The organism is Novosphingobium sp. 9, from assembly GCF_025340265.1.
Taxonomy (GTDB): domain Bacteria; phylum Pseudomonadota; class Alphaproteobacteria; order Sphingomonadales; family Sphingomonadaceae; genus Novosphingobium.
In genome coordinates this window covers 682,501-737,152 of record NZ_CP022707.1, presented here as the reverse complement: position 1 = coordinate 737,152, position 54,652 = coordinate 682,501, and the positions used below count along the sequence as shown (strand labels likewise).

Genomic DNA, 54,652 nt, shown 5'->3' with positions numbered 1-54,652 from the left:
CTATATTCTCAACATCGCGCCGGTCGCTGCCGCAATGGGCGTGCCGCTGTGGCCGCTGGGCATTCTGGTGGCGGTGGAGATGCTGCCCGACATCATGCGCACGGTCGGCAACGTGACGATGGACACCGCGATCACCGCCGCCATCGACCGCGGCGTGAACGAGGGCGAACACGACAGTGAGGCAGCACGTCCCGAAACGGTGCATTGAAACCAAAGCTCGATAAGCTTGGCTCATGGGGCTTTGGTTAAGCCCCGTGTGGCGCTTGAACATTTCCAAGGCGTGATGCGTCAGCATCTCAGCGCCTTGGCATGAAACGTGAACTTGCACTGAAATGGGACACTGAGAGAGGCAGGCGCGAAACGGGCAACCGCGCCGATTCGGATCGCCCTGCTCTCCTACCGGCTGGCCGCTGCCCGGCGAAACCGGCGTCCTCGTCATCGCTTGAACCGGGTGTATCCCCCTCAGGAGTTCCCGCCTCGATGACCACCGCCATCCGCAGCGCCGTGCCTGCCTCCCACGCCCGCCAGTTCCTCGAACCCGGTCCGGTGGTGATGCTCACCACCCATGCAGGCGGGGCGGACAACGTGATGACCATGGGCTGGCATCAGGTGCTGGAATTCACCCCTCGCTGGTCAGCTGCGTCGTTGCCAAGGGCAACCAGAGCCACGAGATGCTGCGCGCCAGCGGCGAATGCGTGATCAACGTGCCCACCGCCGATATGCTCGATACCGTGGTGGGCGTCGGCAACGTATCCGGCGCGGAGGGCGACAAGTTCGAACGCTTCAAACTGGAGCGCACCACCTCGCAGAAGGTCGCCGCGCCGTCGCTGCCGCAGTGCCATGCCAGCCTCGAATGCCGCATCCATGATGATCGCGCGGCGGAGCGCTACAACCTGTTCATCCTCGAAGTGCTGCATATCGACGCGCGCGACCATCCCACGGCGCCCGAATACGCGCACTACGTGGGCGATGGCGAGTTCATGCTCTCGGGCAAGCGCGTCTCGCGCCGCCACCTGTTCCGCCCGGACATGCTGGGGATATGATATAAACCAAAGGGTTGTATTCCTGCGGTGGTGCTTATCTCATAAGGCGAGCTGCACAGGAGATCCCCTTCATGACCGATACGCTTTTCGCCGATCCGCTCGAATGGGGCCATGGCCCGCATGTCTTCGAGGTATTCCTCGAACCCACCTGCCCGTTCTCGGTGCGCGCGTTCAACAAGCTCGACGCGTTCCTGGCGCTGGTGGGGGAGGACAAGGCGACGGTGAAGATCCGCCTGCAATCGCAGCCCTGGCACATGTTCTCGGGCGTGATCGTGCGCTGCATCCTCGCCGCCTCGACATTGCCCGAGGGCAAGGCCGCCGCGAAGAAGGTGATGCAGGCGGTCGCCGATCACCGCGAGGAATTCGAGTTCGAGCACCACGCCACCGGCCCCAACCGTCAGGCGACGCCCGACGATATCATCGCCCGGATCGAGGCCTATTCCGGCGTGCGGGTGACCGAAGCCTTCGCCGAGCCCGATCTTCAGAAGGCGATCAAGTGGCACTGCAAGTACGCGCGCCAGAACGGCATCCACGTCTCGCCCACCTTCATGCTCGACGGGCTGATCGATGCGAAGATGGGCAGCGGCGATGCCATCGAGGACTGGGCGAAAGCCTTGCTGGGGTAAGTTTTAGGCTGGGGTAAGTTCGGATGGGGGAGCGCCGGATCGCCCGGCCTCTCCCGTCTCACGCTTCCAGTTCGACGTCCCAGTAGAGCCAGTCGCGCCAGGTCTCGTGGAGGTAGTTGGGCGGGAAAGCGCGACCGCGCTCCTGCAACTGCCAGTTGGTCGGCCGGATCGGCTGGACCAGCGGCGGCATATGCGCCTGCCGGGGCGTGCGCCCGCCCTTCTTCAGGTTGCAGGGCGCACAGGCGGTGAGGATATTCTCCCAGCTGGTGCGCCCACCCAGCCGGCGCGGCACCACATGATCGAACGTCAGATTATGGGGAGACCCGCAGTACTGGCACGAAAAGCGATCGCGCAGGAACAGATTGAAGCGGGTAAAGGCCGGAAATTCCGAAGGTTTCACATATTCGCGCAAGGCGATCACCGAAGGGATCTGCATGGTCCAGTTGGGGCTGCGCACCGCCCGGTCGTAACTGGAAACGATATCGACCCTTTCGAGGACCACCGCCTTGATCGTGGTCTGCCAAGGCCAGAGACTTAAAGGATAATACGAGAGCGGGGTGTAATCCGCATTGAGAACAAGGGCAGGACAGTCGGAAAGACTTCGGGAGGGATCATCCTCCGCGCTGCGGAACCGGGCCGCGCGCTCTATCAGCTCCGATCTGAGCATGGCCTCCTGTCGCAGACCGCTATGACTGTATGATGGCAGTGCATGTACACTTTCCAGCACTTGGCGGACTCCACGTCAAGCCGAACCGCGATGACGCCGCGATTACAATCCACAGGCAGATGGGCCACAGCTGCGATTGCCCCTGACCTTGCCGCTTTCCGCCATCACCTTTCCTTTCGTCATCCCGGCGAATACTCTTGTCATCCCCGCGAAGGCGGGGATCCAGCTTTTTTCAGACGGAAGCACGCGAGCTTCTGGATCCCCGCCTTCGCGGGGATGACGAGAGGAATGAGAGCCCCCTTCCCCCATTCCCCCCGCGCGCTAGGCCCGCACGGGTGATCCGCACCCGCTTCGCCCCCAGTCCCAACGGCCAGTTGCACCTCGGCCACGCCTACGCCGCCGTGATCGCGCACGATCTGGCGCGGGCGCGCGGCGGTGCGTTCCAGCTGCGGATCGAGGATATCGACGGCGCCCGCAGTCGCGAGGACTTCGTGGACGATATCCTTGCCGACCTGACATGGCTGGGCCTTTCCTGGGACGGCCCGGTGATCCGCCAGTCGGCACACCTGACCCGCTTTGCCGAGGCGGGCGAGCGCCTCAAGGCGATGGGCCTGCTCTATCCCTGCGCCTGCACCCGCGCCGAGATCGCCGCCGCGATTGCCGAACACGGCGCTGTCCTCGGCCCCGACGGCCCGATCTATCCCGGCACCTGCCGCCACCGCGAGGTATCGCCCGAAGGCGCGGCATGGAGACTGGACATAGCCCGCGCCGTCGCGCTCACCGGACAGCTCGAATGGACTGACGAGGTCGCCGGGCCGCAGATCGCCACGCCCCAGATGTTCGGAGACGTCGTGCTGCTGCGCAAGGACCTGCCCGCCAGCTACCACCTCGCCGCGACGCTGGACGATGCGGCGGATGGCATCACGCTCGTCACGCGCGGGATGGACCTGTTCGCCGCCAGCCACATCCACCGTCTGTTGCAGGCGCTGCTCGATCTGCCGGTGCCGGTCTGGCACCATCACCCGCTCTTGGTCGAGCCCGATGGCCGCAAGCTGGCCAAGCGGCGCGGCTCTCCGGCGCTGGCCGACCGCCGCGCCGCAGGGGAAGACGGCCCCGCGCTGGCCGAGATGCTCAGAGCAGGAAGGTTGCCGGAAGGGCTGGCGGTATCTGACTACTCAGGCGTTCCCGTCGGCGCCAGAAACCGATAGCGCCGCGCGCCGACCGCGGCCACCAGCCCCGCCGTCACACCAACGAACGTCCCGACGAGAACGTCGCTGACGAAGTGCCATCCGCCGATCACCAGCGTGACCGCCGCGATCGCCAGCAGCGCGCCCAGCGGCCACACGCTCCACCGATAGCGCTGCATGAACACGCCCGCGAAAGCCCCGGCCAGCGCCATGTGTCCCGAAGGAAAGCTGCTATGCTCCGACCCTGCAAACCAGTAGAAGCCGTGCCACGCCCCATGCAGCACATCGGCGGGATTGGGAACGCCGAACAGTACCTTCAGAATGTTGGAATTGACGTCGTAGGCAAGGATCGAGGTCACGCAGGCCAGGATCACCGCCTTCTCGAAGTTCGAGGACCGGTGGCGGAACAGGCGCAGCCCCAGCATCGCGGCGATCATCGCGAATTCGAGCGCCATCAGCACGGTCCCGGCGAGACCCGATTCCAGCCCCTTCACGCTCTTGGAGACATGGTGGAAATACCGCTCGATCGCCAGATCGAAATGGACGAACGCGACCCCCGACACGGCCATGCAGACGACCAGACACAGCAGCCAGTACCGGATGGCAGAAGCAGAAAAAGGCATCACAGACCGGGTATTTCCCTAGCAAAGGCGCGCATCGCCGCCAGACGCGGCCACCAAGACACAGGCGCGATCCACATCCCCCTTAGCCGTCCTTCCAGCTTGGGCAAGACAGGATCGCACACTCGATGACCTTGGCAAAATGGCGAATGAGACTGCTTTCGCCCCACGGTGGACATATCTCTCTCCTCTTCAGGGGAGAGATACGAAGGCTTGGCAGCTTGCTGCCTAGCCGTAGTTGAGAGGGGTTAGGTCGCGCGCTCCCCTCTCCCAACCCTCTCCCTGAAGGAGAGAGGGCTATGACCGCTCCCCACCCATAGCGGACCTTTACTCTCTCTCCTTTGCGTGGAGAGGACTATGCTCCCCTCACCAGTCGATCGTGCCGCGTCCGTGTTCGGCCAGAAAGGCGTTGGTGCGGCTGAAGTGGCGGCAGCCGAAGAAGCCGCGATGCGCCGACAGCGGGCTGGGATGCGGGCCTGACAGCACCAGATGATGGCTCTGCGCAAGGCCGGGCACGCGCATCGCCTTGGTCTGGGCATGACTGCCCCACAGCAGGAAGACGCAAGGCTCGGCCTTGGCCGCGACGGCCGCGACGACGGCATCGGTGATCGCTTCCCAGCCGCGCTTCTGGTGCGATCCGGCCTGCCCCTCCTCCACCGTCAGCGCGTTGTTGAGCAGCAGCACGCCCTGCCGCGCCCAGTGTTCGAGATTGCCGTGCCCCGGCGCGGTGACGCCGCAATCGGTGGCCAGTTCCTTGTAGATGTTCACCAGCGAGGGCGGCGTGCGCACGCCTTCCTGCACCGAGAACGCGAGCCCGTGCGCCTGCCCCGCACCGTGATAGGGGTCCTGCCCCAGGATCACCACGCGCACCTCATTCAGCGGCGTCAGTTCCAGCGCGCGCAGGCGGGTGCCGCGCGGCGGGAAGATACGCTTTCCGGCGGCTTCCTGTTCGTGCAGCCAGCCGCCCAGCCGCCGCGACTCGGGGTGGAGAGCACAGCTTCGAGTGCTGCCTGCCACGAGATCGGAACCGGCGGCGGAACGCCCGGCGCCTGATCCGTGTGATCCATTTGCCTCGCATCCATGGACTTCGCCCTTCGTTGTGCACCGCATCGGCCTGTTGTGCATTGCATCGACAATGCCGCCATTGCGGAAACCGGGTCCAGTCCCTAAGCATTTTCAGATTATGGCTGTCTATCTCCACGAAGAAGATCTCCCCGAAGGCGTGCTCGCGCCGGGACCCGTTGCCGTCGACACCGAGACGATGGGGCTCATCACCCCGCGTGACCGTCTGTGTGTCGTCCAGATTTCCGATGGGCAGGGCGACGAGCACCTCGTCCGCTTCGCGCCGGGCAGCGACTATGCCGCGCCCAACCTGCGCGCGGTGCTGGCCGATCCGGCGCGCCTGAAGCTCTATCATTTCGCCCGCTTCGATCTGGCGGCGATCGAACACTACCTCGGCGTTACCGCAGCGCCGGTGTTCTGCACCAAGATCGCCAGCAAGCTGGTGCGCACTTATACCGACCGCCACGGCCTGAAGGATCTGGTGCGCGAACTGCTGGGCAAGGAAGTCTCCAAGCAGCAGCAGTCGAGCGACTGGGGCGCCGCCGAGCTGAGCGAGCCGCAGAAGGACTATGCCGCCTCCGACGTGCGCTATCTCCACGCCATGCACACCATTCTGGTGGAGCGTCTGGCGCGCGAGAAGCGCACCGAACTGGCGCAGGCCTGCTTCGACTTCCTGCCTGCCCGCGCGCGGCTGGATCTCGCCGGCTGGCCCGAGCACGACATCTTCAGCCACGCTGCGGCCTGATCGCGGCGCCTTCGGAACCATCGCATGTCGGTAGAGGCCACCCAGATCCGCAACCGCCGCCAGCATCTGGCAAGGCCGGGCGGCGCGCGCGACCGGATGATCGCGCTGCTGTCCAGGGCCCTGCCCGCAGGCATAGGCGTGATGCTGGCAGTGCTGATCGTCACGCCGCTGGCACCGCGCGGAGAAGTCAGCTTCCTGCTCGACCGCAACAAGGTGGCCGTCACCAACGATCGCCTTGCCGCCACCAATGCCGGCTATCGCGGCAAGGATGACCGGGGCCGCCCGTTCCTCATCACCGCCGACCACGCGCTGCAGACATCGGCGACCGACTCGATCGTCAACCTCCAGGGGCTGGGGGCGGAGCTGTCACTCAATGACGGTCCTGCGCGGATCAACGCCCCCACCGGCCGTTACGATTATAACGTCGAAAAGCTGCAGGCCGATGGCCCGGTGGTTTTCAACGGGCCTGACGGCTATCATATGACCACCAGCAAGGTGGATATCGACATCAAGACCAAGACTGCTAAGGGAACCGGCGGCGTTCAGGGCCAGGTTCCGACCGGTACGTTCAGCGGAGACACGATGTCTGCCGATTTCGAGAACCGGACGGTCATTCTGGACGGCCGTGCCCGCATGACGATCGTGCCGGGCAAGATGAGGATACCCAAATGACGCTTCGCCGCGCAGGCCGTGCCGTTTTGATGACCGCCATGGCGGGTAGCTGCCTGCTGCTGGCCACGCAGTCCGGCGCGCAGATGCTCAAGGGTCATGACAGCAATGCCCCGGTCCATACCGAAGCCGATCACATCGAACTTCAGGACAAGCAGAACCGCGTGATCCTGACCGGCAACGTCGATGTCACGCAGGCCGAACTGCGCCTGCGCTCGGCCCGCACGCTGGTCAATTACACGCAGGGCAACCAGACGCAGATCCAGCGCATCACCGCCAGCGGCAACGTCATCGTCACGCGTCCGGGTGAAGTGGCGACCGGCGATACCGCGATCTACGATTTCAACAAGCGGATCATCACGATGATCGGCAATGCCACGATCAAGCGCGACAACGGCGATACACTGCATGGCGGACGCTTCGTGATCGACCTCAACTCCGGTGTCTCGCAGGCGACGGGCGGGCGCGTCTCAGGCACCTTCACGGTGCCCAAGCAGCAGAACCAGTCCTCGTCGACGCAGAGCACCGCCACGCAGGGCGCGCCCAAGAAGAAGTGATCTTCGCAAGCCTTCCGGAAGCGAAATTCCGGAAGGCCTGCGACACCAAACCGTTTTCCTACATCATCGAACCTGCGTATCTGGTTTTGGGCCTTCCTCAGAGACAGGAGCCCCGATGACCAGTCCGATTTCTACCCCCGCCCGTTATACGCCCGCCTTCGCAGTCGGCTTTTCCGACACCGGCGGCGACTTCTCGCTCGTGCATGCAGCACAGCCCCTGCCTGTCACGATGGCCGCCAGCGCGCCTGCAGCAGCTCTCAGCAGCACCGCCGCCGCCAATGCGATCGCTGGCCCCTACATTCCGGTTGCCGGTCGCACGGTGATGATCTCGCTCTCGGGAACCTGGTCCGGCACCGTCCGCCTGCTGCGCTCTATCGATGGCGGCGCGACAAAAGTGCCCGTCACCGTGGGCGGCAGCGCCTGGGGCAGTTCACCGGCAATGCGTGCGAGCCGGTATGGGCAGAAGAAGAGGACGGCGTGAGCCTCTGGCTCGATATCGTGCTGACCAGCGGCAGCGTCAGCTATCGGCTTTCGCAGTAAGACCAAAGCTCGATGAGCCGGACTCATCGGAGATTGGTACAAGAGCCCATTTGAAAATTCGGCATAGCCGAATTTGGCGGCACCGGCCCTCTCCTCCACCCTACCACCCGTACGATACTACCGTTGGGTGACAGGGTGGGGAGAGGGCCGGTGCCGAACCAAAAATGCCGCCGCAGGCATTTTTCAAACTGACTCTAAAAGCGCCTTTCGCAAGACCACCATCCTTTGCGGGGTCTCCGGCCTTCTCTCACCGCGCATCAATAGGCGCGATCGTGGACCAGCACTCTGAGCGTCATCGCGAGTATCTGGATGTCGCGCAGGATCGTCCAGCCCTCCAGATACTCCAGATCCGCCTGCAAGCGATCGGTAAGATCCGATTCGCGATCCGTGGCGCCGCGGAAGCCACGCACCTGCGCCAGCCCGCTGAGGCCCGGCTTCAGACAATGCCGTTGCCAGTAGCGACGATCGACTTCCCAGAACAGCTTGCTGCCCGCCAGCGAGCCCATGGCATGCGGACGCGGCCCGACAAGGCTCATGTCGCCAAGCAGAACGTTGAACAGTTGCGGCAGCTCATCGATGCTGGTGCCGCGGATGAACCGACCGACGCGGGTGATCCGCTGATCGGTGCGCGAGGCGGACTGACTGCCGTCCGCATCGCTCAACGCCTGCGACATCGAACGGAACTTGTACATCGAGAAGAAGCGATTGCCGCGACCGATCCGCCGCTGGACGAACAGCACCGGGCCACCGTCCTGAAGCTTCACCGCCGCCGCCACGACAAGCAGCAACGGCGAAAGCGCCAGGATTGCCGCGCCGGAAAACGCTATGTCGAAGAGCCGCTTCATCGCCCGATCGCGCAGACCCAGCGGCCCGGTCGAGACCATGAGCAGACCATAGCCGCCAGCCACACGCGCGCCTTGGGCACCGAGGCGCGCGACTTCGTCGTCCAGCACTTCCCCGTCGACATTGGCGCCCTTCAGCACCACAGCCCAGGATGCGCGCCGCTCCGGCGGGCAGCTGACGATCACGCGGTCGATATTGCGCAGTACCAGCCCCACGCGCGCCAGCATGTGCGGATCATCGAGGTTCAGGCGCAACCCCATGGCTGCCGCAGAGACGCGGATGGCACCGGGGATCTGCACTTGCGGGCCACCGTCATCGATCACCAGTTCGTTGATGACGTTGTGTCCGCAGCGCCAGCTGACAAAGCTGCGCAGCTGAAGGCGCCCCCATACAGCCAATGCCGATGCGCTCAGGGCCCCGGACACGAAGCCGATGCGCGAAAACTCCGTCGATGCCTTGACCAGGAAGTGTACGAAGATCACCGCGACCAGACCGATCGCCATGGCGAACAGCGCCCGACCGATGCCGGTCCAGGGGCGTCGCAGTGCAGCGATCGAATAGGCGCCGTTGTACAGACCGATGGTCAGGTAGATAGGAAACAGCATCTGTGCGAGCAGCAGCGATTCTTCAGCCCGCGCTGTCCCATGAAAACATAACCGACGATCGAGAACCCGACCAGGATCGCAAAAATGTCTGCCAGAAGCAGAGCCAGATAGCATTGCAGCCGTCGTTGCGTGAGCGAAGGCGCCACGAGCAGTGCACTGTCTGCCAGCTGCGAATCAGCCAATGCCTGTTGGGCGATGGGCGCATTCATGACGTTTGCACTCCCCAACCTGTTCCTCCCGCCCGATAATTCCCAGACGGCGCACCAGACAGCCCCTCGCTGCACTGCAATAGGTATAACTACCAGGGCATACTTACGGCAACCACAAATACTGCAATGATGGAATGTTCCGCAGGCAGGGTTATATTTACGATCTGCTGGCGATCTGCGTTATCTGGGTCATCACCTGCGACAATAAAAGCTCGGAATCCTGATTGTTTTTCATCAGGATGCGATGCGTTTCCACCAGTCTCGCGCCCAGTCGGGCCAATCGCGGACCGTGCCATATCCGCAACTGTGCGCCCAATACCGCCTGATCTTTCCAGAATATGCGGCGGGCATCGACTTCAGTCTTGATAAAGGCTGCAATATCGGCCTGCTCGCCCAGCCGGGCGTTGAGCGCCGCCAGTTGCGCCACGCGCCGCTCGATGGCCAGCAGCAAGCCCACCGGGTTGATCGCCTGATCGCGAAACCGCTTGAGCTCGCCTGCCAGCTGGGCCTTGCGACCGCCCAGCACGGCATCCACCAGTGGCCCGAAATCGTCATCTTCGGTGCGCGCTGCCACGGCATCGAGATCGGCAACCGTGACGGCACGCGGGGTCTGCGCCGTTGCATCCATGTAGAGCGCCAGTTTCTCGACCTCTGCACGGGCAAGGCGCGTGTCGAGCCCGGCAGCACGCGCGATCCGCTCGGCCAGATCGCTGCCCATCTTGAGCCCGGCCCCGTTGGCCATCGCGCGCACCGAACCCGACACGGCGGCAAGGTCAGGCGGGTAGAACATCGCGACCAGCGCATCGGGGCGCGGCGCGAGCAGCTTGGCGGTGCGCGACTTGTCGGTGGCACCGGTGGCGACGACCAGCACCGGGCAAGGCTCGGCCTCGCCTTCCAGCAGGATCGACAGGGCATCGTGCGCCTCATCGCCCTGCACGCGAATCCAGATATGGCGCGTGCCGCCGAACAGCGAGGTCGAGCGCGCCTCGTCACCCAGCCGGACGGGATCGCGCTTCAGTTCGGCGCCGGTGAACTCGATTCGCTCGCCGGGATCGAGCAGCAGGTCGAAAATGCGCGCGGCGGCATCGCCCGCGCTCGCCTCGTCACCGCAGAAGAAGAAGACGCGCGCCTGACCCGCGACGCGCTGAGCCAGACCTGCGAAATCGCGCTGGGTGGCCTTCACTGGTCCGTATCGCCGCGCAGGCGCAGCGCGACACTGGTGACGATCCGGGTGGCGATATCCTTCGACAGGTTCTCCAGCGCCGTCTGCTCCGCCGCGATCGTCGCATAGTCGGAACTGACGACGTCGATGCCTGCGTCCGAGCTGGCGCTCGAATCGAGCAGCACTTCGCCGGTGGCATTGTCCACCAACTGATAACGCGCGCTGAGCGTGCGGCGTTCGCGCGTGATCGAGTCGTCCGACAGCACCGCAAGGCCTTCGAGCTTGTCGTCGAGACGCACATCGAGGCGGTACTTGGGGTTGCTGACCTTGCCGCTGCCCAGATTGTCGACCAGCGCATTGCGCACCAGCCAGCCGTCCTGCCCGCTGATCGCCGAGACTTCCACGCTGGAAAGCCCTGCGCGATCGCGCCATGGCCGCCGCCGGCATACATCGGCGTCAGGCCGCAGCCCGACAGCGTCAGAGGGAGGACCAGCGCAGCGGCGGCGAGAGGCAGGAGGCGCTTCATGCGACCAGGTTCACCAGACGGTCGGGCACGACGATCACTTTCCTTACCTCGGCTCCATCGAGGGCACGCTGCACCTTCTCGCTGGCGAGGGCAAGCGCTTCGAGTTCCTCCTTCGAGGTGCCCTTGGCGACGGTCAGCGTGTCGCGCAGCTTGCCCTTGACCTGCACCGCCACGGTCACTTCGTCGTCGACCAGCAGCGCCGGATCGACTTCGGGCCACAGCGCCTCGGCGACGAGCCCCTCTCCGAAGGTCGACCATGCCTCTTCGGCAAGGTGCGGCATCATCGGCGCGATCAGCAGCAGCAGCGTGCGGATCGCCTGCGAGCGGCTGGCAGAGGGAACGGCCTTCTCGGTGGCGCCGGTCAGTTCGTAGATGCGTGCCACGGCCTTGTTGAAGCCGAGCGATTCGATGTCGCCGGCGATCGCGGCGACGGTCTGGTGCGCCTTGCGGTCAAGAGCCTTGTCCTCGCCGGTCGCGCTCGCATCGAACTGGCCGAACAGACGCCACAGGCGCTGCACGAAGCGGCCGCAGCCCTCGATCCCGGCTTCCGACCACGGCAGGTCACGCTCGGGCGGGCTGTCGGACAGCATGAACCAGCGGATCGCATCGGCGCCGTAAGTCGCGACGATCTCGTCGGGATCAACGACGTTCTTCTTCGACTTCGACATCTTGATGACTTTGCCGACTTCCACCGGCTGGCCATCGGCCTTGAGCGTCGCGCCATCGGCGCTGCGCGTGATCTCGGACGGCGCGAAGAACACCGAACGCCCGCCCTCGGGACGCGAATAGGTCTCGTGCGTCACCATGCCCTGCGTGAACAGGCTGGCGAACGGCTCCGTGACCTCGACCTTGCCGACCCGGGCCAGTGCGCGGGTCCAGAAGCGGGCATAGAGCAAGTGCAGGATCGCGTGCTCGATACCGCCGATGTACTGTTCCACCGGCAGCCACTTGGCGATCACCGCCGGGTCGAACGGCGCGTCGGCAGGCTGGCTGGCGAAGCGCAGGAAATACCACGAGCTGTCCGCGAAGGTATCGAGCGTGTCGGTCTCGCGCCGCGCCGCGTGCCCACATTGCGGACAGTCGACATGCTTCCATGTCGGGTGACGGTCGAGCGGGTTGCCCGGCACCGAGAAATCGACGTCCTCGGGCAGCGTGACCGGCAGGTGCTTCTTGGGCACCGGCACCACGCCGCAGATCTCGCAGTGGACGAACGGGATCGGCGTGCCCCAGTAGCGCTGGCGCGAAACGCCCCAGTCGCGCAGGCGCCACACCGTCTGGCCCTGTCCCCAGCCCTCACCTTCGGCCCGCGCGATGACGGCAGCCTTGGCCTCGGCGACGCTCAGGCCGTTCAGGAAGTCGGAGTTCACCAGAACCCCATCGCCTGCCTCTGACTCACCGTCGAAGGGCTTGTCGGCCTCCTCGGCGCTGGCCGCGACAACGCGCAGGATCGGCAGGGCGTACTTGGTCGCGAACTCGAAATCGCGCTGGTCATGCCCCGGAACGGCCATCACCGCGCCGGTGCCGTAGTCCATCAGCACGAAGTTGGCGATGTAGACCGGCAGCGCCGCACCGGTGAATGGATGCTTGGCGGTGATGCCGGTATCGAAGCCCAGCTTCTCCGCCGTTTCCAGCTCAGCCGCCGTCGTCCCGCCCTGCTTGCACAGCGCGATAAAGTCCTGCACGTCGGCGCGCCCTTCGGCGACCTTCTGCGCGATCGGGTGATCGGCGGCGACAGCCACGAAGCTGGCGCCGAAAATGGTGTCAGGACGGGTCGAGTAGACTTCCACCGCGCCGCCGTCGGACAGGTCGAAGCGGAACTGCAACCCTTGCGACTTGCCGATCCAGTTCTCCTGCATCGTGCGGACCTTCTCGGGCCACTTGTCGAGCGTGGAGAGGCCTTCGAGCAGTTCGTCGGCGAAATCGGTGATCTTGAGGAACCACTGCGAGAGCTTGCGCTTCTCGACCAGCGCGCCCGAACGCCAGCCGCGCCCGTCGATCACCTGCTCGTTCGCCAGCACGGTCATGTCGACCGGGTCCCAGTTCACCGCCGATTCCTTGCGGTAAACCAGATCGTTGGCATAGAGATCGAGGAACAGCGCCTGTTCGTGGCCGTAGTATTCCGGCTCGCAGGTGGCGATCTCGCGGCTCCAGTCGAGCGCGAAGCCCAGGCGCTTCAACTGCGCCTTCATGTTGGCGATATTGTCGCGCGTCCAGCCGCCGGGTGAACGCCCTTTTCCATCGCCGCGTTTTCGGCGGGCATGCCGAACGCGTCCCAGCCCATCGGGTGCAGCACTTCATGGCCGCGCATGCGCTTGTAGCGCGCCAGCACGTCACCCATGGTGTAGTTGCGGACGTGGCCGATGTGGATGCGCCCCGAAGGATAGGGGAACATCTCAAGGACATAGCTGCGCGGCTTGGTGGTCGCATCGTCGGCACGGAAAACCTGTGCCTCGTCCCAAACCTTCTGCCAGCGCGTGTCCGCCTGAGCCGGATCGAACCGCTCGGTCATGTATCAGTCTCTCTCAAGGGCAGATCGCGCCCTGCGGGGTGGCGTCGCCGGTCCTTTTCAAACCGGGAACGACGACGCGCAGGAAATATCAGTTGGAGCTGGTGATCGATTCGCGACGCAGGTCACGCGCCTTGGTGAGGATGATATCCTCCAGCTTCTGGACCGTTGCAGCCTGTACCGGTGCTGGCGCCCAGGTGCCGTTCTGCTGCACTTCGCGGGTCGCCGCGACGTTCAGCGCATCGGCGCGCAGATCCTGATCGAGGATCGTCACCGAGACCTTCATCCGCTCGGTCGGGTCCTTGGGGTTGACGTACCAGTCGGTGACGATGACGCCGCCGTTGCTGTCGGTCTGGAGCAGCGGCATGAACGACAGCGCATCGAGGCTGGCGCGCCACAGGTAGCTGTTCACGCCGATCGTCGTCACCTTCGAGGCCGCAAGCACGGCCTGCGACTGCACCGGACGCTTGCCCGCGCACCCCGCCATCGAAAGCGCGACAACGCCGCAGAGGCCGGCGGCGAGACCGGCGCGGGCCAGCTTGCCTGCAAGAGTACGGCCGGTGTCGGTGCTTCCTGTCATCGTAATTCCAGTTCCTGTTCCATGACGTCCATCCGGCCACAGGGGCAACGGGCCTGACGCGCGAAGATCCATCGCCTCTATAGCTGCCCGCGCTCGCGCGGCAAGGGCCACCGCAGCAGGTGCCGTCGTTTGCCGGCCTGTAGACGAAAGCGGTTTGCATGCGGACACGACTGGCAGCCGTGGCATTAGGGACGGGCAAGCTAAACGCGCGATGAACGAGGAAAGGGGAACGGGAAGGGTGTACGATGCACGAGACCGCTCCCCACGCCGATCAGCCTGTGTTAAGCCGGATGCTGCTTCATAGGATGCGCCCGAAGCCATCGCCCCGCCGGACGATGCCGCGCTGAAGGAAAACTGGGTCGGATCGTCTGGACATGGCAACGCTTGCCTTATCTCAACCCCGCATCGTGCAGGAGCCGGACTCCGCGCCGCGCTCGGCCATGCGTGCGGGACTGGGACTTGCCTCCTGCGTGGCGGTGCTTGCGCTGCCCAGCGCGATGCTCGCCTTTGCAACGAACCTGCGCCACGCCCATGCCGTTACCGTGGTCGATCCGCTGACAGCGGCCACCGATTCGCTTTCGCTTGCCCGCGAGATGGCCCTGCGCTCGCTCGCCAAGGGGCAGCGGTTTCCGTTTACTCCGGCCGGTACGCCCAATCGTCCGGAGCGCGCCGTGACGGTGGCGGTCCGTGTCGACCCCGAAGCCGCCAAGGCGATCATCGTCCATGGACATATCCCTCTGCCGCAGGCCGATGACAGCCCCACCGCGGCAGCCAATCGCATGCGCATCGCGCCGGCCGCCTTCAATCTGGGGGTTTCGCGCGGGGGATACCAGTCGTTCTCGCAGCAGAACCTCGTTCCCCCTTCGCCAGCGCCGCACGATATTCAGGACCTTCCCGATCTCAAGCGCTTCAACCTGACGCCGGGCGGGAACAGCAAAGCCGATCCCTCGCGCTTCAGCACGCGACTTTCCTTCGATGACAAGCACCCGACCGGACGATCGCCACGCAGCTATGCCGGTGATTCGAACGAAGTTGACGTCGGCGGCGCCTATCGCGTGACCAAGAATCTCGATGTCACGGCAGGCGTGCGCTACACACAGGACCGCGAGCGACTGATGCCGCTGACCGACGGCAAGCTGGACAGTCAGGCCGTCTATCTCGGCACCCAGTTCAAGTTCTGAAACCTGATATTCCCGTTCTGACAAGGGTCCAGGCCTGGGCGAGGACCCCGCGTGTCCGTCAAGCGGTGAGATGCAAAGCATTGCGTGCACCACGCGCATGTTGCGTTCAAAAATTGCAAGTTTAACTCACCGAACTGCAATCTTGCCCTGCCATCAAGCATTTCCTAGCAATAGCATGACTGTCATCGGACAGGCGCAAGGGAAAGGATCGATATGGCGAAAGTGGCAATCGTGACCGGCGGAACCCGCGGCATCGGCGAGGCGATCTCGCTGGCCCTGAAAGAGCGTGGCCACACCGTCGTCGCGAATTATGCAGGCAATGAGGAAAAGGCCAAGGCCTTTACCGAGCGTACCGGAATTGCCGCCTATCGCTGGGACGTGGGCGATCACGAGGCCTGCCTCGTCGGCTGCAAGCGCGTGGAAGATGAAGTCGGCCCGATCGATATCGTCGTCAACAATGCCGGGATTACCCGTGACGGCGTGCTCCACAAGATGACCTTCGATGACTGGAACGAGGTCATGCGCATCAACCTTGGCGGCTGCTTCAACATGGCCAAGGCGACGTTCCCCGGCATGCGCGAACGCAAGTGGGGCCGTATCGTCAACATCGGCTCGATCAACGGGCAGTCGGGCCAGTACGGTCAGGTGAACTACGCCGCCGCCAAGTCCGGCATCCACGGCTTCACCAAGGCGCTGGCGCAGGAAGGCGCCAAGTTCGGCGTGACCGTGAACGCCATCGCGCCCGGCTATATCGACACCGACATGGTCGCTGCCGTTCCCGCCACCGTGCTGGAGAAGATCGTCGCCCGCATCCCGGTGGGCCGCCTTGGTGCCGCCAAGGAAATCGCGCGCGGCGTGGCCTTCCTGTGCGACGACGAAGCCGCTTTCGTCACCGGCTCGACGCTGTCGATCAACGGCGGCCAGCACATGTACTGATGCGAGGTTCGGGAGCGGCGTTCACGTCGTTCCCGCTCTTCCCGGTCCACCCCGGCGCCCTAAAGCAGGGTCATGACCTCGCCCTATCATCCCCCGGTCAAGCGTTCGGTCGAGATCGCCGGACACAAGACCTCGATCAGCCTCGAACCGGTGTTCTGGGACCGGTTGCGCACAGCAGCCTCGCACGAGGGCGTGCCCGTGAATGCGCTTGTCGCGCGCATCGACGCGGAACGGCTGGAAGCCGATGTGCCTCCCGGCCTCGCAGGCGCGATCCGCATCTGGCTGATGCTCCACCAGCGCTGACACGAAAAAGGGCGGCAAGCCTTTCAGCCGCCGCCCTTCTTATAGCTTACGCCGAGCCTCAGTACGCTGGCGGATCGCTGGCCGGAAAGCTCTCGTCCGAGGCTTCGTCCACCTTGCTCCAGCCTTTCGGCTTGCCGGTCATGTTGTCCGGCCCGGCATCGCGGACGTGGCGGTGATCGCCGCCCGCAAAGGCCAGTTCGTCCTTGTCGCGGTTGAGGTACTTGTAGAGCGCATAGCCAGCCGCGCCCAGCGCGGCGGTACGGATCAGACCCATGGGTGCATCCTCCTTGGCAGTGAATATCTGCCGGGAAGAACGCGCCCATCGGGCCGTTGGTTGCCGGTGCGGGAAAGATGCCGCCCCGGCAGACCCTTTATTCCCCGCCGACGCGTTCGATCTGCGCGCCGACCAGAGCCAGCTTCTCTTCCAGACGCTCATACCCGCGATCGAGGTGGTAGAGGCGATGCACCTGCGTCTGCCCCTGCGCGACAAGCCCGGCGATCACCAGGCTCATCGAGGCGCGAAGGTCGGTCGCCATCACTTCGGCGCCGACCATCTGCTTCACGCCATGGACGATCGCGGTGCGGCCCTTGGTTTCGATATGCGCGCCCATGCGGTTCAGTTCGGGGACGTGCATGTAACGGTTCTCGAAGATCGTCTCGGTCAGCACGCTGGAGCCTTCGGCCATGCACAGCAGCGCCATCAGTTGGGCCTGCATGTCGGTGGCGAAGCCCGGATAGGGCGCGGTCGAGAGCGTGACCGGACGCAGCTTGCCGTCCGAGGCCACCTTGATGCCGCCCGCGACCGGCTCGACATGCACGCCTGCGTCGCGCAGCGCCTGCACCGTCGCTTCCATGTCCTCGACCTTGGCGCCCTTGAGGAACACCTCGCCGCCGGTGATCGCCGCCGCGCAGGCGTAGGAGCCCGCCTCGATACGATCCGGCATGACCATGTAGGTGGCGCCGTGCAGGCGCGGCACGCCATGGATGGTGAGGTCGGACGTGCCAATGCCCTCGATCTGCGCGCCCATCGCCACCAGCAGGTTGCACAGGTCAACGATCTCGGGCTCGCGCGCGGCGTTGTGCAGCGTGGACTTGCCATTGCACAGCACCGCCGTCATCAGCGCGTTCTCGGTCGCGCCGACCGAGACCACCGGGAAGGCATAGCGTCCGCCGGGCAGGCCGCCGTCGGGCGCCACGGCCTTCACGTAGCCCGCCGCCATCTCGATCTTCGCGCCCAGCGCTTCCAGCGCCTTGAGGTGCAGGTCGATCGGGCGATTGCCGATGGCGCAGCCGCCGGGCAGCGACACGGTCGCCTCGCCCATGCGCGCCAGCATGGGGCCGAGCACGAGGATCGAGGCGCGCATCTTGCGCACCAGATCGTAGGGCGCGACGGTGCTGGTGATCCGCGTCGCCTGCAGGGTCATCACCCGGCCGAAGTCCTCAGGGCGGCTGCCCGCGATGGCCGTGGAAATGCCGAACTGGTTCATCAGGTGCTGGAACCCGTCGATGTCGGCCAGACGCGGCAGGTTGCGCAGCGTCAGCGGCTCATCAGTCAGCAGCGCGCAGGGCAGCAGCGTGAGCGCGGCGTTCTTTGCACCGGAAACGGGAATGGTGCCGGAAAGGCGCTTGCCGCCTTCGATGATGATCTTGTCCATTTAGCGCCATGTAAAGGTATTCGCGATAGTCACAAGACGCTGCGTGACGCGAGAGTGTCATTGAGACGGCCCGCAACCTTTGGGCGACCGAAGGCATTGTGTGCCCGTTGCACATTTGTAGTGTTCCGTATCTAATCTGGCCGCCAGCACCAAGGAGGCGACGACCAATCCATGAGTACCAAGGATTTCCGCAAACCGGTCCGCAAGGCCGTGTTCCCTGTCGCCGGGCTCGGCACCCGCTTCCTGCCCGCCACCAAGGCGATCCCCAAGGAACTGCTGCCGATCGTCGATCGCCCGCTGATCCAGTACGCCGTCGACGAGGCGCGCGAGGCGGGGATCGAGGAGTTCATCTTCATCACCGGTCGCGGCAAGACCGCCATCGTCGAACATTTTGACACCGCCTTCGAGCTGGAGGCGACCATGCGCGAGCGTGGCAAGTCACTCGACGTGCTCGATCCCACCCGCATCGCGCCGGGCAATCTCACCACCGTTCGCCAGCAGGTGCCGATGGGCCTTGGCCACGCGGTGTGGTGCGCGCGCGCCGTGGTGGGTGACGAGCCTTTCGCGATCTTCCTGCCCGACGAGATGATGTACGGCTCGCCCGGCTGCATGAAGCAGATGGTCGAAGCTTACGACGAAGTCGGCGGCAACCTGATCTCGGTGCTCGAAGTGCCGCATGAAAGCGTGTCCAGCTACGGCGTGATCGCACCGGGCGACGTGCGCGGCAACCTTACCGAAGTGAAGGGCCTCGTCGAAAAGCCCAAGGTCGAGGAAGCGCCGTCGAACAAGATCGTCTCGGGCCGCTATATCCTTCAGCCCGAAGTCATGGGTCTGCTCGAAACGCAGGGCAAGGGCGCGGGCGGCGAGATCCAGCTGACCGATTCGATGGCCAAGCTGATCGGCCAGCAGCCGTTCCACGCCGTCACCTTCAACGGCCGCCGCTTCGACTGCGGCTCGAAGCTCGGTTTCGTCGAAGCGACGATGGCCGTCGCCCTCGACCGCGCCGACCTCGGCGACGACGTGCGCGCGCTGATGAAGACGATGCTGGACTAAAGCCTAGTCACACATCAGGAATCAAAAACGGCGCGGGGCTAAACCCGCGCCGTTTTTCGTGTGTCGCCTACTTCGCGGTCGAGGACGAATAGGGCCGCGCGGAGGGTGCCGTGCCCCAGGTCTTGTTCGGCTGGGCCTGCATCGTGAAGTGCAGCGTGCCCCCGGCGCGTACTTCCGCATCGGAAATCCACGTGCGGGTCAGCGCCTTGCCGTTCAGGTCTACCCGCCCGACGTAGCGGTTCGCGTCCGACAGGCCATCGACGTCCACCGTGAAGGTCTTGCCGTTGGGCAGTTCCACGGCGGCATGGCGCACGAAGGGCCGCCCGATCACGTATTGCCCGCTGCCCGGCGTCACCGGGTAGAAACCGAGGCCGGTGAACACCAGCCAGGCCGACATCTGGCCAAGGTCGTCGTTGCCCGAAAGACCGTCCGGCGTCGGCTTGTACTGGCTCTCGACGATCTGCTTGAGCCGCTCCTGCGTGCGCCACGGTGCGCCGGCATAGTCGTAGAGATAGGCGACGTGGTGGCTCGGCTCGTTGCCGTGGATATACTGGCCAATCAGCCCGGCGATATCCTCGGCATGGCTGTAGTCGAGCTTCGAATTGTCATAGTCGAACATCGCATCGAGCTTGGCGACGACCTTTTTGTCGCCGCCCAGCGCCTTGAACAGCCCCGCCTGATCCTGCGGCACGAACCAGCTGTATTGCCATGCATTGCCCTCGGTATAGTCCGAACCATAGTTGATCGCGGTGGGATCGAAGGGCGTGCGGAAAGACCCGTCGCTCTTGCGCGCGCGGACCCAGCCGGTCCTGGCATCGAAGCTGTTGCGCCAGTACCCGGCGCGCCTGTCGAACTCGGCCTCGATATCCTTGCGGCCCACCTTCTGCGCCATGCGCGCGATGGTCCAGTCATCGTAAGCATATTCGACCGTCTTGGACGCCGCCTCGGGCTCCTTATCGATCGGCACATAGCCCAGCTTCATGTAGTAGCCGAGGCCGCCATAGGGCGCGTAAGTCGCGCTCTTCACCATCGCATCGAGCGCGGCATCGGCGTCAAAGCCGGGCATGCCCTTGAGGTACGCATCCGCTATCACCGGCACCGCGTGATAGCCGATCATCGTCCAGGTCTCGCGCCCCGCGAACTGCCAGACCGGCAGGATGCCGTAAGGGCTCTCCTGCTGGCTGGCGACCAGCGAATTCACCACGTCGGCGGTCGTCTGCGCAGGCTGGATCAGCGTCAGCAGCGGGTGCTCGGCGCGGAAGGTATCCCACAGCGAGAAGGTGGAGCGGAAGGTGAAGCCCTTCGCGCGGTGAACCTGATCGTCCGGCCCGCGATACTGCCCGTCGGCATCGCTCCACACCGAGGGCGCCAGCAGGCTGTGATAGAGCGCGGTATAGAGGTTGGTGCGCATCGGCTGGGGCGCGTCGATCTTCACCCGGTCGAGCGCGCTGCGCCACAGCCCCTCCGTTCGGGCGCGCACGGTGTCGAAATCGGCGCCTTCTGCATCAAGGTTGGCGATGGCGCCCTGCTCGTCCACGCCCGAAAGCGCCACGCGCACTTCCAAGGGCTTGGCGAGCGTGCCGAAATCGAGCCGCGCCTCCAGCGCCTTGCCCAGCTTTTCGGGTAGCGCATCGGTGCCGCGCCCCGGCCCCTGAAAGCCCTTGTAGGCGACGTGCTCGTCCCGGTCGAGGAAGGCATGGTCCGTCAGCGGCGCGGAAAAGCGCATCGCGAAGAACAGCTTGCGCCCCGCCGCCCAGCCGCGCGTCTCGCGAAAGCCGGTGAGCGTGCCGTCCGGGTGCAGGTGCAGGCCGGACCACAGGACCTTGCCGGGATAATCATAGAGGCTCGATCGCATGTCGAGCAGCAGGTGCGCCTCAGTGCCCTTGGGGAAAGTATAGCGATGGACACCCACGCGCGTGCCCGCCGTCAGCTCCGCACGCACGCCGCTGTCGGCCAGCGTCACCGCGTAATAGCCGGGGCTGGCGACTTCGGTATCGTGCGAGAAGTGCTGGCGATAGCCGCCCGCGGGATTCTTCTCGCTGCCCGGATCGAGCTTCACGGCAGACACCGGGCCGACCTCGGGCATGACGAGGAAATCGCCGAGGTCCGAGTGCCCCGCGCCCGAGAAATGCGTGTGGCTGAAGCCCTGAATGGTGGTGTCGTGATAGCTGTAGCCCGCCGCGTGGGCATAACAGTCGCGCACCTGACAGGTCGCGTCGGTATCGGGCGAGAGCTGGACCATGCCGAACGGGGCGCTGGCGCCGGGGAAGGTGTGGCCGTCCGGCCCGGTGCCGATCAGCGGATCGACCGAGGCGAGCGGGTCCGACGTGTCCTGCGTGGGCGTATCGGCAATGGACGGGGCCGCAACCAGTGCGGTGCAGGCAAACAGAGTGGCAACGAGCGAAAGACGTTTCATGGCCGGGGGTTAAATCACGCCCGTCCTCCTCTGTCCAACCCACCGCTGTCCAACCCACCGCTGTCCAACCTTGCGCTACTTTCGCTTGCCCGCCGCCTTCGCGAGTATCCCGAACATCGCCCCGCAGCAGGCCAGGCCCAGCACCGTACCGATGATCGCGCCCCACATCGTGCCGCTGTCGCCGCCGACCATCGCCCCGATCACCGCGCCGAGGATGAAGAAGAGCACGGGAAAGAAGCAACCGATCGCGACCATGGTTTTCGTCCTGTTCTGCGGCATCGCGACAAACTGCGCCGCGCCGCGATCAGCTTGCGAATGCCCGTCTTGCACTGGCGTCCATAAGCAGGAATGCTGCGCCGCGACAGGTGTTGCCGCCTTTCCGAGAACGAAATAATATTCCCATACCTTGAAATTTATATCCACTCACTGCACAGCGCGTTCAGACTTCCTCCAACCGGGACACGACGCTTGACCGAGACCGATCACGACGCCTTCCCCAGCGCCACCCACGAAGCCGTGGAGGAGGCCATGGCCCATCGCCACAGCATGGCGGAGGACGTCTATGCGATGCTGATCGGCTGTACTTTCACTGCCGTCGGCGTGGTGCTGCTGAAACAGGCGGGGCTCGTCACCGGCGGCATGGCGGGCGTGGCGCTGATCCTCTCGTACCTGCTGCCGATGAGCCCGACGACGCTGCTGCTGATCGTCAACCTGCCGTTCTTCCTCTACGCCGCGCGCGCGGTGAACCTGACCTTCGCGATCAAGAGCACGATCGCCAGCACCGGGCTGATGGTGATCGGCCTGCTGGTGCCGCGCTATCTGGGCGTCTCGCATATCGACCCGTTCTTCGCCGCGCTGTTTTCCGGCACGCTGATCGGCATGGGCATCCTCGCGCTCGCCCGCCACGGCGCGGGCGTCGGCGGGATCGGCGTGATCGCGCTGCACTTCCACAAGACGCGCGGCTGGAACGCGGGCCGCACGCAGATGCTGTTCGACGTGGTGATCCTGGGCAGCGCGATCCCCGTGATCGGACCCGGCCGCGTGGCGATGTCGCTGCTCTCGGCCGCCGCGATCAACGCAGTGATGTACGTGAACCACCGACCGGGCCGCTACAGCGGGCATTGATTTCCATAATCACGTCGTCCCAGCGCAAGCTGGGACCGTTATCGAGATCGCACCAGACTCACACCGATCCCAGCCTGCGCTGGGATGACGTGATTTGATTATGCACCCGGCGCGAAGAGGCATAGCGCCTGCGCCGGGATCGCTGCTGCCGCACCCTCCAGCGCCTGCTCGGCAAAGCAGTCGTCCGCCGCCGTATCGAGCACCCGGACCCAGCCGCCCTCGCGCTCGGGCAAGGTGAATTCCAGCGCGTCGCCGGCGTTCAGCACCATGAACAGCGGACGCGGACCGCCCAGGAACACCTCGCGCGCGGAATAGTCGAGTTGCAGGCCGAGAACCCGCAGGCTGGCCTGCTCCCACAGTTCCGGCGTCATTTCGCGCCCGTCCGGCTGGAACCACGCGATCTCGACGCGGCCTTCCTCGCTGCTGGCGCCCAGCAGGAAATTGTCCTGCGCCAGCACCGGGTGGGCATGGCGCAACTCGATCATGCCGCTGCAGAAATCGAACAGAGCATCGTCGCGATGCGGCCAGTCGATCCACGCGGTCTCGTTGTCCTGACAATAGACGTTGTTGTTGCCCTGCTGGCTGTTGCCGATGGCATCGCCCGCCAGCATCATCGGCACGCCCTGCGAGACCAGCAGCGTCGCGATCATCGCCCGGCGACGGCGCGCGCGGGCGGCGTTCACGCCCTCGTCCTCGGTCGGTCCTTCGGCGCCCATGTTGTCCGACAGGTTGTTGTCGTGGCCGTCCGCCCCGCCCTCGCCGTTCGCCTCGTTGTGGCGATCATTGTACGAGACGGTGTCCATCAGCGTGAAACCGTCGTGCGCGGCGAGGAAGTTGATCGAGGCGGTCGCGCCGCGATCCGAATGGTTGAACTGCTGCGGCGAGCCGACCAGCACGTTGGCGAGCGGGCCGACCAGCGCCTCGTCGCCGCGCCAGAAGCCGCGCACGGTATCGCGGAACTTGTCGTTCCATTCGCGGAACGGATGCGGAAAACCGCCGACCTGATAGCCGCCAAGGCCGACGTCCCACGGCTCGGCGATCAGCTTCACGCCCGCCAGAATCGGGTCCTGCCGGATCGCATCGAAGAACCCGCCCTCGCGATCGAACCCGGTCGCCTCGCGCCCCAGCGTCGAGGCAAGGTCGAAGCGGAACCCGTCGACATGCATCACCTGCACCCAGTAGCGCAGCGAATCGAGCACCATGCGCAGCACCATCGGATGGGCGACCGACAGCGTATTCCCGGTGCCCGTCTGGTCGAACGAATAGCGCGGGTTCTCGGGGCTGAGCATGTAGTAGGCGGCGTTATCGAGCCCGCGGAAGCCCAGCGTCGGCCCGCGCTCCGATCCTTCGGCGGTGTGGTTGTAGACCACGTCCATGATCACCTCGATCCCCGCCTTGTGGAACCGCTTCACCATGTCCTTGAATTGGCGGATGGCGCCGGGCGCGGTATCGCCGGTGCGCAGATAGCGCGGCTCGGGCGCGAAGTAGCCGAGGCTCTGATAGCCCCAGTAGTTCGACAGCCCCTTGTCGAGCAGCTGGCGATCATCGAGGAAGAACTGGCACGGCAGCAGTTCCACCGCCGTCACGCCCAGCCGCCGCAGGTGGTCGAGCACCGGCTCGCAGACCATGCCCTCATAGGTGCCGCGCAGCGCCTCGGGCACATCGGGGTGGAGCATGGTGAGGCCCTTCACATGCGCCTCGCACAGCACCGTCTCGGTCCATGGGCGGGCAATGGCCTGATCGCCCTCCCAGTCGAAATCCGGGTCCTGCACCCGGCCCTTGACCATGAAGGGCGCGGAATCGCGGGCATCGAAGGTCAGGTCGTCACCGCTCGCAAGGTCATAGCCCCACAGCGCATCGTCCCAGCGGATCTGTCCCGCGATCTCGCGCGCATAGGGATCGAGCAGCAGCTTGTTGGGATTGAAGCGATGCCCCCGCTCGGGCTCGTAGGCGCCATGGGCGCGGTAGCCGTAGAGCTGGCCGGGACGCACACCGGGCAGATAGCCCGAGAAGATCGAGCCCTCGCGCGAAGGCAGTTCCAGCCGCGCCACTTCCTCGGTGCCGTCGGGCGAGAACAGGCACAGTTCCATCGCCTCGGCATTTTCGGAAAAGACCGCGAAGTGCGTCCCCTCCCCGGTGAATTCGGCGCCGAGTTCGGCGCGGATGCGTTCGGGACGAGCAAAAGCGAACGGGGACGAAGACGACATCACGGCCTCCTGCGAAGGGCATCACGATTCCATGCGCAGGTGAGGATACGTCCTCCCGCCCCCGGAACATGCTGCCCACGACATGCTGCACTGCAAACTCGGCAGGAGCGGTGGCGTTCCAGCCCTTCGTCAAAACCGCCATTTCTCTCTCCCCTTCAGGGGAGAGATACGCAGCCTTGGCAGCTTGCTGCCTAGGCGCAGTTGAGAGGGGGGCGTGCCTCCACAAGAGTGTGATCTTTGGGGAAGGCCCCTCTCCCAACCCTCTCCCCTCAAGGGGAGAGGGCTATATGGACTGCCCTCGATTTCCTGCACAACAGGCAAAGAAAAACGGCCCGCCGGGCGAACCGGGGGCCGTCTTTTTTCTTCCGATCCGGCCCGCCGCAAGAGCAGGCCGAGAACCGGAAAATATCAGCGCTTCGAGAACTGGAAGCTGCGGCGTGCCTTCGCACGGCCGTACTTCTTACGCTCGACAACGCGGCTGTCGCGGGTCAGGAAGCCGGCGGCCTTGACGGCGGCGCGCAGGGCGGGCTCGTACTTGGCGAGGGCCTGGGCGATACCGTGCTTCACAGCGCCGGCCTGGCCCGAGAGACCACCACCCTTGACGGTGGCGACGACGTCGTACTGGTCTTCGCGGCCAGCGACCTGGAAGGTCTGGTTGATCACCAGACGCAGGGTCGGACGGGCGAAGTAGACTTCCTGATCACGGCCATTGACGATGATCTTGCCGGTGCCGGGCTTCAGCCACACGCGAGCCACGGCATCCTTGCGGCGGCCGGTGGCGTAGGCGCGGCCCTGCGCGTCGATTTCCTGCTCGCGCAGCGGCGCGTTGGAAACGAACACGGGGGTCTCGGTCGACTCGGCGGCAGCAACGTTGCCGGCGATGTCTGCGAGGTCCGACAGGCTCTGAACGGTTTCGGTCTCAGACATTATGCGCCCACCTTGTTCTTGCGGTTCATCGAAGCTACGTCGAGCGCTTCGGGCTGGGTGCCACCGTGCGGGTGCTCGGTGCCGGCGTAGATGTGCAGGGCGCGCATCTGGTCACGGCCAAGCGGGCCACGCGGGATCATACGCTCGACAGCCTTCTCGAGCACGCGCTCGGGGAAACGACCGGCGAGAACCTTGTCCGCGGTGATTTCCTTGATGCCGCCGGCATAACCGGTGTGCTTGTAGTAGGTCTGCTGCTTGAGCTTGTTGCCCGTGAAGCGCACCTTCTCGGCGTTGATGATGACGACGTGGTCGCCGCAATCAACGTGCGGGGTGAAGCTGGGCTTGTGCTTGCCGCGCAGCAGGTCGGCAACGATGACGGCCAGACGGCCAACCACCAGATTTTCGGCATCGATCAGATGCCACTTCTTTTCCACCTCGGCCGGCTTGATCGACCGGGTGACCTTCGTGAGCGCCTTCATGGCAGGTCAATCCTTGTTCGAGCGCGCTGCTGAACGATCGACCATCAAAAGGCGAATCTCCCGAGCGGCGCGTGGGAAGGCGCGCCCAATCGTCGAAATCCCTCGCCAAGTCAAGGCAGGCGCGGGTTTCCAGAGAGGTAAAATGATACCTCTACGTTATCCGAGGCTATTCAGCCACGCCAGCGTCGCGGGCGTGGCGGCGTCACAGCGCCAGCCGAGCACGGCGGGCGTCTCGTAAGGATGGAGCGCGGAAATCCGGGCCACCGCGCTCTCCAGCAGGGCGGCACGGGTCTTGAACAGCACGCCCTTCTCGGCGGCCTGATCCTTCATCCCGTTCCACACGAAGCGCGACGTCATCGCCGGGAGCACGTTGCCGCAGGCGACGAGGCCTTCGTCGAGCAGCGTGTCGATCACCGCCAGTGCCGAGGCCTCGTCCGGAAACGGGCACCAGATCAGCGCACCCTGCCCGGAGGCATCGGCCCTTTCGCTCAACGGCGGCGCCCCAGCGCATGCGCGCCCCAGGTGGTGGCGCAGACCAGCAGCGCGGCGCAGACCTGATGCGCGACCGCGATCGGGATCGACACGCCCGACCACACCGTGCTGATCCCCAGCACCACCTGCAATCCGAAGGCGCAGTGCAGCGTAAAGCTCACCTCGCGGCGGCGAGCGGCCTTCAGGCGGCGTCCCATCGCGATCAGGATGGCCACCACCACCCAGGCCCACCAGCGGTGGACGAAGTGGGTAAGGTAGAGATCGTCGAACAGCGCGTGGAACAGCCCACCCGTCCAGTCGACGCCATCGGGGAAGAAGCTGCCCTGCATCAGTGGCCAGGCGTCGACATGGAACCAGCCGGAACCGGCGACATAACCCGCGCGCAGACCCGCCACCATCGCGCCCATGAATATCTGCATCGCCAGCGCCACCAGTGCGAGCGCACCGAAGCGGGTCAGTCTGGCGGGCGGATCGCCCTCCGCGCCCAGCGCCCGCAGATCGAGCGCGGTCCACACGAGGCCGCCCAGCGTGAACAGCGCGGTGATCAGGTGCGCGGCGAGCCAGTAGTGGCTCACCCGGTCCTGCGCGTCAGGCGTCAGCCCCGAATGCACCATCAGCCAGCCGATCGTGCCCTGCAGACCGATCAGCGCGGTCAGCGCGACCAGACGCGGACGATAACCCAGCGGGATCGTGCGGCGAATCCAGAACCACGCCAGCGGCAGCACCATCGCCATGCCGATCACGCGGCCGAGCAGGCGGTGGAACCACTCCCAGAAATAGATACCCTTGTACTGCGACAGCGTCATGCCCGCCGGGCCGTTGACGTCGATATACTGGGGGATGTGCTTGTAGCGCGCGAACTCGATCTGCCACTGCGCATCGGTCAGCGGCGGGATCGCGCCCGTCACCGGCTTCCACTCGGTGATCGAGAGGCCCGATTCGGTCAGGCGGGTGATACCGCCCACACACACGATCATGATGACGAGGCAGGCCACGATCAGCAGCCAGCGGGCCATCGGCCGGGTATCGTCGACAGTGCCGATCAGCGCGTGACTCGGCCGGGCTTTGCGGGAAGGTGCCTTCATGCCGGCCATCCCTGATAGTTTACGACCTGTTGTGCAAGAGACACATTGACCGGGGATGCGACCGGACGTGCCCGTCCCAAGGTCGGGACAGGCCGAGCACGGCACAAGACCGGCAGGCGAGCGGCCGCTCTTGCATGATGTTACAACGTAACATATTAGCCCTTTCATGCGTAACGCCATCGCCTCCTTCCGCCACCGCTTCGACCGCCTCGGCATTGTGCTCAGCGGCTTGTGCGCGGTGCACTGCATGCTGACTGCGCTGCTGGTGGGCGTGCTGGGGATCGGCGGCGGCGTGCTGCTCTCGCCCGAGATCCATCATGTCGGCCTTGCGCTTGCGGTCATGATCGCCGGGATCGGGCTTGGTTTCGGTGCGTATCGCCATGGCCAGCGCCTGCCGCTGGCGATCGGTGCGGCGGGCCTTGCGCTGATGACCACGGCGCTGTTCGTCGGCCACGGGCTGGAAGAAGGGCTGTTCACGGTTTCGGGCGTGGTGCTCGTCGCCTTCGCGCATATCCGCAACCTCCACGCCGGGCATTGATAGAGAGACCGGGGAAGACCGCTTGCCCACAGGCGCACTTCTCCTAAAATTCCCCACACAGGGTATTCTCAAACCCGCAGGGACCGCTATCTGGCCTGCATGGCCGAGAATACTCCCGTTTCGCTTTCGCTGACCGTCAATGGCGAGCCGCGCCGCATTGCTGCCGGATCGACCATCGCCGACCTCGTGGCCGAGATCGGCCTCGATCCCGCCAAGGTCGCGGTGGAGCGCAATGCCGAGATCGCCCCGCGCTCGCTGCTCGGCGAGATCGCGCTGACCGACGGTGACGTGCTGGAGATCGTCCACTTCGTCGGCGGCGGCTGACGCCCCCGCTCCGAAAATTACCTCTATATTCACGCTCCCCCCGAAAGGATGCGCCCCCGTGACCGATACTGCTGCTGATACCTCGACGCCGGACACCTGGACTGTCGCCGGTCGTACCTTCACCTCGCGCCTGATCGTGGGCACCGGAAAGTACAAGGACTTCGCGCAGAATGCGGCGGCGGTGGAAGCCTCGGGCGCGGAGATCGTCACGGTCGCCGTGCGCCGCGTCAATGTGTCGGACCCCAAGGCGCCGATGCTGACCGACTTCATCGACCCGAAGAAGATCACCTATCTGCCCAACACCGCCGGCTGCTTCACCGCCGACGATGCCATCCGCACGCTGCGCCTCGCGCGCGAGGCGGGCGGCTGGGATCTGGTGAAGCTGGAAGTGCTGGGCGAGGCGCGCACGCTCTATCCCGACATGCGCGAGACGCTGAAGGCGACCGAGATCCTCGCCAAGGAAGGTTTCCTGCCGATGGTCTACTGCGTCGACGATCCGATTGCCGCGAAGCAGCTTGAGGACTGCGGCGCCGTCGCGGTGATGCCGCTGGGCGCGCCGATCGGCTCGGGCCTCGGCATCCAGAACAAGGTGACGGTGCGCCTGATCGTCGAGGGCGCCAAGGTGCCGGTGCTGGTCGATGCGGGCGTGGGCACCGCGTCCGAAGCAGCCGTGGCGATGGAACTGGGCTGCGACGGCGTGCTGATGAACACTGCCATCGCCGAGGCCAAGGACCCGATCCGCATGGCCCGCGCGATGAAGCTGGCGGTGCAGGGCGGGCGCGATGCCTATCTTGCGGGCCGCATGCCCACGCGCAAGTACGCCGATCCGTCGAGCCCGCTGGCCGGGCTTATCTGAGGGGGATTCTTCCCCCTCCCCCATCCTATCCCTGTTTCGTCACCCCCGCGCAGGCGGGGATCCAGCTTCTGCGCGCGTCAGGAGGCACCGCCTCTCCAGCGCGCACGAATCCAACTCAGGACACATCCTTTCTGATTTCTTAATTTCCCGTTCGTCGCAAATCGGGAAACAAAGCATTGCATAGTTAATGGAACAGAAAGCGGAAAAGTGCTTTTCTCTCTATGCGAAAGGGCATCAGCCTTTCGAGTCGCAGGGAGATACGACCATGGCCACCAAGGGCACGGCAACCGTCACCATCAGCGAACTGCGCGAGTTCGCCAGCTTCGCGCCTGCGGAGCAGCGCTATATCCGGCGCAGCCTCGACGTGGCGCTCGGCAAGCCGGACACCTACAAGCGCTGGGCCCGCGATGCCGGAGAGATGGTCTCCATCCGCGAGCAGTACGAGATCTACCGCAGCATCGACGTGCTGCGCGCGCTCCATCCCGAAGAGGCGGGCCTCGACGGCGTCGAGGATTTCCTCGGCCCGCTGATCCGCATGGCCGCCTTCGATCTGGCGCAGGAGCGGCTCGATTCGTTCAGCGCCTTCCGCTTCCTCTACGAGCGGCTGCTCGGCGCCTGGTCGCGCCCGTGGCTGCCGAGCGCCTTCTGCGGCGCCGCCGCGCTGCCGCTGATCCGCCCGGAACGCCGCCGCCTGCTGCTCCATTCGATCAGCGAAGCCGCCGCGATGGCGCAGGGCTGGTCGGGCCGCGAACCAAAGTTCTATCCCGAATGGATCGAGAAGGAAGTCGCCTGATCTAGAGCATTTTCTAATCAGGTGGAATCACCTGATGACTCGGAAAATGCGGTAAATCAGAAGCTTAGAGCGGTTGATCCAGTGCGACTGGATAGGAAACCGCTCTAAGACCTTGATCCGTTGGGGGCGCGCATCCGCTGACGCGCCGCGCGCCCCTCTCCTCTCACCTCTTCAAACCGGCCCATCTTCACACGGGCTCGGCAACGGCCTGCGCACTCTCGCTCGCCCGCGCCCTGGCCACCAGCCGGTTGACGTAGTCCAGCTTCGCCACGATCGCGTCCGACAGGTGGAACGGATACAAATCCGGCTGTCCCATCGAACGGTTGATCGCGTTCATCGCGAACGACAGCGGCGCCATCTGCCCGGCGAGCGCCGCTGTGGGCGCGGTGTAGGGATCGAAATCGACCTCCACTTCGCCATCGCCCGCGGCCCCTTCGCCCGACAGTCCGCTCAGGTGCAGGTGGAAGCCCTCCGCCGTCGCCAGCACGTCGACGATGTGCAGGTAATGCGCGAAGGTCTCGGCAAAATCCTCCCACGGGTGCATCGTCGCATAAGCGCTGACGTAATCGGTGGTCCACACCGTGCCGCCATCCCCATAGTGCGAATTGAGGCTCGATTCGTAATCGACCGTCTCGTCGCCGAACAGCGCGCGGAAGGCCGCCAGTTCCTCCGGATCGTGCTCGACCAGCCGCGACCAGTAATGATGGCCCACCTCGTGCCGGAAGTGGCCCAGCAGCGTGCGGTACGGCTCGCCCATGGCGTGGCGGATACGCTCGCGCTCGGCATCGTCGGCCTCGATCAGGTTCAATGTGACCAGCCCGCCATCGTGGCCGGTCATCACCTGCGGGGTGCCCGCCTCCTCCGCCGCCGGATCGTAGAGGAAATCGAAGGCCAACCCCTGCACCGTGCGGCCCGAGGTTTCGTCGAGCTTGGTCTCCAGCGGCAGGCCGAGCTTGAGCAGCGTGTGGAACATCCGTCGCTTGGCCTCCTCGATCTTCGCCCAGCGCGGCGGGACCGAGGGCTGCGACTGATCGGGAATGGTGCGGTTATGGCGGCAGGCAAGACACATCTGCGTATCGTCATGCTCGGCGACCAGCCAGTTGCAGATCGCATAGGCATTGTTGTTGGCGCAGACGACGACCTCGCCCACGCCCCCTTGCGCATCGCGCCAGACGGTCGCGTCATCGGCCAGGAAACGGAAGGCGTCGATCGCAGGATCATAGCCCAGCGTCGCGTTGCAGCCGGGGCAGACGCGGACTTCGAAATGGTTGAGCCGCTGGCAGTTGGGGCAGGCGAACGAGCGCATCGAAACGGGCCTTCCTGTCGAGTGACGAACTAGCGCTTCGCTCAACGCGGAAAGGCCCGCTGCGTTCCTTTCAGGGGCGTATGTTGAAATTCGGCGCCGCCGAATTTGGGCGGCACCGGTCTCAATCAGCTGCGATAGAGCGCATCCACCCGGTCGCCGTAGCGTTCGCGCAGCTTGTGGCGGCGGATCTTGAGGCTGGGGGTCATTTCCTCGTTCTCGATAGAGAACGCCTCGTCCGCGAACGTGAACTGGCGCACTTTCTCGATCACCGAGAGGTCGGCGTTGACCCGGTCGATGGCGCTGCGCACTGCCGCGCGGAACGGCGCAAGCTCCTGCAACTGCGCCACAGTTCCGCTCTCGCCATGCTCCGCCGCCCAGGCCTCGGCCCATTCGGCATCGGGCACGATCAGGCCGACCACGTAAGGCCGCCGGTCACCACTGACCATCGCCTGCGCGATCTCGGGCTGAAGCGTCAGCATCGATTCGACCTTCTGCGGAGAGACGTTGTCGCCCTTGTCGTTGACGATCATGTCCTTCTTGCGATCGGTGATGACGATGCGCCCGCGCTCGTCGATATGGCCGATGTCGCCAGTTTGCAGCCAGCCATCCTTGAGCGCCGCTGCCGTCGCGGCGCTGTTCTGCCAGTAGCCGAACATGACCAGTTCGCCGCGTACGAGAATTTCGCCATCCTCGGCGATCTTCACGTCCACGCCGCGCAGCGCCGGGCCTACGGTGTCGAACTTCACGCCTGCACGCGGGCGGTTGCACGAGATCACCGGCCCCGCCTCGGTCTGGCCATAGCCCTGCAAAAGCGTCAGCCCCATGCCGCCGAAGAACGCGCCGATCTCGGGATTGAGCGGCGCGCCGCCCGAAACCAGCGCCTTGTTACGCCCGCCGAAGCGCTTGCGCACCTTGGGGCGCAGCGTGCGCTCGATCACCGGATCGAGCAGCCGGTCGGCCAGCGTCGTGCGGCCCTGTTCGCGGCGCAGCGCGGCGCCCACGGCAGCCTGCATCAGCTTCTTGGCAAGGCCGCCCTGCTTGTCGATCTGCTTGATGATCCGCGCGCGCAGCACCTCGAACAGGCGCGGCACCACGACCATCACGGTCGGGCCTACCTCCTCCAGATTGGCCGCCAGCTTGTCCAGCCCTTCGCAGTAATAGATCTGCCCGCCCACCGCGATCGGCAGGAACTGCCCGCCGGTATGTTCGTAGGCATGGCTGAGCGGCAGGAACGAGAGGAAGATTTCCGGCTGCGAAAGGCCGAAGTCCTCGTCGATGATCGCGCCTGCTCCGGCGACGTTCGCCAGAATCATGCCGTGGTGCTGACACACCCCGCGCGGCGCCCCGCCGGTGCCGCTGGTGTAGATGATGCAGGCCAGATCCTTGCGCCCGATCCCGGCGATCGTCGCCTCCACTTCGGCGCGGGCGGACTGGTAATCGCCCTCCAGCAGTTCCTGCCAGTCATGCACCAGAACCGAGCCGCCCTGAGCCGGCGCCAGCGTCTCCATGCCGATCAGGTGGCGGCACAGGTCGGTCTGGTCGATCGCCGCGCGCAGCGTCTTGGCCAGCTTCGCGGTCGAGCAGATCGCCGCACTGGCGCCCGAGTTTTCAAGGATATGGACGTGATCGCGCACCGTATTGGTGGTGTAGGTGGGCACGGTGATGCAGCCCGCCGCCATGATCGCAAGGTCCGCCAGACACCACTCGGGCCGGTTTTCCGAGACGATCACCACGCGCTCGCCGGGCATGATGCCCAGCCGCCGGATCGCCGCCGCCATCGTGCAGACGCGGCGCGCGGCCTCGCGCCAGCTCAGCGCGTGCCATTCGCCGTCCTGTTTGGTCCACAGCATCGGCTCCTCGTCCAGCGCATCGGCGCGCGACAGGAACAGCGAGACGAGGTTGGGGCACTCGTCCAAGTCGGCAATCTTCATGGCGATCCCGTTATCCTTTTATCGGCATCCTCTCCACACACCGCTCTAGGCGCGGGAGAGGCGGCCCACAAGCAGGCCGGTTGGGCAAACAGTGCCCTGGTCATGTTACGGTGATAGAGGTGCGCGTTTATAAAGGCGCACGTTTATAGAGATGCAGGGGGCGGCAGGAAGTTCCCGCCGCCCGCGAAGCGCTGTCAGGCGGTGCCCACCGCCTCGGCGATGGAGGAGAAGCCGTCGCGCTTCATCAGCTGCTCCAGTCCGGCGCAGATTGTCTTCGCGATACCCGGTCCTTCATAGACCATCGCGCTGTAGAGCTGGATCAGGCTGGCGCCCGCGCGAATGCGCGCCCAGGCGTCCTGCGCATTGGCGATGCCGCCCACGCCGATCAGCGGCACCGCGCCGCCGGTCGCCTTGCGGAACTCGATCAGACGGCGATGCGCCATGTCCTTGAGCGGGGCCCCGGAAAGCCCGCCGCTCTCGCCACGATGGGGCGAGGCCAGCGCCGGGCGCGAGATCGTGGTGTTGGTGACGATCAGCGCCCCCAGTGCCTTGTCGATGGCGATGCGCGCGATCGAATCGATGTCTGCCGGTTCGAGATCGGGGGCGACCTTGAGGAAGATCGGGGGCCGCTGCCCTGCCCGCAGGTCGCATCGCGTTCGGCGATCACCGCGTCGAGCAGACTGGTCAGTGCCGATTCGTCCTGCAACGCGCGCAGGCCCGGCGTGTTGGGGCTGGAGACGTTGACGACGATATAGCTGCACAGCGGCGCCATCAGCCGGACAAGGTGCGTGTAGTCCGCCACCCTGTCTTCCGAATCCTTGTTCGCGCCGATGTTCATGCCGATCACGCCGGGACGTCCGGCGCGGGCCTTGAGCCGGGCCGCCGCCGCATCGCCGCCGTGGTTGTTGAAGCCCATGCGGTTGATCACCGCGCGGTCCTCTACCAGCCGGAACAGGCGCGGACGCACATTGCCCGCCTGCGGGCGCGGCGTCACCGAACCGACCTCGGCATAGCCGAAGCCCATGCCCAGAATGGCGTCAGGCGCTTCGGCGTTCTTGTCGAACCCGGCCGCCATGCCCACGGGGTTGGGGAATTGCAGCCCGGCCACCGTACAGGCGAGCGGCCCGTCATAGCGGATTTCGGCCTTGGGGTTCTGCAGACGCAAGGCGCGGAAGGCCAATCCGTGTGCCGTTTCGGCATCGAGTCGGAAGAGCAGCGGGCGAAGAAGGGCGTAGTTCACAAAACGCGCATAACGCCAACGGTTGCATGGTGGCAATGTGTTGCATGAACAACACAGCGGGAGCTTCACTTGCGGAAAGTTGCGAAGTTTCACCCCTCTCCCGGCACACCGTGTCGCGTTTCTACAATAAATCGGACAATTCTCCCCCTACACCGGCCTTGCGACCCGAAGGGCTCGTAGCCGGTTTGTGCACGAGTTCCTTATTAACTAAGCGGCGGTCCTTCCTCGGAGGGGCCGCCCTTTTTTCGTTTGGCCGGATCAGGACGCCTGACCCACGGCCTCGGCAGCGCCTTTACAGTTGCGAAAGACTCGCAAAAACTGGCTGAATTCTGCGCCTTTTACCCCATTGAAACCTCGACGGACCTGCACTAGGTGCAAATCGGAAGGAATCGCTCCGATTTGTCGGAAGCGCCTTCCGAAAACACGTTTCTAGAGTTTCGAATCGATGCGCCTGTCCAGCATGGCCGACTATGCCGTTGTGATCATGTCCGCTGCCGCAAGGCATTGCGGAACATGCGCGATGGTGTCCGCCGCACAGGCTCATCAGGGGGGCGAGAACACCGCTGCCCTGCGCGGGCGCATTTCCGCCGCCCAGCTGGCCGAAGAGACCGGCCTGCCCGTTCCCACGGTGCAGAAGCTGGTCAGCAAGCTGAGCGCGGCGGGCCTCATGCGCTCCTCGCGCGGGGTCGGCGGCGGCCTTCGCCTCGCCCGCCCGCCTGCGACGATCTCGCTGGCCGATATCGTCGAGGCGGTGGAAGGGCCGATCGCGCTCACCGCCTGCCTCGAAACGCACAAGACCGACTGCACGCTGCACGAGGCCTGCCATGTCCGCCCGCACTGGCCGCAGGTCAACGCGGCGGTGCGCGGCGCCCTTGCGGGCGTCACTCTGACCGCCCTGGTCGAGCAACCGAGATGACCGAGAAGACCATGAACACAACCGCCCTCTCGCCCGACACCACCCCGCAGGAACCCGTGCGCGATCAGGCCGCGCGCGATGCCGCCGCCCGCGCCGCCGAATACGAGCACGGCTGGGTCTCCGACATCGAGCAGGAATACGGCCCCAAGGGCCTGTCCGAGGACACCGTGCGCTTCATCTCGGCCAAGAAGGACGAGCCGGAATGGATGCTCGAATGGCGCCTCAAGGCCTATCGCCGCTGGCTGGAGATGACCCCGCCGGACTGGGCGAAGCTGAACGTGCCGCCGATCGACTATCAGGACGCCTATTACTGGGCCGCGCCCAAGAAGAAGGACGGCCCGGCCAGCCTCGACGAGGTCGATCCCGAGATCCTGCGCGTCTACGAGAAGCTCGGCATCTCGCTGGAGGAGCAGAAAGTGCTCGCCGGGGTCGAGGGCGCACGCAAGGTCGCCGTCGATGCGGTGTTCGATTCGGTCTCCGTCGCCACCACCTTCCGCAAGGAGCTGGAGCAGGCGGGCGTGATCTTCCGCTCGATCTCCGAGGCGATCCGCGAATATCCCGAGCTGGTGAAGAAGTGGCTGGGCCGTGTCGTGCCGGTGCAGGACAACTACTTCGCGGCGCTGAACTGCGCGGTCTTCTCGGACGGCACCTTCGTCTACATCCCCGAAGGCGTGCGCTGCCCGATGGAGCTGAGCACCTATTTCCGCATCAATGCCGAGAATACCGGCCAGTTCGAGCGCACGCTGATCGTCGCCGAAAAGGGCAGCTACGTCTCGTACCTCGAAGGCTGCACCGCGCCGATGCGCGACGAGAACCAGCTGCATGCCGCGGTCGTCGAACTCGTTGCGATGGAGGATGCCGAGATCAAGTATTCCACCGTCCAGAACTGGTATCCCGGCAATGCCGAGGGCAAGGGCGGCATCTACAACTTCGTGACCAAGCGCGGTCTGTGCCAGGGCGCGCGCTCGAAGATCTCGTGGACGCAGGTCGAAACCGGCTCGGCGATCACCTGGAAGTACCCCTCGTGCGTGCTCAACGGTGAGGATTCGGTGGGCGAGTTCTACTCGGTCGCCGTCACCAACAACTTCCAGCAGGCCGATACCGGCACCAAGATGATCCACAACGGCAAGGGTAGCCGCTCGACGATCATCTCGAAGGGTATCTCGGCGGGCAAGAGCAACAACACCTATCGCGGGCTGGTGCGCGTGGCCGCCAATGCCGAGGGCGTGCGCAACTTCACCCAGTGCGATTCGCTGCTGCTCGGCAAGGAATGCGGCGCCCACACCGTGCCCTATATCGAGGTGAAGAACCCCTCGGCCCAGATCGAGCACGAAGCCACCACCAGCAAGATCAGCGACGACCAGCTGTTCTACGCGATGCAGCGCGGCCTCGACACCGAGGCGGCGGTCGGCCTGATCGTCAACGGCTTCGCCAAGGAAGTGCTCCAGCAGCTGCCGATGGAATTCGCGGTCGAAGCACAGAAGCTGCTCGGCATCAGCCTTGAGGGGAGCGTGGGCTGAGCCCGCTCCAACCAGAATGAACGATAAAGGACAGGACACCATGACCGCCCGCAAGACCCTGGGCATCAGCACAGCGACAGCGCCCAAGGCGGATGCCAAGGCCAGCTTCAACGTTACCGGCGCGCGCCTCGAAACGCTCAAGGAGCGGGCGAAGGACATGCGCCGCCATCCCAGCGAGGCGCAGAAGGCGCTGTGGGCGCAGCTTTCGGGCTCGAAGCAGGGCGGCGTGAAGTTCATCCGCTACAGCGTGGTCGGCTCGACCGTGGTCGATTTCGCCTGCCCCTCGCGCTGGATCGTCGTCCAGCTCAGCCCCGAGGATTCCAACCCCGACGTCAGCGACCTGCAGGACCGCAAGCTGACCGACGTCGGCATCCGCGTGCTGCGCTTCTCGGAAGAGGAAGTGCTCGGCAACGTCGAGAGCGTGCTGCGCGAGATCGCCACCGAACTCGCGGTGCCGTTCGACAAGCGCTCTGCGCGCAAGAAGGCGGGCGCCCGCCCGGCCACAACATTCGCCCCCAATTTCGCCTCCAGCTTCGAGGGCGACGAAGGATGACCATGCTTACGATCGACAACCTCCACGCCACCGTAGCCGACAAGCCGATCCTGAAGGGCCTGTCGCTCACGATCAATCCGGGCGAGGTCCATGCGATCATGGGCCCCAACGGCGCGGGCAAATCGACGCTGGGCTATACGCTCGGCGGGCGTCCCGGCTACGACGTGACCGGCGGCAGCGTCGACTTCGGCGGCGAGGACCTGCTGGAGATGGAGCCACACGAGCGCGCGGCGGCTGGCCTGTTCCTGGGCTTCCAGTACCCGGTCGAGATCCCCGGCGTCTCCTACGTCCAGTTCCTGCGTGAGGCCGCCAATGCCCAGCGCCGGGTGCGCGGCGAGGAGCCGCTGTCGGGCGGTGCCTTCCTGAAGCTCGCCAAGGAAAAGGCCGCGCTGCTGCGCATGGACATGGACATGCTCAAGCGCCCGGTGAACGTCGGCTTCTCGGGCGGCGAGAAGAAGCGCGCCGAGATGGTGCAGATGGGCATCCTCGATCCCAAGCTGGCGATCCTCGACGAGACCGATTCCGGCCTCGACATCGACGCGCTGCGCATCTGCGGCGAAGGCATCAACGCGATCATGCGCACCCCCGACAAGTCGGTGCTGCTGATCACCCACTACCAGCGCCTGCTGGACTACGTGAAGCCGGACTTCGTGCACGTTCTGGCTGCGGGCCGCATCGTCAAGTCGGGCGGCGCCGACCTCGCGCTCCAGCTGGAGGAAGAGGGTTACGAAGCCGTGGTGCAAGAGCAGGCGGCATGAGCAACGCGCTCGCTCTCCCTTCCCGGCGCGACGAGGATTTCCGCTATTCGGACATCGCCGCGCTGGAGACCGTCTGGCCGATCGCGGTCGAGACGCTGACCGTCGCCGACGGTGACGAACAGTCGTTCGAAATCGTCGAGACCGGCGAAGGTGCCGTCGCCCGCCACTTCGCGATCACGCTGGGCAAGGGCGCGAAGCTGGACCTGCGCGTGCTGGTCGCGGGGCCAAGCTATGGCCGCATCGCGGTGGACGTGACGCTGGGCGAGGCTGCCGACTTTACCCTCGGCGCCGCGCAGCTGGGCGGCGCTTCTCACACGGTCGAGATCGTCACGCAGGTCACCCACACCGCGCTCAACGCCACATCGAGCCAGATCGTGCGCTCGGTCTTGGCCGAGCAGGCGACCGGCACGTATCTTGGCCGCATCGCCGTGGCGTGCGGGGCCGATGGCACCGATGCCGAACAGTCGGTGCGCGCCATGCTGCTCGACCGCACGGCGACCGCCAATGCCCGGCCCGAGCTGGAAATCTTCGCCGACGACGTGAAGGCCGCGCACGGCTGCGCCATCGGCGAACTGGACGCGCAGGGGCTGTTCTACCTCACCTCGCGCGGGCTCGATCCGCAGCGGGCCAAGCAGCTGATGTTGCAGGCTTTCGTGGCCGAAGCCTTTGCCGGTGCCCCCGGCGAAGAGGCGCTCGGCCTGGCCGCACAGACGCGCCTTGCCGCGCTGCTGGGCGTTGCGCTGGCGGAAGATCTGGAGGACGCATGACGACCACCACCGATACCAACACGCTCACCCACCTGTCGCTGCGCGACCAGTTCCCCGGCATGGCTGGGAACTGGCACTATCTCGACACTGCCGCGACGGCACAGAAGCCGCAGGCCGTGATCGAGGCGACCGTGAAGGCGATGGGCGAGGATTACGCCACCGTCCATCGCGGCGTCTATTCGCGATCCGCCGAGATGACGCTGCGCTTCGAGGCGGCCCGCCGCCGCATCGCGACGTTCATCGGTGCCCGCGAAGACGAGATCGTGTTCACGCGCGGCGCCACCGAATCGGTCAACCTCGTCGCGCAGACATGGGGCCTTGCCAACCTGAAGGCGGGCGACCGCGTGCTGCTCTCGCTGCTGGAGCATCACTCCAACATCGTGCCCTGGCAGATTTTGCGTGAGCGCACCGGGATCGAGATCGACGTCTGCCCGCTGACCGCCGATGGCCGGATCGACCTCGACGCCGCCGAAGCGATGCTGACCGAGCGGCACAAGCTGGTCGCGCTGGCGCATGTCTCGAACGTGCTCGGCTCGATCCTCGACGTAGCCCGCGCGGCGGCGCTGGCGCACAAGGTCGGCGCGAAGCTGCTGGTCGATGGCTGTCAGGCCGCGCCGCGCATCGCGCTCGACATGGCGGCGCTCGGCTGCGATTTCTACGCCTTCTCGGCGCACAAGCTCTACGGCCCCAACGGCATCGGCGTGCTATGGGCGCGTGGCGAAATCCTCGAAGGCATGCCGCCGATGCAGGGCGGCGGCTCGATGATCGACCGCGTGACCTTTGCCGAGACTACTTATGCCCCGCCGCCGCAGCGCTTCGAGGCGGGCACGCCCGCGATCATCGAGGCGATCGGCTTTGCCGCTGCGGTCGACTGGCTGAGCGATGTCGGCATCGACGTTGCCGACGCACATGAGAAGGCGCTGGCGGCCAAGCTGCGCGAGGCGCTGCGCGCGCGCAACGACGTGACACTGTTCGGCCCGGACGAATCCGCCGGGATCGTCAGTTTTGCGCTCGACGGGGTGCATCCGCACGACCTCGGCACCATATTGGATGAAGAAGGTGCCGATGGCGCCCGCGTAGCGATCCGCGCCGGGCACCACTGCGCACAGCCGCTGATGGAGCATCTGGGCGTGCCCGCCACCGCCCGCGCCAGCTTCGGCCTGTACAATGACGAGAGCGATATCGATGCCCTGATGCAGGGGATCGAGCGCACCAGGAGAATTTTCGGATGACCGACCAGTCCACTTCCGGCGAAACCCGCAAGTTCGACGTCGAGGAAGTCGAGGCCGCACCCGCACCGCCGCGTGCGCGCGTGGACGATGCGCCGGTTCCGGCAGCCTCGGAAGAGCCGCGTCGCCGTGACTATCTCGACGGCTTCCTCGCCGAAACGCCGCAAACCGCGAACCCCGGCGAGCCGGGCGGCGCGACCTACGATGGCGTGATCGAGGCGCTGAAGCAGATCTACGACCCGGAAATCCCGGTGAACATCTACGATCTCGGCCTGATCTACGGCGTCGACATCACCGACGAAGGTTCGGTTGCTGTGACGATGACGCTCACCACGCCGCATTGCCCAGTCGCCGAATCGATGCCCGGCGAGGTCGAACTGCGCGTCGCCGCCGTCCCCGGCGTGCGCGATGCCGAAGTGAACCTGATCTGGGACCCGCCGTGGGACATGGCCAAGATGTCCGACGAGGCGAAGCTCGAACTGGGCATGCTGTGACCGACATTGCCGCCCCCGCGCTGACCGTGCGCCTCGCCGACTATGGCGATGCCACGGATGCGGGCCACGTGATCGCGCTGCTCGATGCCTATGCGCGCGATCCGATGGGCGGCGGCAATCCCCTGTCCGATACCGTGCGCGCCACGCTGATCTCCGCGCTCGCGGCGCACCCCGGCGCGTTCTCGCTACTGGCCTTTCTGGACGACGAGGCGGTGGGTCTGGCCAACTGTCAGACCGGCTTCTCGACCTTCAAGGCCCGCCCGCTCGTCAACATCCACGACCTGTCGGTGCTGCCGGGCACCCGTGGACACGGCGTCGGCAAGGCGCTGATGGCGGCGGTGGAAACCGAGGCGCAGCGACGTGGGGCCTGCAAGGTCACGCTCGAAGTGCTCTCCGGCAATGTTCGTGCGCAAGGGCTCTACCGCGCCATGGGCTTTGGCGATTTCGCGCTCGATCCCGAAGTCGGAACGGCGCAATTCTGGGAAAAGACGTTATGACTTCCACCACAACAACCCGCGCCCGTCCCGCCGCCGTCCTGCTGACGCCCGGCGCCGAGACGCGCATCGCCAACCTGATGGCGCAGGCGCCCGAGGGCACCATCGGCGTCAAGCTCTCCACCCCGCGCCGGGGCTGTTCAGGGCTTGCCTATTCGGTCGACTACGTGACGGCGGAAAGCCCGATGGACGAGAAGATCGCCACCCCCGGCGGCACCTTCTACATCGACGCCGCCTCGGTGCTCTACCTGATCGGCAGCACGATGGACTGGCGCGAGGACGATTTCACGGCGGGCTTCGTGTTCGACAACCCCAACGCCAAGGGCGCCTGCGGCTGCGGCGAGAGCTTCACGGTGTAATAAAAAGGGCGGCCCGGAGAAATCCAGCCGCCCTTTTCCCTATCTGCCTCTCAGCGCGGCGACACAGGCCCCGCGATCAACGTCCTTGCCGTCCGAGGCCCGGCGCGCATCGACATAACTCGCCAGCGGCTCGCGCGACTGGGTGGTGGGGTAAAGGTAGATATCCAGAACGCAGGCGTTCCCGGTGAACTGCAGCTTGCGCGCATCGCCATCCCACACATCGAGACGCGGCTTGCCGAACTGGCGCTCCAGCTGCCCTTGCGTGGCGCCGATCACCCCTTCGAGGCCGGGCGCGCGCTGGAATTCGGGATTGCGCGGCGGGGCGACCACCGGCTTGCGCACCGGCGCCTCGTGCCCGCGCGAGGGACGCGGCGTGCTCTGGACGCCGCCCCCGGTCGCCGAACAGGCCGCCAGCCCCAGCGCCAGCAGCGAAGCGACGACCGGCCCCCGCACCGTCTGCCACAGTGACGACGATCGCGGCGACCATACCGGCACGCTCATGCCTCCCGAAATACCCCGTTCCATCGTTATGCCCGTCTCATGCCCGCCAGAATGCCGAACCTGCGCGTCTTGCGCGCGCGGCGCGCGCTGTCAACGCCCGTGCACCTTGCCGAGCGGCGGAGCGCACGCTAGTCGCGGTTACAGGACTGAATTCTTCGCCCGGCGCGCCTTTCGCGCGGGCGCTCACACCATTTTCCAAGGACGCTCCCCCACATGACCACGCCTGCAACTCTCGATGTCGTCGCCATCGGCAATGCCATCGTCGATGTCATGGCCCCCTGCGCCGATGCCAAGATCGCCGAACTCGGCCTCCAGCGCGGCGGCATGACGCTGGTCGATACCGAGCGCGCCCAGCAGCTGTACGATGCCATGGGCCCCGCGCGCGAGATCTCGGGCGGTTCGGCGGCGAACACGCTGGCGGGCCTCGCCGCGCTTGGCGCGAAGTGCGCCTTCATCGGCCAGGTGGCCGAAGACCAGCTCGGCGAAGTCTTCGCGCATGATATCCGCGCCGGCGGCATCGCCTTCGACACCCCCGCCCGCGAAGGCAACCCGCCCACTGCGCGCTGCCTGATCTTCGTTTCGCCCGATGGCCAGCGCACGATGAACACCTTCCTCGGCGCCTCGCAGTTCCTGCCCGCCGACGCGCTGAACGTCGACACCATCGCCAGCGCGCAGGTGCTCTACCTCGAAGGCTACCTGTGGGACCCGGAAGAGCCCCGCGCCGCCATGCGCCGCGCCATCGCCGCCTCGCGCGATGCGGGCCGCAAGGTCGCCTTCACGCTGTCCGACGCTTTCGTGATCTCGCGCCATGGCGACGATTTCCGCGATCTGATCGCCAATGGCCAGATCGACATCCTGTTCGCCAACGAAGGTGAACTGGCCGCACTGACCGGCGAGGACGATTGCGACGCCGGTATCGCCAAGCTGACCCCCAACGTGCCGGTGCTGGTCGTCACGCGCGGGGCAGAGGGCGCTGTCGCCGTGGTGGACGGCGTGCGCGCTGCCGTGCCTGCCGAGCCGATCGCCAAGGTCGTCGACACCACCGGCGCGGGTGACCTGTTCGCCGCAGGCTTCCTGTTCGGCCACGTTCGCGGCCTCGCGCCCGAGACCTGCCTCAAGATGGGCGCGATCTGCGCCGCCGAAGTGATCTCGCACTACGGCGCCCGGCCCGAGGCCGACATCGCCGCGCTCGTCTCCGAAGCGACCGCCTGAGCGACACCTTGAGCACCGCTGCGCCCGCCCCGGATAAGCCCGTCGCCCTGCCAGTTGCCCTGATCGACTTCGAAGCGAGTTGCCTGCCCGAAGATGGGCAGTCCTTCCCGATCGAGGTCGCGCTGGCACGGGTGGACGGGCGCAGCGCCTCCTGGCTGATCCGCCCGCTGCCTGCCTGGCAGCACTGGGACTGGTCTGCCGAGGCGGAAAGCCTGCACGGCATCAGCCGCGCGATGCTGGCGGGCGAAGGGCAGGACCCGGTGGAGGTGCTCGACCAGATCGCCGCCTTCGTCGAGGGCTGCGATGTTTATGCCGACGCTGAGGTCGACGTATTCTGGCTCGATCTGCTGGCCCACGCAGTAGGCCGCGCGGCCCCGTTCCCGGTGCGCTATTTGGGCGAGTACTTCACCGACCGGGGCTATTCGCGCCCGCAGGTCGTCGCCGCGCTGGAAGAGGCCAAGCTGCGCCTGCCGCGCGAACATCTGGCGCGCGAGGATGCCAAGCGCCTCGCGCTGACCGTTCGCCTGCTCGATGAGAGTACCGCTGCGTGAAGACGCGGGAAGCCGTTCGCCTGAAAGTCCATGTGCCGGTGGCGCCAGAGACTCTCGCCGCGATGCTGGCGGGAGATGCCGAAGCTGCCGAGCGTGACGCGGTTCTCGCCGCGATGTTCGCCATCGTGCGTGCCGACAATCCGCTGGGCCACTTCGATCTCTATTCGGGCGTCGTCGAACTCTCGCCGGGCTGGGAGAGCTTCCGCCCCGGCGCGAGCGCCACGCCAACGCTCGGCATCAGCGGCGAGACCGCGCTCTCGCCCACCGTGGCACTGGTGATCCACGCCGCCTGTACGCTTAGCGATCCGGCGCTGGATCACGCCGTGGCGCAGATCATGGCCGCGCATCCCTGGGAAATGCCGGTCATCGAGATCGCGCCGGTTCGGCTGGTCGTGCGATAGGCAACCACCGATACCGTGCCGGGATGACGATGAGGGAAACAGCAGGGGCGCCCGCATTTTCCTACACGCACCGCCCTGCGGTAAAACCGGGCCATGCCGCCCCGCCTTCAAACTCTCTCGCGCATGGTCCTGTACCGGGCCAACCCGTCATCTTGCGCCGCACGCAAGGTGACAGATTTCCCAGCAATGTTAACGCCGTCAACCGGCAAGGTGACACGCTTTTCCGCGCAAATTGACACTTTTCAGGCGGAAACGCGAGTTTGCCCTCTGGACCGTGTCACCTGTGTCAACCAGCCCCTCGCAAGTGTCACCTTGCGTCGGGCGCAGGTCACAGCGATGGCTGTGGGGCGGGCACCGACTGCTGCGGGGCGGCACCCTGCAACGTCCCCAGACATTGCGCCTTGGCCTTGTCGAGATCGTCGGCATAGGCGGCGGCGACATCGGCGGGCAGGTCGCAGTCCATCGCCGGGCGCACCGGGTGCTTGCGCTGGCATTTGGCATCGCTGGAGAACCAGTTGTCGCGGCAATCCTGATAGGCCTCGATATCGCTCTGGCGCATCGCCCGGCAGCTGGCGTTCCAGCGGTTGCGATAGGCAAGGCCCGCCATGTTCACGCAGTCGTCATAGCCGGTCTGCGCCGCGACCTTGCGCTTCGCCTCGGCCACGGCGGCATCGTGCGCGGCCTTGTCCTGCGCCTTGTCGGCATCGGCCTGCCGCGCCGCCGCCTGCGCCTCCACGCTCTGCGTATGGAGCGGCAGATAGAGCCCGTAGTACCCGCCGATGCCTGCCCCCGCCATCAGCGCGGCGGCGGCGAGGCTCAGCTTGAGGATGGCATCGGCGTCGAGCTTCATGATGGATCAGCTTTCCTTGCTGGTTTCGCGGGCAACCTCCCGCCAACCGATATCGCGGCGGCAGAAGCCGGTGGGAAAATCGATCCTGTCGAGCGCGGCATAGGCACGCGCCTGCGCCTCGCGCACCGAGCCGCCGCGCGCCGTGACGTTGAGCACGCGACCACCGCTGGCGACCAGAGCGCCGTCCTTCAGCGCGGTGCCTGCGTGGAATACCTTCGCACCATCCGCCTCAGCCTCGGCAAGACCGCCAATCGCGCCGCCCTTCTCGGGCGTATCGGGATAGCCCTTCGCCGCCATCACCACTGTCAGCGCGGTGTCCTGGCTGAACTTCGGCGCCTCGATCGCGGCAAGACGGTTCTCGGCGCAGGCATGGAGCAGCTCGACCAGATCCGATTCGAGGCGCAGCATCATCACCTGGCACTCGGGATCCCCGAAGCGGCAGTTGTACTCGATCAGCTTGGGGCCTTCGCGGGTCAGCATCACGCCCAGGAACAGCACGCCGGAATAGGGCGTGCCATCGTCCTCAAGCTGGCGCACGGTCGGCGCGATGATGCGTTCGAGCACTTCGACTTCCAGCGCCGGGGTCAGCACCGGGGCCGGGCTGTAGGCGCCCATGCCGCCGGTGTTGGGGCCGGTATCGCCCTCGCCCACGCGCTTGTGATCCTGCGCCGAGGCGAAGGGGACGATGGTGGAGCCATCGGTCAGCGCGAAGAAGCTGGCCTCCTCGCCTTCCATGAACTCCTCGATCACGGCTTCGGCACCGGCTTCGCCGAAGCGCCCGGCGAAGATGTCCGCCACCGCAGCCTCGGCCTCGGCCATGGTCATCGCCACGGTCACGCCCTTGCCCGCCGCCAGACCATCGGCCTTGATGACCACCGGCGCGCCGAACTGCGCCAGCGCCGCGCGGGCCGCCGCTTCATCGGTCACGCGCACGTAACCGGCGGTGGGAATGCCTGCGCGCTCGCACAGGTCCTTGGTGAAGCCCTTGGAGCCTTCCAGCTGCGCCGCTGCCTTGCCCGGCCCGAACACGGCAAAACCCTCGGCCCGCAGCGAATCGGCCAAGCCATCGACCAGCGGCGCTTCCGGGCCGATCACGACGAGGCCGACGACGTTCGCTTCGCAGAAGGCGATCACGGCGGCGTGGTCGGTCGCATCCAGCGCGATGCAGGTCGCAACCTCGGAAATGCCGGGATTTCCGGGCGCTGCCCACAGGGTGTCGCAGGCCGGGGATTGCGCCAGCTTCCAGGCCAGCGCATGTTCGCGGCCGCCCGAGCCCAGAAGAAGGATGTTCATGCGCTGTGCCTTTCGACGATGACGAATATGAAGATGGTCGTTCGGGAGGGCTGGTAGCGAAGCAGGACGCAGGCGACAACGCCGCGCCGCTCTCGATCAGCGAGATTTCCGCGATCCTCAAGCGCACAGTCGAGGACCGCTTCGGCTTCGTGCGCCTGCGCGGCGAGCTTTCCGGCGTCAAGCGCGCGGCCTCGGGCCACCTCTACTGCGCGCTCAAGGACGACAAGGCGGTGATCGACGGCGTGATGTGGCGCGGCGGTGCCCAGCGCCTCGCCTTCCGCCCCGAAGACGGCGTGGAAGTGATAGCCACCGGCAAGCTGACCACCTATCCGGGCCGCTCGAAGTACCAGATCGTCATCGAGACGATGGAAATCGCCGGCGAAGGCGCGCTGCTGGCTCTGCTCGAAAAGCTGCGTGCTCGGCTGGCGGCAGAAGGGCTGTTCGCCCCCGAACGCAAGCGCGCCCTGCCGTTCCTGCCGCGCACCATCGGCGTCGTCACCTCGCCCACCGGCGCGGTGATCCGGGATATTCTCCACCGGCTGGCGGACCGCTTCCCCAGCCACGTCCTCGTCTGGCCAGTGCTGGTGCAGGGCGAAGGTTCGGCCGAACAGGTCGCCCGCGCTGTGCGCGGCTTCTCCGAGATGCCGGAACATGGCCCGGTGCCGCGTCCCGATCTGGTGATCGTCGCGCGCGGCGGCGGCTCGATCGAGGACCTGTGGGGCTTCAACGAGGAAATCGTCGTGCGCGCGGTGGCCGAATCGCGCATTCCGGTGATCTCCGCCGTCGGCCACGAGACCGACACCACCCTTTGCGACTACGCCGCCGACCGCCGCGCACCGACGCCGACCGCCGCTGCCGAGATCGCGGTGCCGGTCCGCGCCGAACTCGCCGCGACGCTCGACGAGATGGGCTATCGCATGCGCCGCAGCGCCGGTCGCCCGGTCGTGCTGGGACGCGAACGGCTGGAGGCGCGTGTCCAGCGCCTGCCCAAGCCCGAGGCGATTCTGGCCCAGCGCCAGCAGGGACTCGACGATCTGGCCGAACGCCTGCGGCGAGCTTTGCGCGATCAGGCGGCGATCAAGCGCGAACGTATGGGGCAGGTGACGGCACGGCTCTCACTGCCGCTGCTGCGCCACCGCGTGCAGACCAGCGCCGAGCGCCTGACCCGCACCGGCCTGGAACCGCGCCTGCTCGAACGCCGGATGGCGCGCGCGCAGGGCGACCTCGCCCAACTCGCCCGCGTGCTGCCGCAGCTGAATCCGGACAAGCCGCTGGAGCGTGGTTTCGCCCGTGTGGTGGGAGCCCAAGGCCAGACACTGACCAGCGCCGCATCGGCCGGACAGGAAGCGGCTCTGGTCCTGAAATTCCGCGACGGCGACCTTGCGGTACAGGTGAACGGCGCTGTTTCCGCGCCGCCCTCTTCCACGCCCCCCAAGGCACCGCGTCCGGCACGACCGGCCAGCCCATCAGCACGGCAGGGAGATTTGTTTTGATGGCTGCGCTCTGCTAGGATTATTTCCATGTTGATGTCATCCGCAGATCGCCCCGCCATGCTCCAGTACGGCCCCGGCAGCTTCCGCGTCCTGCGCGCGGGCTCCTATGTCGAGTGCGCGGTAACGGCGGAGAAAATCCCGCTGGAAGAGCTGCGCTACTGGAGTGCGGAACGGCAGGAAGCCTACGCTTCGCCCGAGATCGCGACGCGCCGGATGCTCTCCCCGGCGTGAGGGTTCTGACGCAAGCCGGATTGCTCGGCGCAGCAGCAGCCTTGCTGGTCGGGGCGGCGCCTGCCTCGCTGCTTCCGGCTCAGCGCCCGGACGACAGCCTGCAATCGGGCCGTGCCATCGGCATGATCCGCTACAAGGGCGAGTTGACGCAGGGCGGCTGGGTTCGCGGCACGGTGCCGCAGGGCACCCGCACGCTGACCTTCGACGGCACGCCCATTCCGATCGCGCCCGATGGCGACTGGTTTGCCGCGTTCGACCGGGATGCGGGGCCCAGCGCCACGCTCGTCGCAACGCTGGCCGATGGCCGCAGCGTCACCCAGCAGATCACCGTCTCCCCGCGCGCCTGGCACATCGAAAACATCAATATCGCGCGAGGCACGGGCGGCCCCAGTTCGGCCTTCATGGCCTTGCGTCAGCCGGAACTGGACCGCATCCACGCCGCCCGCGCCATGCGGACCGACGCGCAAGGCTGGCGCCAGAAATTCATCTGGCCCGCGCAGGGGCGCATTTCCGGCCAGTTCGGCTCCCAGCGCATCTATCGCGGCGAGCCGGGCGCCTATCATTCCGGCCTCGACATCGCGACAGGCCGCAGCGGTACGCCGTTTGTCGCCCCTGCAGATGGCGTGGTAATTCTGGCAGCAGACAAGCCCTTCACGCTGGAGGGCAACCTGCTGATGATCGACCACGGGATGGGGCTGAACAGCGCGTTCCTGCACTGCTCGCAGATTCTCGTCCATCAGGGCGACCATGTGAAGCAGGGGCAGGTCATCGGCCTGATCGGCATGACCGGCCGCGCCACCGGCCCGCACCTGCACTGGAGCCTGATGTGGCAGGGATCTCGGGTCGATCCGATCCTGTTCACCGGGCCAATGAAATAAAGGCCGCTTTCAGCCGCTTCCCGAACAGACCGTCTGAATGAGGCGTTTGAATGAGGCGATCTAGCGCAGACACACGAAAGGGCGCGCAGGATTGCCCTGCGCGCCCTTTCGTAAACCTGCCTTCCAGCTGCGTGCTCCGTGGTCAGAGCATCACAGGGAGGAAAATCAGGCGGCGACCGCCTGCTTCTTCAGCTCGCGCTTCACCTTGACGGCGCGCGGCGAAAGCTTGGCATCCGAGGTCTTCAGCAGCCAGTTGTCGAGACCGCCGTTGTGCTCGACCGAACGCAGACCGTGGGTCGAAACGCGGAACTTGAAGCTGCGGTCCAGAGTCTCCGACATCAGCGTGACGTTCTGGAGGTTGGGCAGGTAGACGCGCTTCGTCTTGTTGTTGGCGTGGCTGACGTTGCAGCCAACCTGACGGCCCTTGCCGGTCAGTTCGCAAATGCGGGACATGCTGTTTCTCGCTCGAAAATGTTCTGTGCCGTTACACGGGAAGGCGCGCCATTAGCGATTCTATAGGGCGAGGTCAAGTTGCGCACAGGAATTCCACGCGCTAGCGATAGGGCAATGACCCGCTGGCCGATCCCCGAACCGATGCTGAAAGCCCTGGAACAGGCACACAAGGCCGCAGAAGCGGGCGAAGTGCCCATCGGCGCAGTGATCGTCAAGCACGGCCAGGTGATCGCCTGTGGACGCAATGCGCCGCGTGAACGCCACGACCCTACCAGCCATGCGGAGATCGAGGCGATTCGGGCCGCCGCTCTTGCCTTGGGTAACGAGCGACTCGAAGGCTGCGAGCTATGGGTGACGCTGGAGCCTTGCGCCATGTGCGCAGGCGCGATCGCCCATGCCCGGATCGCCCGCGTCTATTATGGCGCCTCCGATCCCAAGGGCGGCGCGGTGGAACATGGCGCGCGGGTGTTCGAGCATCCGCAATGCCTGCATCGCCCAGATGTCTACTCCGGCATCGCCGCCGCCGAAGCTTCGACACTGCTGAAAGCCTTCTTCGCCGCGCGACGCTGACAGAAGCATTTTCTAATCAGGTGAAACGCCTGACGGCTCGAAATCTGCTCTAAAGCCCGCGCCAGATTTTCAGCGGCGCCCCGTCTGCCGCACCGAAACGCCGCGCATCGCACCGGGCGGGACGAAAATGCCGGTCGGTGCAGAGCTGCACTTCGCGCAGCCATCCGCTACGATTGGCGACGACCCCCACGGCATCGCGGCGCCAGCCCGGATTCTCGGCCACGAAGGCATCGCGCAAGTCCCCGGCGACGAGCCCGCGCTTTCGCGAAAGGAAGTCTGCATCCGGCCAGTGCAGCGAACGCCACAGAATGCCGCTGACCCTGAAATAGCCCTCAGGGCTTCGGGCCATACAACTGCCATGCTTGGTCCACTCATGCGCCAGCAGCGAGGGCGATGGTGTCATGCACAAGGCGCCGCGCAATGCCTGCACCGAGGGAGGAGTTGCCCCGCACCACTGCGGATCACCGCCTGCCCCGCCTTCCGGCCACAGCCCGTGCAGGACGAAGCCGAACCGGCCCTGTCGGCCGGAACACTGCATCGAGCCCTTGTCGTGCGCGAAATGGCAATATTCCGGCGACCAGCTGGCCGCCAGCGTGTAGCCCACCGCGACGCCCCGGCGTACAGGCCCGTCAGGCGTTACCGGGCGCGGCGTCGGGATCGTCGCAGGGACACGACACTGGTAAGCCTGCGCAAACACCGGCAACGGCGAAATCGCGGCAGCCGCCGCGACAAGAGCGGCGGCGGCGAGTCTCACAGCGGCGTGAAGTCCAGGCCTATGTCGGCCGCCGGAGCACTCTGGGTGAGACGCCCGACCGAGACATAGGTGACACCGCTCGCCGCGATCGCGCCGATGGTGGAAAGATTGACCCCGCCCGATGCTTCGGTCGGCACGCGCCCGGCAACTATTCCCACGGCTGCGCGCAGCGTTTCCGGGCCCATGTTGTCCAGCAGCAGATGATGTGCGCCTGCGGCCAGCGCCGGCTCGATCTGGTCGAGACGATCCACCTCGCAGATGATCTGCGGCACGCCAGCCTCGCGCGCACGGCGCACGGCCTCTTCAACGCTGCCCGCGACAAGGACGTGATTGTCCTTGATCATCGCCGCGTCCCAAAGCCCCATGCGGTGATTGCGCGCCCCGCCGGTGCGAGTGGCATACTTTTCGAGATGGCGCAGGCCAGGGATGGTCTTTCGGGTGTCGAGCAGCGTGGCATGGCCTTCCATCGCCTCGACATAAATCCGGGTCATCGTCGCGATACCGGTCAGGTGCTGCACCGTATTCAACGCGCTGCGCTCCGCCGTCAGCATGGCGCGAGCAAGGCCGGAGAGGCGCATCAAGGCCGTGCCGGGTTCCACCACAGCACCTTCCTCGACAAGGATTTCGATGTCCATCGCCGGGTCAAGGTGGCGAAAAAATGCTGCGGCAATGGGTAGCCCCGCCACGACGACAGCGTCACGCGATTCCATGACGCCGGAAAACCGGTCATCCGCTCCGATGACACTGAGCGCTGTCACGTCGCGCCCTCCCCCGGCAAGGCCAACGCCAAGGTCCTCCTCCAGCGTGGACGCGACGAAGGCCTCCAGATCGAAACCGGGAATGTCGAGCGTGGTGTGCAGCGTATCGGTGGTCATGCGCTCTTCTATTCCTTCTCGGCCCGGCAAAGTCGAGACGCTCCTGACGGGATGGAACAGAAATGCGCGCCATACGAAAAGGGCCGCCCCATCGGGCAGCCCTTCGCTTGATCATTCTGCCGGAGCGCCTCAGTGCGCGCCGCGCGTATCGTCCTGCGAAACAGGGGTGATCTTCACTTCCACGCGGCGATTGGCCGCCCGGCCTTCAGGCGTGTTGTTATCGGCCACGGGATAGCGCTCGCCCAGACCTTCGGTACGGATGCGGTTCCGGTTCACACCGCGCATCGCCAGATAGCTGGCAACCGAATCCGCACGTCGCTGCGACAGATCCATGTTGTACTGATCCGAACCGGTCGAATCCGTGTGTCCGTAGACGTCGATCAGACTGTTCGGATACTGATTCATGCTGGCGGCAACTTTATCGAGTGTCGCCTGGAACGAGGGGCTGATCGCCGTCGAATCGACCGCGAATGTCACATCCGGCAGATTCAGGAGAATACCATCCCCCGTATCGCTGACATTGACGCCGGACCCCGCAGTCTGTTCCTTGAGTTCGCGGATTTGCTTGTCCTTCTGGTAGCCGATCGCAGCCCCGGCCACGCCGCCAATCCCTGCGCCCATGATGCGCGCGGTCTTGCCGCCGATCACGCTGCCCAGCAGATAGCCGAGGCCCGCTCCACCAGCGCCGCCGATGGCCGTTCGCGAGACCTTGCGCTCGCCGGTGTTCGGATCGGTCACACACGCGGATACCGTCACCAGCGCACATACGGCCGCCACCGATGTGAGAATGCGAGACGTCTTCATGGTTTGTCGTTCCCTCTCGAATAATGCCGTCTTGTTCTTCGCATGGTTTATGTGCGGTGATGAACATGAATGGCAAATGGATAGTGATCTGGGGGGTGAGGCAGTAACGAGCCCGCCCCCTCGCCGGTTCCGCCTCCAACCATTTGCACCTCCTGATGACAGGCCCCCTTCGCGTTCGCGCAAATCTCTGCTAGCGCTGGACGCACTGTGACACCCTTTCCCTGGACCGACCTGCTCATCATCGTTGGGCTCATCCTGCTCAACGGTCTGTTTTCCATGTCCGAACTGGCCATCGTCTCGGCACGTGCCGCGCGATTGAAGATATCGGCAGACAAGGGCAGCGGTGCGGCGCAGACCGCGCTCACGCTGGCGGCGGATCCGGGAAAGTTCCTCTCCACCGTGCAGATCGGGATCACCCTGATCGGTATCGTGGCAGGCGCCTATTCCGGGGCGAGCCTGGGCCAGCCCGTGGCGGAGCGGCTTGCGGCACTTGGCGTGCCGGCCCGCTATTCCGGTGAAGCGGGTTTCACTCTGGTCATCATCGTGACCACATACGCCAGCCTGGTGATCGGTGAACTGGTTCCCAAGCAGCTGGCCCTGCGCGCGGCAGAACCGATCGCGCTGATCGCGGCACGGCCGATGGTCATCATGTCGCGCGTAATGGCGCCCTTCGTATGGTTGCTCGATCGCTCCTCCGGCGCCCTCCTCAAGCTGCTCGGCGCACGCCGGGGCGGCGAGGAACGGATTACCGCAGAAGAACTCCAGATGATCTTTGCCGAAGCCACCCGCTCGGGCGCCATCGCCGAAGACGAACGCGCAATGATGGCGGGCGTCCTGCGCCTTGCCGACCGGCCTGTGCGCGAGTTGATGACGCCGCGTAACCAGCTCTATGCCATCGAGGCCGATGCGACCGAGCAAGACCTGCGTGCCCGCATCGAGGCATCGCCCCACTCGCTTCTGCCGGTGATCGAGCGTGATGCTCCCGACAACGTTCTGGGCATCCTCAAGGTTCGTGAAGTGCTGGCCGCCATTGTCGCCGGGCAGGCGGTCGATATTTCCGCGATGATGAAGAAGGCCGAGGTCATTCCTGACCAGCTCGATGCCACCGACGCCCTGCGCACCTTGCAGCAGGCGGAAGTCCCGATGGCGATGGTCCATGACGAATATGGGCATCTAGAAGGCGTGGTGACGCCCAACGACGTGCTCGAAGCCATCGCCGGTACGTTCGTCAGCCATCAGGATGAAGGCGATTCACCGATGGTCGTGGAGCGCGAGGATGGCTCGCTGCTCATCTCCGGCGCGATGGCAGCAGATGCGATGGCTGACCGTCTGGGTCTTTCGCTTCCGGAAGATCGTGAATATGCCACGGCTGCCGGCTTTGTCCTGGGTGTTCTCAGGCAGGTGCCCAGCGAGGGCGATCATTTCACCGAACAGGATTGGCGCTTTGAGGTCGTCGATATGGACGGGCTCAGGATCGACAAGTTGCTGGTGGAGAGCATGGCCTCTCAGGCTGCCGAACCCATTGTCGCAGGCGACTGATCGCCATCAGCCTGCGCCACTGGCTAACCCCATTACTGCAAGATTATCCCGCCCTGTGGCTTCTGATGCCTGAAACAAGCAGGCTCAGCGTGGTGAGCGCTGCGCCTGTCAGACCGGCAACGCTCAGGGCCACCACAACCGGTTCGGCCTGATGGGCCAAAGC

59 protein-coding genes and 4 pseudogenes (1 of these 63 cut by a window edge) are annotated in these 54,652 nt (G+C 65.6%); 35 read left to right on the top strand and 28 right to left on the bottom strand.

What is annotated here, in order from left to right; genetic code table 11:
• From CI805_RS03640 to CI805_RS03625, 4 genes are all read left to right on the top strand, one after another.
• On the top strand, positions 1–208 hold the final stretch of the coding sequence (locus tag CI805_RS03640; RefSeq protein WP_313958519.1) for a dicarboxylate/amino acid:cation symporter. It extends 1,124 nt beyond the left edge of the window; 208 of the gene's 1,332 nt are visible here — the last part of the coding sequence; its start codon lies off the left edge, out of view; its stop codon occupies positions 206–208.
• A 272-nt stretch (positions 209–480) separates the two neighbouring features.
• Positions 481–699 carry a hypothetical protein gene (locus CI805_RS03635; RefSeq protein WP_260926345.1) on the top strand — a complete coding sequence of 73 codons (219 nt, stop codon included), beginning with the start codon at positions 481–483 and terminating at the stop codon, positions 697–699.
• Entirely contained in the window at positions 672–1,043 is a 372-nt protein-coding gene (locus tag CI805_RS03630; RefSeq protein ID WP_260926344.1) for a flavin reductase family protein, read from the top strand. Before CI805_RS03635 ends, CI805_RS03630 begins: the two co-directional genes overlap by 28 nt.
• Before the next feature lie 71 nt (positions 1,044–1,114).
• Positions 1,115–1,669, top strand: coding sequence for a DsbA family protein (locus CI805_RS03625; RefSeq protein WP_260926343.1), 555 nt, complete (start codon positions 1,115–1,117; stop codon positions 1,667–1,669).
• A gap of 58 nt (positions 1,670–1,727) precedes the next feature.
• On the opposite strand, the gene CI805_RS03620 is transcribed toward CI805_RS03625, so the two are convergent.
• Entirely contained in the window at positions 1,728–2,336 is a 609-nt protein-coding gene (locus CI805_RS03620) for an HNH endonuclease (RefSeq protein ID WP_260926342.1), read from the bottom strand.
• Positions 2,337–2,671: 335 nt separating this feature from the next.
• Here CI805_RS03620 and gluQRS point away from each other — a divergent pair, with 335 nt between their 5' ends.
• A complete protein-coding gene (gene gluQRS / locus CI805_RS03615; RefSeq protein WP_260926341.1) occupies positions 2,672–3,544 on the top strand; it encodes a tRNA glutamyl-Q(34) synthetase GluQRS in 873 nt (290 codons plus the stop codon).
• Here gluQRS and CI805_RS03610 read toward each other — a convergent pair.
• Positions 3,508–4,146 carry a phosphatase PAP2 family protein gene (locus CI805_RS03610; RefSeq protein WP_260926340.1) on the bottom strand — a complete coding sequence of 213 codons (639 nt, stop codon included), beginning with the start codon at positions 4,144–4,146 and terminating at the stop codon, positions 3,508–3,510. The genes gluQRS and CI805_RS03610 overlap by 37 nt on opposite strands.
• A gap of 363 nt (positions 4,147–4,509) precedes the next feature.
• Positions 4,510–5,210, bottom strand: a pseudogene (locus CI805_RS03605) (uracil-DNA glycosylase).
• Positions 5,211–5,326: 116 nt separating this feature from the next.
• Between CI805_RS03605 and CI805_RS03600 the strand changes: the two are divergent.
• From CI805_RS03600 to CI805_RS03585, 4 genes are all read left to right on the top strand, one after another.
• Complete coding sequence (locus tag CI805_RS03600) at positions 5,327–5,950, top strand: ribonuclease D (protein ID WP_260926339.1); 624 nt, start codon at positions 5,327–5,329, stop codon at positions 5,948–5,950.
• A gap of 24 nt (positions 5,951–5,974) precedes the next feature.
• Positions 5,975–6,622 (top strand): LPS export ABC transporter periplasmic protein LptC, encoded by a 648-nt coding sequence (locus tag CI805_RS03595; RefSeq protein WP_260926338.1) that lies wholly within the window; start codon positions 5,975–5,977, stop codon positions 6,620–6,622.
• Complete coding sequence (locus tag CI805_RS03590) at positions 6,619–7,176, top strand: LptA/OstA family protein (RefSeq protein WP_409934929.1); 558 nt, start codon at positions 6,619–6,621, stop codon at positions 7,174–7,176. Before CI805_RS03595 ends, CI805_RS03590 begins: the two co-directional genes overlap by 4 nt.
• Positions 7,177–7,291: 115 nt before the next feature.
• On the top strand, positions 7,292–7,657 hold the full coding sequence (locus tag CI805_RS03585; protein ID WP_260926336.1) for a hypothetical protein: 366 nt from the start codon (positions 7,292–7,294) through the stop codon (positions 7,655–7,657).
• Positions 7,658–7,973: 316 nt separating this feature from the next.
• Here CI805_RS03585 and CI805_RS03580 read toward each other — a convergent pair whose 3' ends face one another.
• From CI805_RS03580 to CI805_RS03555, 6 genes and pseudogenes are all read right to left on the bottom strand, one after another.
• Complete coding sequence (locus CI805_RS03580; protein WP_260926334.1) at positions 7,974–9,164, bottom strand: sugar transferase; 1,191 nt, start codon at positions 9,162–9,164, stop codon at positions 7,974–7,976.
• Positions 9,143–9,373, bottom strand: a complete 231-nt coding sequence (locus tag CI805_RS03575; protein ID WP_260926332.1) for a hypothetical protein — start codon at positions 9,371–9,373, stop codon at positions 9,143–9,145. The genes CI805_RS03580 and CI805_RS03575 overlap by 22 nt, the downstream gene beginning before the upstream one ends.
• Before the next feature lie 157 nt (positions 9,374–9,530).
• Positions 9,531–10,556, bottom strand: coding sequence for a DNA polymerase III subunit delta (gene holA, locus CI805_RS03570; RefSeq protein WP_260926330.1), 1,026 nt, complete (start codon positions 10,554–10,556; stop codon positions 9,531–9,533).
• Positions 10,553–11,061 (bottom strand): annotated as a pseudogene (gene lptE, locus CI805_RS03565) (LPS assembly lipoprotein LptE). Before lptE ends, holA begins: the two are co-directional and overlap by 4 nt.
• Positions 11,058–13,570, bottom strand: a pseudogene (gene leuS / locus CI805_RS03560) (leucine--tRNA ligase). The pseudogenes lptE and leuS overlap by 4 nt, the downstream one beginning before the upstream one ends.
• Positions 13,571–13,658: 88 nt before the next feature.
• A complete protein-coding gene (locus CI805_RS03555; protein ID WP_409934928.1) occupies positions 13,659–14,147 on the bottom strand; it encodes a DUF3576 domain-containing protein in 489 nt (162 codons plus the stop codon).
• 374 nt (positions 14,148–14,521) lie between these two features.
• Between CI805_RS03555 and CI805_RS03550 the strand changes: the two genes are divergently transcribed.
• The 3 genes from CI805_RS03550 to CI805_RS03540 all read left to right on the top strand — a co-directional run bounded on the left by CI805_RS03550 (position 14,522) and on the right by CI805_RS03540 (position 16,567).
• Positions 14,522–15,328, top strand: coding sequence for a hypothetical protein (locus CI805_RS03550; protein ID WP_260926328.1), 807 nt, complete (start codon positions 14,522–14,524; stop codon positions 15,326–15,328).
• A 213-nt stretch (positions 15,329–15,541) separates the two neighbouring features.
• Positions 15,542–16,264, top strand: a complete 723-nt coding sequence (phbB, locus tag CI805_RS03545) for an acetoacetyl-CoA reductase (RefSeq protein WP_260926326.1) — start codon at positions 15,542–15,544, stop codon at positions 16,262–16,264.
• Positions 16,265–16,336: 72 nt separating this feature from the next.
• The gene (locus CI805_RS03540; protein WP_260926324.1) at positions 16,337–16,567 is read left to right on the top strand and encodes a ribbon-helix-helix domain-containing protein; all 231 of its coding nucleotides are present in this window, start codon (positions 16,337–16,339) and stop codon (positions 16,565–16,567) included.
• Positions 16,568–16,625: 58 nt separating this feature from the next.
• Here the strand turns inward: CI805_RS03540 and CI805_RS03535 are convergent, their stop codons facing one another.
• Together CI805_RS03535 and murA are read right to left on the bottom strand one after the other, a co-directional pair.
• Positions 16,626–16,841: a hypothetical protein gene (locus CI805_RS03535; protein WP_260926322.1), complete on the bottom strand. Its 216-nt coding sequence runs from the start codon at positions 16,839–16,841 to the stop codon at positions 16,626–16,628.
• A 97-nt stretch (positions 16,842–16,938) separates the two neighbouring features.
• Positions 16,939–18,222: a UDP-N-acetylglucosamine 1-carboxyvinyltransferase gene (gene murA, locus CI805_RS03530; RefSeq protein ID WP_260926320.1), complete on the bottom strand. Its 1,284-nt coding sequence runs from the start codon at positions 18,220–18,222 to the stop codon at positions 16,939–16,941.
• Between the two features lie 171 nt (positions 18,223–18,393).
• Between murA and galU the strand changes: the two genes are divergently transcribed.
• Positions 18,394–19,275: a UTP--glucose-1-phosphate uridylyltransferase GalU gene (galU, locus tag CI805_RS03525; RefSeq protein ID WP_260926318.1), complete on the top strand. Its 882-nt coding sequence runs from the start codon at positions 18,394–18,396 to the stop codon at positions 19,273–19,275.
• A 67-nt stretch (positions 19,276–19,342) separates the two neighbouring features.
• On the opposite strand, the gene CI805_RS03520 is transcribed toward galU, so the two are convergent.
• Together CI805_RS03520 and CI805_RS03515 are read right to left on the bottom strand one after the other, a co-directional pair.
• Positions 19,343–21,691: a GH92 family glycosyl hydrolase gene (locus CI805_RS03520; RefSeq protein WP_260926316.1), complete on the bottom strand. Its 2,349-nt coding sequence runs from the start codon at positions 21,689–21,691 to the stop codon at positions 19,343–19,345.
• Between the two features lie 75 nt (positions 21,692–21,766).
• The gene (locus CI805_RS03515; RefSeq protein WP_260926314.1) at positions 21,767–21,946 is read right to left on the bottom strand and encodes a hypothetical protein; all 180 of its coding nucleotides are present in this window, start codon (positions 21,944–21,946) and stop codon (positions 21,767–21,769) included.
• A gap of 213 nt (positions 21,947–22,159) precedes the next feature.
• On the opposite strand from CI805_RS03515, the gene CI805_RS03510 reads away from it, so the two are divergent.
• Positions 22,160–22,816, top strand: a complete 657-nt coding sequence (locus CI805_RS03510) for a YitT family protein (RefSeq protein WP_260926312.1) — start codon at positions 22,160–22,162, stop codon at positions 22,814–22,816.
• 98 nt (positions 22,817–22,914) lie between these two features.
• On the opposite strand, the gene glgX is transcribed toward CI805_RS03510, so the two are convergent.
• The 5 genes from glgX to CI805_RS03485 all read right to left on the bottom strand — a co-directional run bounded on the left by glgX (position 22,915) and on the right by CI805_RS03485 (position 28,006).
• Positions 22,915–25,023 carry a glycogen debranching protein GlgX gene (gene glgX, locus CI805_RS03505; RefSeq protein ID WP_260926310.1) on the bottom strand — a complete coding sequence of 703 codons (2,109 nt, stop codon included), beginning with the start codon at positions 25,021–25,023 and terminating at the stop codon, positions 22,915–22,917.
• Between the two features lie 408 nt (positions 25,024–25,431).
• On the bottom strand, positions 25,432–25,950 hold the full coding sequence (gene rpsI, locus CI805_RS03500; RefSeq protein WP_260926308.1) for a 30S ribosomal protein S9: 519 nt from the start codon (positions 25,948–25,950) through the stop codon (positions 25,432–25,434).
• Positions 25,950–26,429 (bottom strand): 50S ribosomal protein L13, encoded by a 480-nt coding sequence (gene rplM, locus CI805_RS03495; protein ID WP_260926306.1) that lies wholly within the window; start codon positions 26,427–26,429, stop codon positions 25,950–25,952. Before rplM ends, rpsI begins: the two co-directional genes overlap by 1 nt.
• Positions 26,430–26,585: 156 nt before the next feature.
• Complete coding sequence (gene cutA / locus CI805_RS03490) at positions 26,586–26,921, bottom strand: divalent-cation tolerance protein CutA (RefSeq protein ID WP_260926304.1); 336 nt, start codon at positions 26,919–26,921, stop codon at positions 26,586–26,588.
• Positions 26,918–28,006, bottom strand: coding sequence for a COX15/CtaA family protein (locus CI805_RS03485; RefSeq protein ID WP_409934927.1), 1,089 nt, complete (start codon positions 28,004–28,006; stop codon positions 26,918–26,920). Before CI805_RS03485 ends, cutA begins: the two co-directional genes overlap by 4 nt.
• A gap of 166 nt (positions 28,007–28,172) precedes the next feature.
• Here CI805_RS03485 and CI805_RS03480 point away from each other — a divergent pair, with 166 nt between their 5' ends.
• The 4 genes from CI805_RS03480 (at position 28,173) to CI805_RS03465 (ending at position 30,517) form a co-directional block, all read left to right on the top strand.
• Positions 28,173–28,544, top strand: coding sequence for a MerC domain-containing protein (locus CI805_RS03480; RefSeq protein ID WP_260926300.1), 372 nt, complete (start codon positions 28,173–28,175; stop codon positions 28,542–28,544).
• A 99-nt stretch (positions 28,545–28,643) separates the two neighbouring features.
• On the top strand, positions 28,644–28,868 hold the full coding sequence (gene thiS, locus CI805_RS21050; protein WP_260926298.1) for a sulfur carrier protein ThiS: 225 nt from the start codon (positions 28,644–28,646) through the stop codon (positions 28,866–28,868).
• Between the two features lie 58 nt (positions 28,869–28,926).
• Positions 28,927–29,724: a bifunctional sulfur carrier protein/thiazole synthase protein gene (locus CI805_RS03470; RefSeq protein ID WP_260926296.1), complete on the top strand. Its 798-nt coding sequence runs from the start codon at positions 28,927–28,929 to the stop codon at positions 29,722–29,724.
• Between the two features lie 265 nt (positions 29,725–29,989).
• Positions 29,990–30,517: a hypothetical protein gene (locus CI805_RS03465; RefSeq protein WP_260926294.1), complete on the top strand. Its 528-nt coding sequence runs from the start codon at positions 29,990–29,992 to the stop codon at positions 30,515–30,517.
• Positions 30,518–30,704: 187 nt separating this feature from the next.
• Here CI805_RS03465 and CI805_RS03460 read toward each other — a convergent pair whose 3' ends face one another.
• The 3 genes and pseudogenes from CI805_RS03460 to CI805_RS03450 all read right to left on the bottom strand — a co-directional run bounded on the left by CI805_RS03460 (position 30,705) and on the right by CI805_RS03450 (position 34,994).
• Complete coding sequence (locus CI805_RS03460; RefSeq protein ID WP_260926292.1) at positions 30,705–31,823, bottom strand: putative zinc-binding metallopeptidase; 1,119 nt, start codon at positions 31,821–31,823, stop codon at positions 30,705–30,707.
• Positions 31,824–31,948: 125 nt separating this feature from the next.
• Positions 31,949–33,754 carry an AMP-dependent synthetase/ligase gene (locus CI805_RS03455; RefSeq protein WP_260926291.1) on the bottom strand — a complete coding sequence of 602 codons (1,806 nt, stop codon included), beginning with the start codon at positions 33,752–33,754 and terminating at the stop codon, positions 31,949–31,951.
• Between the two features lie 194 nt (positions 33,755–33,948).
• Positions 33,949–34,994 (bottom strand): annotated as a pseudogene (locus CI805_RS03450) (quinone-dependent dihydroorotate dehydrogenase).
• Between the two features lie 445 nt (positions 34,995–35,439).
• On the opposite strand from CI805_RS03450, the gene CI805_RS03445 reads away from it, so the two are divergent.
• Genes CI805_RS03445 through CI805_RS03405 form a run of 9 tightly spaced genes read left to right on the top strand, consistent with a single transcriptional unit; the run spans position 35,440 to position 42,084 of the window.
• Positions 35,440–35,910 carry an RrF2 family transcriptional regulator gene (locus CI805_RS03445; protein ID WP_260926290.1) on the top strand — a complete coding sequence of 157 codons (471 nt, stop codon included), beginning with the start codon at positions 35,440–35,442 and terminating at the stop codon, positions 35,908–35,910.
• Between the two features lie 11 nt (positions 35,911–35,921).
• Positions 35,922–37,430, top strand: coding sequence for a Fe-S cluster assembly protein SufB (gene sufB, locus CI805_RS03440; protein WP_260926286.1), 1,509 nt, complete (start codon positions 35,922–35,924; stop codon positions 37,428–37,430).
• 16 nt (positions 37,431–37,446) lie between these two features.
• Positions 37,447–37,983 (top strand): endonuclease domain-containing protein, encoded by a 537-nt coding sequence (locus tag CI805_RS03435; RefSeq protein ID WP_260926284.1) that lies wholly within the window; start codon positions 37,447–37,449, stop codon positions 37,981–37,983.
• A gap of 2 nt (positions 37,984–37,985) precedes the next feature.
• Positions 37,986–38,741: a Fe-S cluster assembly ATPase SufC gene (gene sufC / locus CI805_RS03430; RefSeq protein ID WP_260927764.1), complete on the top strand. Its 756-nt coding sequence runs from the start codon at positions 37,986–37,988 to the stop codon at positions 38,739–38,741.
• Positions 38,738–39,508, top strand: a complete 771-nt coding sequence (locus tag CI805_RS03425) for a SufD family Fe-S cluster assembly protein (RefSeq protein ID WP_260926283.1) — start codon at positions 38,738–38,740, stop codon at positions 39,506–39,508. The genes sufC and CI805_RS03425 overlap by 4 nt, the downstream gene beginning before the upstream one ends.
• Entirely contained in the window at positions 39,505–40,740 is a 1,236-nt protein-coding gene (locus CI805_RS03420) for an aminotransferase class V-fold PLP-dependent enzyme (protein WP_260926278.1), read from the top strand. Before CI805_RS03425 ends, CI805_RS03420 begins: the two co-directional genes overlap by 4 nt.
• A complete protein-coding gene (locus CI805_RS03415; RefSeq protein WP_260926276.1) occupies positions 40,737–41,231 on the top strand; it encodes an SUF system Fe-S cluster assembly protein in 495 nt (164 codons plus the stop codon). Before CI805_RS03420 ends, CI805_RS03415 begins: the two co-directional genes overlap by 4 nt.
• Positions 41,228–41,728 carry a GNAT family N-acetyltransferase gene (locus CI805_RS03410; RefSeq protein ID WP_260926274.1) on the top strand — a complete coding sequence of 167 codons (501 nt, stop codon included), beginning with the start codon at positions 41,228–41,230 and terminating at the stop codon, positions 41,726–41,728. The genes CI805_RS03415 and CI805_RS03410 overlap by 4 nt, the downstream gene beginning before the upstream one ends.
• On the top strand, positions 41,725–42,084 hold the full coding sequence (locus tag CI805_RS03405; RefSeq protein ID WP_260926271.1) for a HesB/IscA family protein: 360 nt from the start codon (positions 41,725–41,727) through the stop codon (positions 42,082–42,084). The genes CI805_RS03410 and CI805_RS03405 overlap by 4 nt, the downstream gene beginning before the upstream one ends.
• A 39-nt stretch (positions 42,085–42,123) precedes the next feature.
• Here the strand turns inward: CI805_RS03405 and CI805_RS03400 are convergent, their stop codons facing one another.
• Positions 42,124–42,609 carry a hypothetical protein gene (locus CI805_RS03400; RefSeq protein WP_313958518.1) on the bottom strand — a complete coding sequence of 162 codons (486 nt, stop codon included), beginning with the start codon at positions 42,607–42,609 and terminating at the stop codon, positions 42,124–42,126.
• Positions 42,610–42,798: 189 nt separating this feature from the next.
• On the opposite strand from CI805_RS03400, the gene CI805_RS03395 reads away from it, so the two are divergent.
• From CI805_RS03395 to CI805_RS03385, 3 genes are read left to right on the top strand one after another with little or no spacing between them, the layout of a single operon-like run.
• Positions 42,799–43,797, top strand: a complete 999-nt coding sequence (locus CI805_RS03395) for an adenosine kinase (RefSeq protein WP_260926269.1) — start codon at positions 42,799–42,801, stop codon at positions 43,795–43,797.
• A gap of 8 nt (positions 43,798–43,805) precedes the next feature.
• On the top strand, positions 43,806–44,348 hold the full coding sequence (locus tag CI805_RS03390) for a hypothetical protein (protein WP_260926267.1): 543 nt from the start codon (positions 43,806–43,808) through the stop codon (positions 44,346–44,348).
• Positions 44,345–44,749 carry a hypothetical protein gene (locus CI805_RS03385; protein ID WP_260926265.1) on the top strand — a complete coding sequence of 135 codons (405 nt, stop codon included), beginning with the start codon at positions 44,345–44,347 and terminating at the stop codon, positions 44,747–44,749. Before CI805_RS03390 ends, CI805_RS03385 begins: the two co-directional genes overlap by 4 nt.
• 328 nt (positions 44,750–45,077) lie before the next feature.
• Here CI805_RS03385 and CI805_RS03380 read toward each other — a convergent pair whose 3' ends face one another.
• Both CI805_RS03380 and purD read right to left on the bottom strand, forming a co-directional pair.
• Complete coding sequence (locus CI805_RS03380; RefSeq protein WP_260926263.1) at positions 45,078–45,599, bottom strand: hypothetical protein; 522 nt, start codon at positions 45,597–45,599, stop codon at positions 45,078–45,080.
• 6 nt (positions 45,600–45,605) lie between these two features.
• Positions 45,606–46,892: a phosphoribosylamine--glycine ligase gene (gene purD, locus CI805_RS03375; RefSeq protein WP_260926262.1), complete on the bottom strand. Its 1,287-nt coding sequence runs from the start codon at positions 46,890–46,892 to the stop codon at positions 45,606–45,608.
• Between the two features lie 5 nt (positions 46,893–46,897).
• Here purD and xseA point away from each other — a divergent pair, with 5 nt between their 5' ends.
• Genes xseA through CI805_RS03360 form a run of 3 tightly spaced genes read left to right on the top strand, consistent with a single transcriptional unit; the run spans position 46,898 to position 49,494 of the window.
• Positions 46,898–48,385, top strand: a complete 1,488-nt coding sequence (gene xseA / locus CI805_RS03370; RefSeq protein WP_260926260.1) for an exodeoxyribonuclease VII large subunit — start codon at positions 46,898–46,900, stop codon at positions 48,383–48,385.
• Between the two features lie 27 nt (positions 48,386–48,412).
• Positions 48,413–48,616, top strand: coding sequence for a DUF2093 domain-containing protein (locus CI805_RS03365; RefSeq protein ID WP_260926258.1), 204 nt, complete (start codon positions 48,413–48,415; stop codon positions 48,614–48,616).
• Complete coding sequence (locus tag CI805_RS03360) at positions 48,613–49,494, top strand: M23 family metallopeptidase (RefSeq protein WP_409934926.1); 882 nt, start codon at positions 48,613–48,615, stop codon at positions 49,492–49,494. The genes CI805_RS03365 and CI805_RS03360 overlap by 4 nt, the downstream gene beginning before the upstream one ends.
• Positions 49,495–49,659: 165 nt before the next feature.
• Here the strand turns inward: CI805_RS03360 and rpmB are convergent, their stop codons facing one another.
• Positions 49,660–49,947, bottom strand: coding sequence for a 50S ribosomal protein L28 (rpmB, locus tag CI805_RS03355; RefSeq protein WP_260926256.1), 288 nt, complete (start codon positions 49,945–49,947; stop codon positions 49,660–49,662).
• A gap of 114 nt (positions 49,948–50,061) precedes the next feature.
• On the opposite strand from rpmB, the gene tadA reads away from it, so the two are divergent.
• Positions 50,062–50,517 (top strand): tRNA adenosine(34) deaminase TadA, encoded by a 456-nt coding sequence (tadA, locus tag CI805_RS03350; protein ID WP_260926254.1) that lies wholly within the window; start codon positions 50,062–50,064, stop codon positions 50,515–50,517.
• A gap of 49 nt (positions 50,518–50,566) precedes the next feature.
• Here the strand turns inward: tadA and CI805_RS03345 are convergent, their stop codons facing one another.
• From CI805_RS03345 to CI805_RS03335, 3 genes are all read right to left on the bottom strand, one after another.
• Positions 50,567–51,271, bottom strand: coding sequence for a ribonuclease T2 family protein (locus tag CI805_RS03345; RefSeq protein WP_260926252.1), 705 nt, complete (start codon positions 51,269–51,271; stop codon positions 50,567–50,569).
• Positions 51,268–52,146, bottom strand: coding sequence for a carboxylating nicotinate-nucleotide diphosphorylase (gene nadC / locus CI805_RS03340; RefSeq protein ID WP_260926250.1), 879 nt, complete (start codon positions 52,144–52,146; stop codon positions 51,268–51,270). The genes CI805_RS03345 and nadC overlap by 4 nt, the downstream gene beginning before the upstream one ends.
• 129 nt (positions 52,147–52,275) lie before the next feature.
• Positions 52,276–52,950, bottom strand: a complete 675-nt coding sequence (locus tag CI805_RS03335) for an OmpA family protein (RefSeq protein ID WP_260926248.1) — start codon at positions 52,948–52,950, stop codon at positions 52,276–52,278.
• Between the two features lie 207 nt (positions 52,951–53,157).
• Here CI805_RS03335 and CI805_RS03330 point away from each other — a divergent pair, with 207 nt between their 5' ends.
• Positions 53,158–54,489 carry a hemolysin family protein gene (locus tag CI805_RS03330; protein ID WP_260926246.1) on the top strand — a complete coding sequence of 444 codons (1,332 nt, stop codon included), beginning with the start codon at positions 53,158–53,160 and terminating at the stop codon, positions 54,487–54,489.
• Positions 54,490–54,652 lie beyond the last annotated feature (163 nt).

Excerpts from the sequence above, each read along its gene's own strand:
- CI805_RS03635 (WP_260926345.1), top strand. The coding sequence starts at position 481 with ATGACCACCGCCATCCGCAGCGCCGTGCCTGCCTCCCACGCCCGCCAG.
- CI805_RS03630 (WP_260926344.1), top strand. The coding sequence starts at position 672 with ATGCTGCGCGCCAGCGGCGAATGCGTGATCAACGTGCCCACCGCCGAT.
- CI805_RS03625 (WP_260926343.1), top strand. The coding sequence starts at position 1,115 with ATGACCGATACGCTTTTCGCCGATCCGCTCGAATGGGGCCATGGCCCG.
- CI805_RS03620 (WP_260926342.1), bottom strand. The coding sequence starts at position 2,336 with ATGCTCAGATCGGAGCTGATAGAGCGCGCGGCCCGGTTCCGCAGCGCG.
- CI805_RS03610 (WP_260926340.1), bottom strand. The coding sequence starts at position 4,146 with ATGCCTTTTTCTGCTTCTGCCATCCGGTACTGGCTGCTGTGTCTGGTC.
- CI805_RS03600 (WP_260926339.1), top strand. The coding sequence starts at position 5,327 with ATGGCTGTCTATCTCCACGAAGAAGATCTCCCCGAAGGCGTGCTCGCG.
- CI805_RS03595 (WP_260926338.1), top strand. The coding sequence starts at position 5,975 with ATGTCGGTAGAGGCCACCCAGATCCGCAACCGCCGCCAGCATCTGGCA.
- CI805_RS03590 (WP_409934929.1), top strand. The coding sequence starts at position 6,619 with ATGACGCTTCGCCGCGCAGGCCGTGCCGTTTTGATGACCGCCATGGCG.
- CI805_RS03585 (WP_260926336.1), top strand. The coding sequence starts at position 7,292 with ATGACCAGTCCGATTTCTACCCCCGCCCGTTATACGCCCGCCTTCGCA.
- CI805_RS03580 (WP_260926334.1), bottom strand. The coding sequence starts at position 9,164 with ATGCTGTTTCCTATCTACCTGACCATCGGTCTGTACAACGGCGCCTAT.
- CI805_RS03575 (WP_260926332.1), bottom strand. The coding sequence starts at position 9,373 with ATGAATGCGCCCATCGCCCAACAGGCATTGGCTGATTCGCAGCTGGCA.
- CI805_RS03555 (WP_409934928.1), bottom strand. The coding sequence starts at position 14,147 with ATGACAGGAAGCACCGACACCGGCCGTACTCTTGCAGGCAAGCTGGCC.
- CI805_RS03550 (WP_260926328.1), top strand. The coding sequence starts at position 14,522 with ATGGCAACGCTTGCCTTATCTCAACCCCGCATCGTGCAGGAGCCGGAC.
- phbB (WP_260926326.1), top strand. The coding sequence starts at position 15,542 with ATGGCGAAAGTGGCAATCGTGACCGGCGGAACCCGCGGCATCGGCGAG.
- CI805_RS03540 (WP_260926324.1), top strand. The coding sequence starts at position 16,337 with ATGACCTCGCCCTATCATCCCCCGGTCAAGCGTTCGGTCGAGATCGCC.
- CI805_RS03535 (WP_260926322.1), bottom strand. The coding sequence starts at position 16,841 with ATGGGTCTGATCCGTACCGCCGCGCTGGGCGCGGCTGGCTATGCGCTC.
- murA (WP_260926320.1), bottom strand. The coding sequence starts at position 18,222 with ATGGACAAGATCATCATCGAAGGCGGCAAGCGCCTTTCCGGCACCATT.
- galU (WP_260926318.1), top strand. The coding sequence starts at position 18,394 with ATGAGTACCAAGGATTTCCGCAAACCGGTCCGCAAGGCCGTGTTCCCT.
- CI805_RS03520 (WP_260926316.1), bottom strand. The coding sequence starts at position 21,691 with ATGAAACGTCTTTCGCTCGTTGCCACTCTGTTTGCCTGCACCGCACTG.
- CI805_RS03515 (WP_260926314.1), bottom strand. The coding sequence starts at position 21,946 with ATGGTCGCGATCGGTTGCTTCTTTCCCGTGCTCTTCTTCATCCTCGGC.
- glgX (WP_260926310.1), bottom strand. The coding sequence starts at position 25,023 with ATGTCGTCTTCGTCCCCGTTCGCTTTTGCTCGTCCCGAACGCATCCGC.
- rpsI (WP_260926308.1), bottom strand. The coding sequence starts at position 25,950 with ATGTCTGAGACCGAAACCGTTCAGAGCCTGTCGGACCTCGCAGACATC.
- rplM (WP_260926306.1), bottom strand. The coding sequence starts at position 26,429 with ATGAAGGCGCTCACGAAGGTCACCCGGTCGATCAAGCCGGCCGAGGTG.
- CI805_RS03485 (WP_409934927.1), bottom strand. The coding sequence starts at position 28,006 with ATGAAGGCACCTTCCCGCAAAGCCCGGCCGAGTCACGCGCTGATCGGC.
- CI805_RS03480 (WP_260926300.1), top strand. The coding sequence starts at position 28,173 with ATGCGTAACGCCATCGCCTCCTTCCGCCACCGCTTCGACCGCCTCGGC.
- thiS (WP_260926298.1), top strand. The coding sequence starts at position 28,644 with ATGGCCGAGAATACTCCCGTTTCGCTTTCGCTGACCGTCAATGGCGAG.
- CI805_RS03465 (WP_260926294.1), top strand. The coding sequence starts at position 29,990 with ATGGCCACCAAGGGCACGGCAACCGTCACCATCAGCGAACTGCGCGAG.
- CI805_RS03460 (WP_260926292.1), bottom strand. The coding sequence starts at position 31,823 with ATGCGCTCGTTCGCCTGCCCCAACTGCCAGCGGCTCAACCATTTCGAA.
- CI805_RS03455 (WP_260926291.1), bottom strand. The coding sequence starts at position 33,754 with ATGAAGATTGCCGACTTGGACGAGTGCCCCAACCTCGTCTCGCTGTTC.
- CI805_RS03445 (WP_260926290.1), top strand. The coding sequence starts at position 35,440 with ATGCGCCTGTCCAGCATGGCCGACTATGCCGTTGTGATCATGTCCGCT.
- sufB (WP_260926286.1), top strand. The coding sequence starts at position 35,922 with ATGAACACAACCGCCCTCTCGCCCGACACCACCCCGCAGGAACCCGTG.
- CI805_RS03435 (WP_260926284.1), top strand. The coding sequence starts at position 37,447 with ATGAACGATAAAGGACAGGACACCATGACCGCCCGCAAGACCCTGGGC.
- sufC (WP_260927764.1), top strand. The coding sequence starts at position 37,986 with ATGCTTACGATCGACAACCTCCACGCCACCGTAGCCGACAAGCCGATC.
- CI805_RS03425 (WP_260926283.1), top strand. The coding sequence starts at position 38,738 with ATGAGCAACGCGCTCGCTCTCCCTTCCCGGCGCGACGAGGATTTCCGC.
- CI805_RS03420 (WP_260926278.1), top strand. The coding sequence starts at position 39,505 with ATGACGACCACCACCGATACCAACACGCTCACCCACCTGTCGCTGCGC.
- CI805_RS03415 (WP_260926276.1), top strand. The coding sequence starts at position 40,737 with ATGACCGACCAGTCCACTTCCGGCGAAACCCGCAAGTTCGACGTCGAG.
- CI805_RS03405 (WP_260926271.1), top strand. The coding sequence starts at position 41,725 with ATGACTTCCACCACAACAACCCGCGCCCGTCCCGCCGCCGTCCTGCTG.
- CI805_RS03400 (WP_313958518.1), bottom strand. The coding sequence starts at position 42,609 with ATGGAACGGGGTATTTCGGGAGGCATGAGCGTGCCGGTATGGTCGCCG.
- CI805_RS03395 (WP_260926269.1), top strand. The coding sequence starts at position 42,799 with ATGACCACGCCTGCAACTCTCGATGTCGTCGCCATCGGCAATGCCATC.
- CI805_RS03380 (WP_260926263.1), bottom strand. The coding sequence starts at position 45,599 with ATGAAGCTCGACGCCGATGCCATCCTCAAGCTGAGCCTCGCCGCCGCC.
- purD (WP_260926262.1), bottom strand. The coding sequence starts at position 46,892 with ATGAACATCCTTCTTCTGGGCTCGGGCGGCCGCGAACATGCGCTGGCC.
- CI805_RS03365 (WP_260926258.1), top strand. The coding sequence starts at position 48,413 with ATGTTGATGTCATCCGCAGATCGCCCCGCCATGCTCCAGTACGGCCCC.
- rpmB (WP_260926256.1), bottom strand. The coding sequence starts at position 49,947 with ATGTCCCGCATTTGCGAACTGACCGGCAAGGGCCGTCAGGTTGGCTGC.
- tadA (WP_260926254.1), top strand. The coding sequence starts at position 50,062 with ATGACCCGCTGGCCGATCCCCGAACCGATGCTGAAAGCCCTGGAACAG.
- nadC (WP_260926250.1), bottom strand. The coding sequence starts at position 52,146 with ATGACCACCGATACGCTGCACACCACGCTCGACATTCCCGGTTTCGAT.
- CI805_RS03335 (WP_260926248.1), bottom strand. The coding sequence starts at position 52,950 with ATGAAGACGTCTCGCATTCTCACATCGGTGGCGGCCGTATGTGCGCTG.